Annotated in this window: 56 protein-coding genes and 2 tRNA genes (1 of these 58 cut by a window edge); 17 read left to right on the top strand and 41 right to left on the bottom strand. The window is 35.1% G+C overall.

All coding sequences use genetic code 11. From position 1 onward, the window contains the following. The first annotated feature begins 647 nt into the window (after positions 1-647). Entirely contained in the window at positions 648-1016 is a 369-nt protein-coding gene (locus AC07XU_RS06080; RefSeq protein ID WP_494942725.1) for a YccF domain-containing protein, read from the top strand. A 77-nt stretch (positions 1017-1093) separates the two neighbouring features. Here the strand turns inward: AC07XU_RS06080 and AC07XU_RS06075 are convergent, their stop codons facing one another. Then, on the bottom strand, positions 1094-1492 hold the full coding sequence (locus AC07XU_RS06075) for an META domain-containing protein (RefSeq protein ID WP_494942724.1): 399 nt from the start codon (positions 1490-1492) through the stop codon (positions 1094-1096). Between the two features lie 10 nt (positions 1493-1502). Next, positions 1503-2477: an App1 family protein phosphatidate phosphatase gene (locus tag AC07XU_RS06070; protein ID WP_494942723.1), complete on the bottom strand. Its 975-nt coding sequence runs from the start codon at positions 2475-2477 to the stop codon at positions 1503-1505. A gap of 58 nt (positions 2478-2535) precedes the next feature. Here AC07XU_RS06070 and AC07XU_RS06065 point away from each other — a divergent pair, with 58 nt between their 5' ends. Then, entirely contained in the window at positions 2536-3429 is an 894-nt protein-coding gene (locus AC07XU_RS06065; RefSeq protein ID WP_494942722.1) for a diacylglycerol/lipid kinase family protein, read from the top strand. On the opposite strand, the gene AC07XU_RS06060 is transcribed toward AC07XU_RS06065, so the two are convergent. From AC07XU_RS06060 to AC07XU_RS06015, 10 genes are all read right to left on the bottom strand, one after another. Next, positions 3389-3793, bottom strand: coding sequence for a hypothetical protein (locus AC07XU_RS06060; protein WP_494942721.1), 405 nt, complete (start codon positions 3791-3793; stop codon positions 3389-3391). The genes AC07XU_RS06065 and AC07XU_RS06060 overlap by 41 nt on opposite strands. Next, the gene (locus AC07XU_RS06055) at positions 3794-4447 is read right to left on the bottom strand and encodes an energy transducer TonB (RefSeq protein WP_494942720.1); all 654 of its coding nucleotides are present in this window, start codon (positions 4445-4447) and stop codon (positions 3794-3796) included. Positions 4448-4455: 8 nt separating this feature from the next. After that, positions 4456-5166, bottom strand: coding sequence for a peptidoglycan DD-metalloendopeptidase family protein (locus AC07XU_RS06050; protein WP_494942719.1), 711 nt, complete (start codon positions 5164-5166; stop codon positions 4456-4458). A gap of 90 nt (positions 5167-5256) precedes the next feature. Next, positions 5257-5895 carry a PAQR family membrane homeostasis protein TrhA gene (gene trhA, locus AC07XU_RS06045; protein ID WP_494942718.1) on the bottom strand — a complete coding sequence of 213 codons (639 nt, stop codon included), beginning with the start codon at positions 5893-5895 and terminating at the stop codon, positions 5257-5259. Next, positions 5885-6274 carry a 30S ribosome-binding factor RbfA gene (rbfA, locus tag AC07XU_RS06040; protein ID WP_494942717.1) on the bottom strand — a complete coding sequence of 130 codons (390 nt, stop codon included), beginning with the start codon at positions 6272-6274 and terminating at the stop codon, positions 5885-5887. The genes trhA and rbfA overlap by 11 nt, the downstream gene beginning before the upstream one ends. Positions 6275-6417: 143 nt before the next feature. Then, positions 6418-7617, bottom strand: coding sequence for a GTPase HflX (gene hflX / locus AC07XU_RS06035; RefSeq protein ID WP_494942716.1), 1200 nt, complete (start codon positions 7615-7617; stop codon positions 6418-6420). A gap of 434 nt (positions 7618-8051) precedes the next feature. Next, positions 8052-8834: an indole-3-glycerol phosphate synthase TrpC gene (trpC, locus tag AC07XU_RS06030; RefSeq protein ID WP_494942715.1), complete on the bottom strand. Its 783-nt coding sequence runs from the start codon at positions 8832-8834 to the stop codon at positions 8052-8054. A 77-nt stretch (positions 8835-8911) separates the two neighbouring features. After that, complete coding sequence (locus AC07XU_RS06025; RefSeq protein ID WP_494942714.1) at positions 8912-9514, bottom strand: anthranilate synthase component II; 603 nt, start codon at positions 9512-9514, stop codon at positions 8912-8914. Positions 9515-9570: 56 nt separating this feature from the next. After that, positions 9571-10974 carry an anthranilate synthase component I family protein gene (locus tag AC07XU_RS06020; protein ID WP_494942998.1) on the bottom strand — a complete coding sequence of 468 codons (1404 nt, stop codon included), beginning with the start codon at positions 10972-10974 and terminating at the stop codon, positions 9571-9573. Positions 10975-11642: 668 nt separating this feature from the next. Next, positions 11643-12086, bottom strand: a complete 444-nt coding sequence (locus tag AC07XU_RS06015; protein ID WP_494942713.1) for a cytochrome B — start codon at positions 12084-12086, stop codon at positions 11643-11645. 204 nt (positions 12087-12290) lie between these two features. On the opposite strand from AC07XU_RS06015, the gene AC07XU_RS06010 reads away from it, so the two are divergent. From AC07XU_RS06010 to AC07XU_RS06000, 3 genes are all read left to right on the top strand, one after another. Beyond that, on the top strand, positions 12291-15485 hold the full coding sequence (locus AC07XU_RS06010; RefSeq protein ID WP_494942712.1) for a TonB-dependent receptor: 3195 nt from the start codon (positions 12291-12293) through the stop codon (positions 15483-15485). A gap of 457 nt (positions 15486-15942) precedes the next feature. Further along, positions 15943-18981 (top strand): amidohydrolase family protein, encoded by a 3039-nt coding sequence (locus tag AC07XU_RS06005; RefSeq protein ID WP_494942711.1) that lies wholly within the window; start codon positions 15943-15945, stop codon positions 18979-18981. Further along, on the top strand, positions 18974-20284 hold the full coding sequence (locus AC07XU_RS06000) for an amidohydrolase family protein (RefSeq protein ID WP_494942710.1): 1311 nt from the start codon (positions 18974-18976) through the stop codon (positions 20282-20284). The genes AC07XU_RS06005 and AC07XU_RS06000 overlap by 8 nt, the downstream gene beginning before the upstream one ends. Positions 20285-20795: 511 nt before the next feature. On the opposite strand, the gene AC07XU_RS05995 is transcribed toward AC07XU_RS06000, so the two are convergent. Further along, positions 20796-20939, bottom strand: a tRNA-Asp gene (locus tag AC07XU_RS05995). 75 nt (positions 20940-21014) lie between these two features. Next, a tRNA-Asp gene (locus AC07XU_RS05990) sits at positions 21015-21124 on the bottom strand. A 188-nt stretch (positions 21125-21312) separates the two neighbouring features. Here AC07XU_RS05990 and AC07XU_RS05985 point away from each other — a divergent pair. Further along, positions 21313-21786: an Lrp/AsnC ligand binding domain-containing protein gene (locus tag AC07XU_RS05985; protein ID WP_494942709.1), complete on the top strand. Its 474-nt coding sequence runs from the start codon at positions 21313-21315 to the stop codon at positions 21784-21786. Here AC07XU_RS05985 and AC07XU_RS05980 read toward each other — a convergent pair whose 3' ends face one another. The 3 genes from AC07XU_RS05980 to AC07XU_RS05970 are packed head-to-tail and all read right to left on the bottom strand — an operon-like array spanning position 21787 to position 24904. Then, entirely contained in the window at positions 21787-22041 is a 255-nt protein-coding gene (locus AC07XU_RS05980; protein WP_494942708.1) for a hypothetical protein, read from the bottom strand. An 8-nt stretch (positions 22042-22049) separates the two neighbouring features. Next, entirely contained in the window at positions 22050-22607 is a 558-nt protein-coding gene (locus AC07XU_RS05975; RefSeq protein WP_494942707.1) for an SDR family NAD(P)-dependent oxidoreductase, read from the bottom strand. Between the two features lie 2 nt (positions 22608-22609). Beyond that, a complete protein-coding gene (locus AC07XU_RS05970; RefSeq protein ID WP_494942706.1) occupies positions 22610-24904 on the bottom strand; it encodes a Tex family protein in 2295 nt (764 codons plus the stop codon). A 514-nt stretch (positions 24905-25418) separates the two neighbouring features. On the opposite strand from AC07XU_RS05970, the gene AC07XU_RS05965 reads away from it, so the two are divergent. Continuing rightward, positions 25419-25724 carry a YbaB/EbfC family nucleoid-associated protein gene (locus tag AC07XU_RS05965; RefSeq protein ID WP_494942705.1) on the top strand — a complete coding sequence of 102 codons (306 nt, stop codon included), beginning with the start codon at positions 25419-25421 and terminating at the stop codon, positions 25722-25724. A gap of 90 nt (positions 25725-25814) precedes the next feature. After that, positions 25815-26492, top strand: coding sequence for a metal-dependent hydrolase (locus AC07XU_RS05960; protein WP_494942704.1), 678 nt, complete (start codon positions 25815-25817; stop codon positions 26490-26492). Between the two features lie 38 nt (positions 26493-26530). On the opposite strand, the gene AC07XU_RS05955 is transcribed toward AC07XU_RS05960, so the two are convergent. The 3 genes from AC07XU_RS05955 to polA form a co-directional block, all read right to left on the bottom strand. Then, a complete protein-coding gene (locus AC07XU_RS05955) occupies positions 26531-26914 on the bottom strand; it encodes a hypothetical protein (protein ID WP_494942703.1) in 384 nt (127 codons plus the stop codon). A 138-nt stretch (positions 26915-27052) separates the two neighbouring features. After that, entirely contained in the window at positions 27053-27649 is a 597-nt protein-coding gene (locus AC07XU_RS05950) for a toxin-antitoxin system YwqK family antitoxin (protein WP_494942702.1), read from the bottom strand. A gap of 3 nt (positions 27650-27652) precedes the next feature. Then, on the bottom strand, positions 27653-30460 hold the full coding sequence (gene polA, locus AC07XU_RS05945; RefSeq protein WP_494942701.1) for a DNA polymerase I: 2808 nt from the start codon (positions 30458-30460) through the stop codon (positions 27653-27655). Between the two features lie 164 nt (positions 30461-30624). On the opposite strand from polA, the gene AC07XU_RS05940 reads away from it, so the two are divergent. Both AC07XU_RS05940 and AC07XU_RS05935 read left to right on the top strand, forming a co-directional pair. Then, the gene (locus AC07XU_RS05940; protein ID WP_494942700.1) at positions 30625-31392 is read left to right on the top strand and encodes a hypothetical protein; all 768 of its coding nucleotides are present in this window, start codon (positions 30625-30627) and stop codon (positions 31390-31392) included. 37 nt (positions 31393-31429) lie between these two features. Further along, on the top strand, positions 31430-32101 hold the full coding sequence (locus AC07XU_RS05935) for a hypothetical protein (RefSeq protein ID WP_494942699.1): 672 nt from the start codon (positions 31430-31432) through the stop codon (positions 32099-32101). 57 nt (positions 32102-32158) lie between these two features. Here AC07XU_RS05935 and AC07XU_RS05930 read toward each other — a convergent pair whose 3' ends face one another. Then, a complete protein-coding gene (locus AC07XU_RS05930) occupies positions 32159-32518 on the bottom strand; it encodes a carboxymuconolactone decarboxylase family protein (protein WP_494942698.1) in 360 nt (119 codons plus the stop codon). Between the two features lie 57 nt (positions 32519-32575). Between AC07XU_RS05930 and AC07XU_RS05925 the strand changes: the two genes are divergently transcribed. Next, a complete protein-coding gene (locus AC07XU_RS05925) occupies positions 32576-32938 on the top strand; it encodes a hypothetical protein (RefSeq protein WP_494942697.1) in 363 nt (120 codons plus the stop codon). Here the strand turns inward: AC07XU_RS05925 and AC07XU_RS05920 are convergent. From AC07XU_RS05920 to AC07XU_RS05900, 5 genes are all read right to left on the bottom strand, one after another. Beyond that, the gene (locus AC07XU_RS05920) at positions 32921-33250 is read right to left on the bottom strand and encodes an MGMT family protein (protein WP_494942696.1); all 330 of its coding nucleotides are present in this window, start codon (positions 33248-33250) and stop codon (positions 32921-32923) included. The genes AC07XU_RS05925 and AC07XU_RS05920 overlap by 18 nt on opposite strands. Next, positions 33250-33900: a tRNA (guanosine(46)-N7)-methyltransferase TrmB gene (gene trmB / locus AC07XU_RS05915; RefSeq protein ID WP_494942695.1), complete on the bottom strand. Its 651-nt coding sequence runs from the start codon at positions 33898-33900 to the stop codon at positions 33250-33252. The genes AC07XU_RS05920 and trmB overlap by 1 nt, the downstream gene beginning before the upstream one ends. Positions 33901-34267: 367 nt before the next feature. Further along, entirely contained in the window at positions 34268-35110 is an 843-nt protein-coding gene (locus AC07XU_RS05910; RefSeq protein ID WP_494942694.1) for a hypothetical protein, read from the bottom strand. 10 nt (positions 35111-35120) lie between these two features. After that, positions 35121-35504: a hypothetical protein gene (locus AC07XU_RS05905; RefSeq protein ID WP_494942693.1), complete on the bottom strand. Its 384-nt coding sequence runs from the start codon at positions 35502-35504 to the stop codon at positions 35121-35123. A 10-nt stretch (positions 35505-35514) separates the two neighbouring features. Continuing rightward, positions 35515-36378, bottom strand: coding sequence for a hypothetical protein (locus tag AC07XU_RS05900; protein ID WP_494942692.1), 864 nt, complete (start codon positions 36376-36378; stop codon positions 35515-35517). 203 nt (positions 36379-36581) lie between these two features. On the opposite strand from AC07XU_RS05900, the gene AC07XU_RS05895 reads away from it, so the two are divergent. Next, positions 36582-37514 carry a hydrogen peroxide-inducible genes activator gene (locus AC07XU_RS05895; RefSeq protein ID WP_494942691.1) on the top strand — a complete coding sequence of 311 codons (933 nt, stop codon included), beginning with the start codon at positions 36582-36584 and terminating at the stop codon, positions 37512-37514. Here the strand turns inward: AC07XU_RS05895 and AC07XU_RS05890 are convergent. The 5 genes from AC07XU_RS05890 to AC07XU_RS05870 all read right to left on the bottom strand — a co-directional run bounded on the left by AC07XU_RS05890 (position 37501) and on the right by AC07XU_RS05870 (position 40023). Beyond that, positions 37501-37878 carry a DUF2784 domain-containing protein gene (locus tag AC07XU_RS05890; RefSeq protein WP_494942690.1) on the bottom strand — a complete coding sequence of 126 codons (378 nt, stop codon included), beginning with the start codon at positions 37876-37878 and terminating at the stop codon, positions 37501-37503. The two genes, AC07XU_RS05895 and AC07XU_RS05890, sit on opposite strands and share 14 nt — an antisense overlap. A 4-nt stretch (positions 37879-37882) precedes the next feature. Beyond that, a complete protein-coding gene (locus AC07XU_RS05885; RefSeq protein ID WP_494942689.1) occupies positions 37883-38323 on the bottom strand; it encodes a hypothetical protein in 441 nt (146 codons plus the stop codon). A gap of 138 nt (positions 38324-38461) precedes the next feature. Next, entirely contained in the window at positions 38462-39070 is a 609-nt protein-coding gene (locus tag AC07XU_RS05880) for a superoxide dismutase (RefSeq protein ID WP_494942688.1), read from the bottom strand. A gap of 83 nt (positions 39071-39153) precedes the next feature. Further along, the gene (locus AC07XU_RS05875; protein ID WP_494942687.1) at positions 39154-39627 is read right to left on the bottom strand and encodes a nucleoside deaminase; all 474 of its coding nucleotides are present in this window, start codon (positions 39625-39627) and stop codon (positions 39154-39156) included. 60 nt (positions 39628-39687) lie between these two features. Further along, a complete protein-coding gene (locus tag AC07XU_RS05870) occupies positions 39688-40023 on the bottom strand; it encodes a tRNA-binding protein (protein ID WP_494942686.1) in 336 nt (111 codons plus the stop codon). 182 nt (positions 40024-40205) lie between these two features. Between AC07XU_RS05870 and AC07XU_RS05865 the strand changes: the two genes are divergently transcribed. Both AC07XU_RS05865 and AC07XU_RS05860 read left to right on the top strand, forming a co-directional pair. Continuing rightward, positions 40206-41393, top strand: coding sequence for a class I SAM-dependent rRNA methyltransferase (locus AC07XU_RS05865; RefSeq protein ID WP_494942685.1), 1188 nt, complete (start codon positions 40206-40208; stop codon positions 41391-41393). 19 nt (positions 41394-41412) lie between these two features. Continuing rightward, a complete protein-coding gene (locus AC07XU_RS05860) occupies positions 41413-42300 on the top strand; it encodes a bestrophin family protein (protein WP_494942684.1) in 888 nt (295 codons plus the stop codon). Positions 42301-42700: 400 nt separating this feature from the next. Here AC07XU_RS05860 and AC07XU_RS05855 read toward each other — a convergent pair whose 3' ends face one another. The 9 genes from AC07XU_RS05855 to AC07XU_RS05815 all read right to left on the bottom strand — a co-directional run bounded on the left by AC07XU_RS05855 (position 42701) and on the right by AC07XU_RS05815 (position 51692). Beyond that, positions 42701-42952 (bottom strand): DUF6814 family protein, encoded by a 252-nt coding sequence (locus AC07XU_RS05855; protein WP_494942683.1) that lies wholly within the window; start codon positions 42950-42952, stop codon positions 42701-42703. Positions 42953-43017: 65 nt separating this feature from the next. Further along, positions 43018-44541, bottom strand: coding sequence for an MFS transporter (locus tag AC07XU_RS05850; RefSeq protein WP_494942682.1), 1524 nt, complete (start codon positions 44539-44541; stop codon positions 43018-43020). Between the two features lie 316 nt (positions 44542-44857). Beyond that, the gene (locus AC07XU_RS05845; protein ID WP_494942681.1) at positions 44858-45913 is read right to left on the bottom strand and encodes a nucleoid-associated protein; all 1056 of its coding nucleotides are present in this window, start codon (positions 45911-45913) and stop codon (positions 44858-44860) included. Positions 45914-45972: 59 nt separating this feature from the next. Further along, entirely contained in the window at positions 45973-46881 is a 909-nt protein-coding gene (locus tag AC07XU_RS05840) for an NAD(P)/FAD-dependent oxidoreductase (protein WP_494942680.1), read from the bottom strand. A gap of 200 nt (positions 46882-47081) precedes the next feature. Continuing rightward, positions 47082-47867 carry a TerC family protein gene (locus tag AC07XU_RS05835; protein ID WP_494942679.1) on the bottom strand — a complete coding sequence of 262 codons (786 nt, stop codon included), beginning with the start codon at positions 47865-47867 and terminating at the stop codon, positions 47082-47084. A 77-nt stretch (positions 47868-47944) separates the two neighbouring features. Further along, complete coding sequence (locus tag AC07XU_RS05830) at positions 47945-49312, bottom strand: S41 family peptidase (RefSeq protein WP_494942678.1); 1368 nt, start codon at positions 49310-49312, stop codon at positions 47945-47947. 69 nt (positions 49313-49381) lie between these two features. Continuing rightward, positions 49382-50617 (bottom strand): hypothetical protein, encoded by a 1236-nt coding sequence (locus tag AC07XU_RS05825; RefSeq protein ID WP_494942677.1) that lies wholly within the window; start codon positions 50615-50617, stop codon positions 49382-49384. Next, complete coding sequence (locus AC07XU_RS05820; RefSeq protein ID WP_494942676.1) at positions 50614-51144, bottom strand: hypothetical protein; 531 nt, start codon at positions 51142-51144, stop codon at positions 50614-50616. The genes AC07XU_RS05825 and AC07XU_RS05820 overlap by 4 nt, the downstream gene beginning before the upstream one ends. Then, entirely contained in the window at positions 51141-51692 is a 552-nt protein-coding gene (locus AC07XU_RS05815) for an RNA polymerase sigma factor (protein ID WP_494942675.1), read from the bottom strand. Before AC07XU_RS05815 ends, AC07XU_RS05820 begins: the two co-directional genes overlap by 4 nt. Positions 51693-52114: 422 nt before the next feature. Between AC07XU_RS05815 and aspS the strand changes: the two genes are divergently transcribed. The 3 genes from aspS to treF all read left to right on the top strand — a co-directional run bounded on the left by aspS (position 52115) and on the right by treF (position 57227). Next, the gene (aspS, locus tag AC07XU_RS05810) at positions 52115-53860 is read left to right on the top strand and encodes an aspartate--tRNA ligase (protein ID WP_494942674.1); all 1746 of its coding nucleotides are present in this window, start codon (positions 52115-52117) and stop codon (positions 53858-53860) included. Positions 53861-54498: 638 nt separating this feature from the next. After that, positions 54499-55737, top strand: a complete 1239-nt coding sequence (locus AC07XU_RS05805) for an MFS transporter (RefSeq protein ID WP_494942673.1) — start codon at positions 54499-54501, stop codon at positions 55735-55737. After that, complete coding sequence (treF, locus tag AC07XU_RS05800; RefSeq protein WP_494942672.1) at positions 55734-57227, top strand: alpha,alpha-trehalase TreF; 1494 nt, start codon at positions 55734-55736, stop codon at positions 57225-57227. The genes AC07XU_RS05805 and treF overlap by 4 nt, the downstream gene beginning before the upstream one ends. A 32-nt stretch (positions 57228-57259) precedes the next feature. Here treF and AC07XU_RS05795 read toward each other — a convergent pair whose 3' ends face one another. Continuing rightward, a protein-coding gene (locus AC07XU_RS05795) for a hypothetical protein (RefSeq protein WP_494942671.1) crosses the window boundary here: on the bottom strand, positions 57260-57671 show its 3' portion. It continues 29 nt past the right edge of the window; 412 of the gene's 441 nt are visible here — the last part of the coding sequence; its start codon lies off the right edge, out of view; its stop codon occupies positions 57260-57262.

Here is a 57671-nt window from a genome sequence, read left to right as displayed (position 1 = left end):
AAATTTAAAAAGAATTAAAATTGGCAGTTTCGTCATGCTCAGCTTGACTGGGCATCGTAATGCGTTTAATGGGAGATCTGAATTAACCTCTTATTGCATTACGATTCCCGTTTTCACGGGAATGACGACCGCAAAAAATATTATTCTGCCAAGCAATCTTTAAAATCAATTCTGATACAACCTCCTTGGTTTACTTCTTTTTTAAGATAAAATATTTTACTGGATTGCCTTCATCATACTTTAGGGTATAAGCTTCAAAAAGTTCGTAACCATAATTCCTAAGCTTGTTTACACAATCTATTAAAGAATTAAACTCTAAATCTTTTCCATCATCATCTTTAATTACTGCATCTGTTCTAGGAAATTCAACTTTTTGTCCATACTCTAAACTGATGAAAATTTTCTCCCCTAGGTAACGCCTAAATTCGGAAATTTCGATGTACTCAGCACGGATTTCACTTAATCTAACTCCATTTACAGTTTGAGCCTTAACTTCAGAAAAAGCAAGGCATGCGGCAATAGCCGAAAAAATAATTAATTTTTTTAGGTTTTTTGTGTGTATACCAAATTACACAAATACCTGTATGAACGAAGCCTTAAAATAAAATTTTTATGTAACAATTAAGTAATTAGCAACTCTTAAAAACATGAGTTTTTTAGGCAATATCATTTGGATCATTTTCGGCGGGATATTTATTTTCTTCCAGTATATTTTTGGCGGTTTGGTTTTGTGCTTAACCATTGTAGGTATTCCATTCGGCATACAATGCTTTAAATTTGCCATTGTTGGTTTGGCTCCATTTGGCGTTAAAATCACAGACACTTCATCAAATATTGGTTGCTTATCAACCATCATGAATATCATTTGGTTAATTTTCGGTGGGATTACCATTGTGTTAACTCACCTCCTATTTGGCTTGTTGTTTTGTATCACCATCGTGGGTATTCCTTTCGGTTTACAACATTTTAAATTGATGAACTTGGCTTTTTCTCCTTTTGGTAAGTCTATTAATTAGCAAATAATTACACAGAGATATTGTTAGCATTTTTCACTTAAAGATCCTTCGACTACGCTCAGGATGACACGAAGCTACTATCCTTTACTAAAAACCATTAATAGTTTTCCATCTTTTAATAGCTGAAGCTTGCCATCTACTATTTTAAATGAATTGGTGCTTCTCAAACCTTCTTTATACTTTCCTTCTGCTTGTCCAACATCTTCACAAAACATCATCGTGCCAATTAACTCGCTAAATTTTATAGTTTCTCCGGTTATAGCCACTATTCCTCCAAATCCATTACAAAAAGATTTGCCACTTACTTTATTATCGGCAGCAAAAACTAAAGTTGCTTTCTTCGTAGTATTGGGCATGGTTTCATTAGGCCATTCGGTTAAAACCCAACTTGTACCTTCAATATTGGTAATACCTGTTTTTACGGAACAAGCTTGCAAAACAATTGCGGTCATAAATAATAAAACTAATTTCTTCATGATGTTAAATTTAATCAATTAATCCGATTTTTTTGGAGTGTTCTATCGCACTCGTGCTATCTTTAAACAAACAAGTAGCAATTTGTTTTGCTTCTATTTTGGCTAGTAATGCATTTGTTTCTTCAACTTTAGATTTTCTAACGTTTCTGATATAAACTGCAATAATATTTTTGTGGTATTTTTCTGTAATCTTTTGGTAAATGGCAGGATCTTGCTGAGAGTTATCTCCAAAAAAAACAAACTTCTGATTTGGGAAGGCATCTAAAATTCTCAAAATCCTAATCAATTTCCCTTCATGCCCGGTTTTACCAGTTCTAAATAAGCTTTTCCATCTTTTTAATTGGTTCAATAAAAAAGTACCTTCTGGAAGTTCCTTATATCTAAAAGTTTCCACTAAATAATCGTACAAATTCCATTCGCTGCTAGATACATAAAAAAAAGGATTTGGCTGATCTGCTTGTGTATGTGCGTTTGCTAATGCTTGATAATGATTTTTTACTGCCGGAAAGGTTTTTCTGGTACGTGGATTCTTGATAAAAAGTTGACGCAATCTGCGGTATATTTTAGCCGAATGAGAAACCATTACCGTATCATCAATATCAGAAATAAAAGCATACTGCGTTTTGTGTGGTACGTAAATTTTACCTTCGCCAGCAACCACAACTTCATTGTTATCATTTAAAGCAGCTACTTTTACATCGTGCCAACCTGCAGCAATTTCTTTATCGGCCTTCCATTCGAATTTAAAAAAACCATCGTATTCTGTTTTTTGATAAATAACCTGATCATAAAACGATAACCTCACAGTGGTATTTGCTGCCGGCTTTACCACAAAAAGTTTAAACAAATGAACAATATTTACAAATAAATTTGTGCTAAAATTTTGCTTGGTTTTGGCCTTAAAACTAAACACATGCCCATAAACAACTAAGTTATGTGTATGTCCGTAGCCATGGTATACTTGTACTGAAGTCGGATTAATCATTATAATTAAAACAGACTTGAGCATCAGTTGTTTGTAAAGGGTTACAAATAAAACTAACGTGAAATCTAAAGCTCAAAAATTGCTCTTTATCGTCAATCCAAGTTCTGGTAAAGGGGAAATTAACTTTAAGCAAGAAATAGAAAAATTCTTTGCTCAAAAAGCCGAAACAGCAGAAATTTTTGAACTGCCCAAGAAATGTTCAATAGACAAAATAAAATCGACTATTGAAAAATCTAAAGCTAATCGAGTAATTGCCGTGGGCGGCGATGGAACATTAAAATTAGTTGCCGAATGTTTGTTAGGAACTGAAACACCTATAGGTATTATCCCGGCAGGATCTGCAAATGGCATGGCAAAAGAATTAGGCATCCCAGAAGATTTAGATGAAGCTCTGGAATTAACCATAGCTGGCAAGCCACAGCAAATTCACGCTGTTTCCATCAATAGTGAGCTGTGCATACACTTAGCGGATATTGGTTTTAACGCTTATATTGTTAAAAAATTTGATGAGCTACCTACTCGTGGAATGTGGACTTACGCTAAAGCTGCATGGCATGCATTCTGGTATCACCGCAAAATGGATGTTGAATTTACAATTGATGGCAAAACTGTAAAACAGAAAGCAGCGATGGTTGCCATTGCAAATGCAAGAGAATATGGAACAGGCTTTGTAATAAATCCTGACGGAAAGTTAGACGATGAACTTTTTGAAGTTATCATTGTAAAAGACTACGCCGTAATGGAAATTTTAAAAATTTGGGCTACTAAATTACCTTGGAATCCAGAAAAAATTGAAAGTTTTCAAACCTCAAAACTAAAAATTAATGCCAAACACAGGGTACATTTTCAGGTAGATGGAGAATACTATGGCAGGGTTAAAAGTATTGAAGCAAAAATTATCCCAAAGGCAATTAGTGTAATTGTTGGGCCCTCGTTTTTAGATGAGCTTTAACAGTTAAATAAAGCCTAATAAACTCACCAACCATGCACACTTTAAGTAAAATATTAAACCAATGATCTTCAAAATTCTCTAAAGCTTCCGGCAGTAAAGTGATAAATCCCAAAGTAAATATCCATAAGTACAGCCTAAAAGGAAATTGAATATAGTACAATATAAAACCGAATTTTTTAGCTAGCCATAAGCCTATCACACCAGCTAAAATCAATAAAAACATGGGGAACATTAATAAGGCAGACAATTTTTCTGATTGCTGAACAATTTCTTGGTAACGTTGTGTAATGTTCCACAACTGCATACCTAACAAAACCAAAGAAAGAACATCTAAAAGAGCGAAAGAACGTAATAGTAGGCGCATTTATTTACAGTATTTATCGAGCATGTCTTGAGCTTTATCAGAGCCCATGTATTTCACAAAGTTAAACTCTTCACAAGCTCCTTGTTTATCTCCTTGCTTAAGTTTTTTTAATCCGGCATTTACTCTTTCATCAAGATATTCATCATCTATTCCTAACTGATTTTTAATTTGTTTTACTTTAAATTCATCAGCAGGATTAAAAGTTCCTTTCTCTTTATTTTGATAAAAATTGGTAATTACGTTGGTGAGCTCTTCATCATCCTTATAAGCCTTAATGGCCAAAGCAATATCTGCTTTACTTTTCCTATCGCAATCGTAACCAGTTAAGGTAAAATTTACAGGCACAATTAACAGCGAAGCGGTATCATGCGTATCTGGAACAGACCATTGTCTACTGCTCATTCTAACTAATCTCAACGCTTCTTTATCTAAATCGGTACCAACGCCAGAGGTAACTGTAGAATAATAAACTTCGCCTTTGGCATTTAATTTAAAGCCAACATTAACTAGTCCTTGTATGCAATTATGCTTAGAGTAAGGCGGATAAATGATATTATTTTTAATAAAATTAGGCAATCCTTCCTTTATTTCTGGCTGTTGTGCAAAAGCCGAAATGCTGATAAAAGATAGAATTATTGCTGCTAATTTGTACATAACTAAATTTACGTATTTTTTGGCAAAGCCGATGTAAAAGTATGTTTTAAAATTAAAGCTGGATCTGCACAATTCTGCAGAAACACATCACGTTTAGAAAACTGACAAACACCGGGATAATCGCCTTTCATACCTTGCATATCAAACATCAATTGAAAATGCAAATGCGGTGGCCAATAACCATTTTCTTCTTTAACGCCAAAGGTGGCAAATTGTTTCCCCGCTGGGATAAATTGACCTTCGGCTAAGCCTGATAACGATGCTAAACTTAAATGCCCATATAAGGCGTAAAACTTCAAATCTTCAATTTCATATTTTAAAATTATCGTTGCTCCGTAATCACCATAGTTGTCGTTAAATTTAAAACTATGTACAGTAGCATCGTAAAAATTGTAGATGGGTGTTTCGGCTGGCCCCCAAATATCTGTACCCAAATGTAACCTGCGTGGCTCTTCTAACGTATCAAAATGTTCGCTTCTGCTATAAATGGTTCGGTGTTCGTTGTAACCGCCAATTCCGTACTTGGCATTTGCGTTTGCTAGTTTGTTACTTACCCAAAGGGAAAAAAGATCAGTATCTGCTAAAATTTCTGGAGTTAATTCTTTGTTGTTGGCTGTAAAATCTAAGGATAATAATTGATCTGTTGTTAGATTAAAATCAACAATTTTATGGATTATCTCGTTTGCCGCGAAATTTTGAAGTTTTTGTAAATTAAACATAGATTTTTTTATTCTATTTTTTTCCTGAAGTAGAAAGGATCTCTAAGGCAATTAATTTAGAGATTCCTCGCAAGCTCGGAATGACAAAACTTAAATATTAAATACGTAAACGTAATTGTAAATAAAATGTGCTAAAGCTCCAAAATTTACAAAAACATGCCACAGCTCATGACTGTGAAAAAACCTGTTCATTGGTTTATCTTTAGCATAATAATAGGTGCCACCAACGTAAAATATACCGCCTAGAATTAGCCAAACAATTGCGGCTATCGGCAAGGTTTGCAACATTTTTTGTAAAAACGGAATAACCAAACACCCCATTGCAATATACAAACCTGTAGAAATTGCCTGATTTTTTAAGCGGTTAAAAATTTTAAGCAAACAGCCAATTAAGGCGATAGACCAAACCAAGCCAAACAACAACCATCTTAGCCAACCATCAAAAATAAGAAGTGCTGTTGGTGTAAATGAACCTGCAATCATAAGGTAGATACAGCAGTGGTCAAACTTTTGCCAAAACCGAATGCCGTAATCTGTTTTAGGTACGCTATGGTAAACCGCACTTACCCCAAATAAAACAATGATACCTATTCCGTAAATATACGCGGCCATATATTCCAAATAGGTATTCGCTTTTTGCAGCAACAAAAACAAACCTGGTATTGCCAATAAAGCAGGTATTACATGCGTAATAAAGTTACCAGGTTCGCGAACGTATTTATTGTTCATTTGCTTCTTCGTCTCTTTGTTCTTGAGTACGTTCTTTTGCTATTTTTTCAAAAATTTTATCCATGTGCTCTACATATTCATTGGTATCATCAATAAAAAAAGTAAGCGTTGGTATAACCCTAGCTTGGTGACGAATGCGAGAACCTAACTTATATCTAATTTCGCTCGAGTGTGAGTTAACAGTAGCCAAAGACAAACTCGTATTATTGGTATTTAAAAAACTCAAATATACTTTTGCTACCGCCAAATCTGGCGAAACACGCACTTTTGTAATGGTAACTAGCGTATTTGGCAAATAAGCAGATCCTTCTCTCTGAAAAATAGCGGCAAGTTCTTCCTGTAATAATCCTGCAAACTTCTGTTGTCTTTTACTTTCCATAATTTTATCATTTGTCATCCTGAGCTTGTCGAAGGACAATTCAAAGGATTTATTTTATCAATATTACTAATCTGTGCTCAATTAAATAAATTAAGCTGTCGTTTCGACAAGCTCAACGTGACACGGCTTTAATTTATCTCAAGCTAATACAATAACTTGTCGTACGGAAAACGAGTTACGTGAATATCTTTAACTTTCTCGTACAACAATTCCTTAAACTCTTCTACATTCTCTTTTTTAGTGGCCGATATAAAAATTGCCGGAGCATTATTATGCGCCATCCAAGTCTTTTTAAAATCTGTCAAAGTTAATGGAGCAGGTTCTTCATCCTCCAAATTAAACTCATCACGTTCTGGAGTAACGTAAGCATCAATCTTATTAAAAATCATGATGGTATCTTTATCTCTCGCCCCTAAATCGTTCAAAGTTTCATTAACTGTATGTATCTGATCTTCAAAATTTGGATGGGAAACATCTACCACATGCACCAAAATATCTGCTTCCCTAACCTCATCTAAGGTAGATTTAAAACACTCTACCAAATGGTGAGGCAGTTTTCTAATAAACCCAACCGTATCCGATAGTAAAAAAGGCAAATTCTCAATTACTACTTTGCGCACCGTGGTATCTAAAGTTGCAAACAATTTATTCTCTGCAAAAACATCAGATTTGGCCAACATATTTAAAATAGTGGATTTACCAACGTTGGTATAGCCTACCAAAGCAACACGAATTAAAGCCCCTCTGTTTTTACGTTGCGTTTCGTTCTGCCTGTCAATTAATCTTAAACGTTCTTTAAGTAGCGAGATTTTGTCCAAAATTAAACGTCTATCCGTTTCGATTTGCGATTCACCCGGACCACGCATCCCGATACCCCCTTTTTGACGCTCCAAGTGGGTCCATAAACGTGTTAAACGAGGTAACAAATACTGCAATTGCGCCAGTTCTACTTGCGTTTTTGCCTGTGCGGTTTGCGCTCTTCCCGCAAAAATATCCAGAATTAAATTACTTCTATCTAAAATTTTAACTTGTAATTCTCGTTCGATATTACGCAGTTGTGATGGCGATAATTCATCATCAAAAACCACCATATCAATCTCTTCAGCTTTAACGTAAGCCTGTATTTCTTCCAATTTACCGGTACCCACAAATGTTGCCCTATCAGGTTTTAACATTTTTTGAGTAAAGTTTTTTTCTACTTTTCCGCCAGCTGTATCAACCAAAAAAGCCAATTCATCTAAATATTCTTTAGTCTGTTCTGGTTTTTCGCCAGGCGTAATTACCCCAACAAGCACAGCACGTTCTTGCTTCAGGGCAGTATCATAAGTTTTCTGTTTTCCCATGTGTTATTTACAAAGATACAAAAACTAAATTCGTTTAGCTTTTCACTTACAAAACCTTACGCTCAGATTAATGTTTGATTTTTTTAGAAAAGCAATTGAAGTGAGCTATCGGATTATTCAGTCCTGCACTTCATTACAAGTCCTCCCCGCCGCGGCGGATTGCGGGCTTTTCATTTCGTTCAGGTTTGTAGACATAAAGCTTTTGCAACTATGGATGGTTTGCTAAGTCTGTTAAAAATAACCACATAAAAACATAGGTTACGTAGGATTTTAGCTGTGCCTACTGTGCGCCTACCTGCCTGCTGGGCCTTGCTAGTGCGAGCTTGTAGCTCGTATAAAAAATTAACATCAAAGCCCGAGCTACAAGCTCGAACCAGCATCTTGCCTTATAGAATTTTACCTATGTAAACTATGTGCCTATGTGGTAAAAGTAGTTAAAGTTGTGCTACAAACTCTTCTATCGCCTTTCCTGGATCATCGGTTTTCATGAAATTTTCTCCAATTAAAAAACCTTTGTACCCTACCGCTTTTAGTTCTTTAATCACTTGCGGATTATCAATTGCACTTTCAGAAATTTTTAGAAACTCATCAGGTATTTTATTTACCAAATCGAATGAAGTTTGAATGTTCACCGTAAAATCCCCCAAGTTTCTGTTGTTTACGCCAATGGCATCTAAATTAGGGCAAATTGATCTTTCCAGCTCTGCTAAATCATGTACTTCTAATAAAACACTTAAACCTAAACTTTGCGCTAACTTGCCAAAATCATTAATTTGTTGTGGCGTTAAAATAGAAGCAATTAATAAAATAATATCTGCACCCCAAGCTTTGGCTTCCAAAATCTGATATTCATCAATCATAAAATCCTTCCTTAAAATAGGGATTTCATTTACTGCTCGTGCTTTTAATAAATCATCGGCTTTGCCACCAAAAAAATCTGTGTCTGTTAAAACAGAAAGTGCCGATGCACCAGCAAAATTGTATGCATGTGTTACTTGCGCAACATCGGCTGTGCCATTAATTAGCCCCTTAGAAGGTGAGCGTCTTTTGAACTCCGAAATAATTCCATTCCTGTTTTCATCCAACAAAAAATCTTTGAAAACTAATGGCTGGCGACTAAAACTTGGGTAAGCTTCTAACTCAGCAACTGAAACTTTTTGTTTAGCTAAAGCAACTTCTTCTAACTTACGAACAACGATTTTATCGAGTATATTCATTTTTTATATGTTATTGTCATTCCGAGGAACGAGGAATCTCTATAAAAAGATTCTTCGCTACGCTCTGAATGACAAATCTAGTTTTCTAACCAATTTTTCATCATCTGTTTTCCATCTGGCGTAAGTACACTTTCTGGGTGAAATTGTACACCACAAACATCAAACTCTTTATGCCTAAGTGCCATAATTTGTCCATCACCATCAATTGCAGTTACGGTTAGGCTATCTGGCAAATCTGCTGGATTAACCACCCAAGAGTGATAACGGCCTACTGCTATTGGCGCAGTGCATCCTTTAAAAGCGGCATCATTTTCATCTAATACCGTAATTGGTGTCGCAATACCATGCATTGGTCGGCCAAGGTTAAGTAAACTGCCACCAAAAGCTTCGGCTATTGCCTGCTGACCTAAACACACACCCATGATACTTTTAGTTGGCGCATAGGTTTTAATAACCTCTAACAATAAGCCCGCTTCTTCTGGTATACCCGGCCCTGGAGAAAGCAAAACTTTATCATAGTCAGCAACATCCTCTATAGCGAATTTATCATTTCTCCATACTACAGCTTCAAAACCCAACTCGTTAATTAAATGCACTAAATTATAGGTAAAGCTATCGTAGTTATCTATTACTAAAATCATCCCTTTGCCCCCTGAAGGGGGAATATTTTTATTATTCATTTTATTTAAGTCAATATCTTATTTATTTCCCCTAACTCCCCTTTAGGGGTTGGGGGTTAAATTTCTTCTGCCATTGCAATTGCCTTACGCAAAGCGGCTATTTTGTTATTTACTTCATTTAATTCATTCTCGGCTATAGAATCTGCTACAATACCGGCTCCTGCCCTATAATGTAAATGATTGTTTTTGCTCATAAAAGTTCTAATCATAATCGCATGATTAAAATCTTCGTTAAAGCCCATGTAACCTATCGCTCCTGCGTAAAAATTACGGCCTAATTTTTCGTACTGATCAATCAACTGCATGGCTTTATATTTTGGCGCACCGCTCAAAGTGCCGGCAGGATAAGTATCTGCAACCACCTTAAAAGCACTTACATTTTCTTGTAAGTTTCCACTTACTTTACTAACCAAATGGATTAAATGCGAATAATATTGCACTTCTTTAAAAGATTTCACTTCAACACCGTTACAATGTCTGCTTAAATCGTTTCGAGCCAAATCTACCAACATTACATGCTCAGCACTTTCTTTAGGGTCTTCTTCAAGCTTTTTTGCCAAGGCAACATCTTCTTCGTCATTACCAGTGCGTTTAAAAGTACCAGCTATCGGAAAAATATTTGCTACATTATTGTTAATGGTAATTTGTGCTTCGGGCGATGAACCGAATAATTTGAAGCTACCGTAATCAAAATAGAATAAATATGGTGATGGATTGATAGAGCGTAAACAACGATACACATTAAATTCATCCCCTAAAAAAGCTTGGTTAAATGCTCTTGATGGTACAATCTGAAAAACATCGCCTCGGTAAATGTGCTTTTTCATTTGCTCTACCATATCCATAAAACCCTGGTCGGTTAAATTAGACTGCTCATCGCCATTGGTTTTAAAGCTATATTCTGGAAAGTTTTTATTTTGGATGATGTATTCAATTTTCGAAAGATCTTCGTTCTCATCCTCATTAAACACATTTTTTACCAAAGTAATTTCATTCTTAAAATGATCTATCGCAATGATGTATCTGTACACATGATATTGCATCATCGGAATTTGCTCATCATCTGGCGTAGCCGAAATAAATTTAATATCCTCAAAGTGTTGTACGGCATTCCAACTGAAGTAACCAAACAAGCCCGTTGAGATGTGTTTTTCTTTGGTTTGTTTTAGTGGATTAAATTTCGATTTAAACGCAGCAATTTCTTCAGTTAACACAAAATCAGTTTTGCTTTCTTTTGTACCATCAGGATAGTAAGTCTGCAATAATCCATCTTGCAAAATAATACCTGCTACTGGCTCAGCACACACGTAACTCGTTGCATTTTCGCGACTGTGGTAATCAGAACTTTCAAGCAAAATGGTGTTCGGAAAAACATCACGCAAGCGCAAATAAATGCTAACTGGTGTTGTGGTGTCTGCTAATCGCTTTTTGGTGTGTGATTGTATGTTGTACAGCCCCACCCCAACCCTCCCCAGAAGGGAGGGAGTATCTAAATTAGATTTAATATCTTCTTTCATTTATTTACGTTTTGTCATCCTGAGCGTAGTCGAAGGATCTTATATTAAGATTGCCTGCCTTCGGTAGGCAGGCTTCGCTTTGCCCAATTGATTAATTTATCTTTAATTCAATTTATCATTTCCGATGACTTTAGTCGACGGAGTTAAAAACAAAAAACCCGGCGTGTGGCTACGTCGGGTTTTTAAATGTGGTTTAAGTTTAGGTTGATAAACTATAATGTGCACAAAGCTACGACGAAACTCTTTTTAGAATTACCACGCCATTGCCATGTATGTATGTTATTGTTAATCATTGTGTCGCAAAAATATACAAAAAGTTAAATAATCAAAATATTTTAAGTTTTTTATTAGCTCTTAGATTTTTAAAGCTAAAATAATTTGGCCATCATGATAGAATGTACTTGCTAGCTCTAATTATCTTTTTTGCTAAATATATAAATGCAAACAACCACAATAAAACTAAGCTCACTGTTGCAACTATAAAATATGGAGGATAAACTACTGTATGCCAACCAGCACTAACTAAGTTATCACCATTGAAATATAGAAAAGTTAAATAACTAAGTATAAAAAATACAACAATAGCAATGGCCAGTTTCATTCATCAACTATTATGACATTCCAAAAAACGAAGCAATTTGCCCAGTTTTAACAATCATAAATATTCCAACTATTAAAAGAACCAAGGCAATACCAAAAAACACCGCAATGTTTTTATGTTTTGCTACAGAATCAGTTACTTTTTTAGATTTTGCATTACCAATAGTAATTAAAACTATGGCAATGATCATGATACTAATGTGCTCAACTTTCCAGTGGCGAAAAATTGGATCACTCATTGGCCCTTTGGTAAGCGGACTTAAAAAGTATAATATTGCACCAAACACCAATTGAATGTGGGCACTTATTAAAGTAAATACATTTAATTTTCTATTCCCTTCGGTGTAAGTTTTTTTACCAAGCCAGCCCGATAACGCCTGTACAACGGCAAAAACTAATAATGCTAAAACTACATATCTCCAGCCAGAGTGGGCACTTTTCAAAATTTCGTACATATTCTTTATAATTTTATTTCAAAAATAGCAAATAATTAGATTTAAAGCACAGCTAAAAAATCCTTAACATAATTTATATCCTTTCTTAACATCAGCATAAATTTACATACTTAAATAACGTTTTGCTTTACAATTTGATAACTAAAAAATATAATCAACTTCATTTTTAGAAAGGACTTTTGCGACAAACAAAATATCCTTATCATGATTAAACGATTACTCTTTTTTTCTTTTGTAATGTTGTTGTTTGTAGGCAATACTAATCTATTTGCACAAACTACACAAGCATCAATTTCGGGTGTAGTAACAGATGAGCAAAACAAACCTATTCCGGGAGTTGCCATTTCTGTTAGAAATGAATCTACAGGTTTTACCACTAAAACCGGAACTAACACACAAGGCGCTTACACTTTTAAGGAACTTCCCTTAGGTGGGCCTTATACCGTAAAGGCAACTTTTATTGGCTTTGGTGAGCAAACACGTTCTGGTTATAATTTAAACTTAGGAGATTTGGTAAAAGTAAATATCAAAATGACTGAAAATTCTCAAACCTTGTTAGCTGTTGAAATTAATGGCAATGGATTGAAGAACAAATCTCAGCAGTTTGGTGCTTCTACAGAAGTTTCATCTAAAACGATGAACCAATTGCCAATTAATGGTCGTAACTTTTCTAGTTTAACAGATTTATCACCATTAAGCAACGGCGGAGGAATTTCTGGTCAATTAGGCTCATCAACCAACTTTACTATTGATGGGATGACTGCTAAAAACCCAACATCTGCTGGCTCTACCACAAGCAGAAGTGGTGCGCCATATTCAATTTCTATCGAAACCGTTCGTGAGTTTAAAGTGGTTACCAACCAATATGATGTAACATTAGGGCGTGCTGGCGGCGGTACAATTAGTGCGGTAACTAAAGCGGGTACCAACCTAATTACAGGTAGCGCTTTTGGTTATACACGGGCCGATTGGTTATCTAGTCCGAACGACATTAGAGGCAACAAACGCCAAAACGATTTTTCTACAAGCCAATATGGTTTTACTTTAGGTGGCCCAATTATTAAAGATAAATTACACTATTTTGTAGGTTGGGATCACCAGAGAGATGCTCGTCCTTTGATTATTGCAGACATCAATTCAGAAACTGATGAGGCAAGATTTAACATTACTAATGCTACATTAAGTCAGTTTTTGGATATTGCACGCCAAAAATACGGAGTTGCAAATACTCCTCAATATGGATCGTTTAATAAAAAACGTGGTTCTGATGCAGCTTTTGCTCGTTTAGATTATCAAATTAACGATAGAAATTTATTAACTATTCGTGATAACTACACCAACGATAGAAACCCACTAGGTTTAGCAGACAACACTGCAATTAACTTTTTGGAAAGTTATGGTAACGACAAAAATGTTGACAATAGTTTATTAGCAACTTTACGTACTACTGTAAACAGCAAAATTACCAACGAATTAAAAGTACAACACTTATACACTTACCAAGCAAGTACACAAGGTGATCAATTAAATTTTGACATTCCAAGGGCAGTAGTTGGAAATATTCCTTCTACAATTGCTGGCGCAAACAGAACTACTGCTATACAAATTGGTGGTCATCGCTTTGCGCAAGAAGGCTTTACTAATAATGTTTTTCAATTGGTAGATAATTTTTACTACAATACAGATAAAGCAAAATATACTTTTGGTGCTGATGTAATGTATACCGATGCAAAATCATTATACGGAAGTGAAGTAAATGGTCGTTTTGAGTTTACAAATAGTGGATCTGGCGCTACTGCTCAAACATCGTTGCAAAACTTTAATAATTTAATTCCTAACCGTTTTTACCGTGAAGTACCGCTAATGGCAGACCCAACAGTTACTGCTGGTATTTGGAATGCAGCTGTTTACGGTCAAATGCAAACCAAATTAGCAGTTGGCTTAGATTTTACTGGAGGCTTAAGATTAGATTACAGCAGTTATCCTAAATCTCCATTAAACCAAGAGTTGTTTAACGCAATTGGTGTAAGAACAGATAATGAATTAAAGCAACTATTATTGCAACCTCGTATTCAATTCGATTGGAATATTAATGAAAAGAATACTGATTATTTACGTTTTGGCGCTGGTATTTTTGGTTCTGATGTAAATAACTATGTTACTATAAACAACTTAAGCTTTGATGGTAAACATTTTGGCACAGTAGATGTTTTTGGTGCAGACGTACCTACGCCAAACTTTGCTGGCTACAGAGATGGAACTGTAAATTCGCCAACATTGGCTGCTTTTCAAGTACCAACAATTAACACCTATGCAGAAGATGCTAAAATTCCAGTAGTTTATAAAGCCAATTTATCTTATAGTAAATTGATCAACCAAAAACTGCGTGTTGGTATTACTGGTTATGCAACTTTAGCTCGCAATAATTACATGTATGTAGATAGAAACATGGTTGCTAATCCGCTGTTTACTTTAGCAAACGAAGGAAATAGAGGTGTATTTGTACCTTCAATTCCATCAAATGGTGTAGCCGATTGGAAAACTGGTCGTTTAACAAATGCTTTTGGCCGTGTTTTAGAATTAAATAGTAAAGGTAAAGTAAACCAGTTTGCAGTGGTGGTTGATGGAACTTGGCAATATTTTAAAGATGGTGAAATTTCTGCAAGTTACACTTGGAATGATTCGAAAGATAATACTTCATTTAACGGTAACGTGGCCAACTCTGCTACACTTTCTTTACCAGTAGTAAGTGATCCGAGAGACTTAAGCAATATCACTTATTCAAATGGTCAATTCCGTCATAAAGTAGTTATTTATGGAACTTTACCAACGTTTTATGGCGTAAAAATTGGCTTTAAATATTCGGGCATTGGTGGTACTCGATATAGTTTATTATCTGGTGCCAACAACAATGGAGATTTTGTAACTACCAACGATTTGGCTTACATTTTTGATAGAAATAATGCTAATGTTCCAGACAGAGTTCGTAATGGGTTACAAGCCTTATTGGATAATCCTTTAGCGAGCCAAAGCATTAAAGATTACATTTTAAAATATGAAGGAACTTTTGCAGAGCGTAACGGCGGTATTAATAATTTCTTTGGTCAGGTTGATTTGAGAGTAAGCAAAAAAGTTAACATCACTAAAAGACAAAACATAGAGGTTTCTGCAGATTTCTTCAACTTTGCGAATTTGTTAAGCAAAAAATGGGGTGTAACCGAAACTTTAGGCACACAAGCACTTTATGGTTTGGGCGTTCCTAATGCTAATCCGGCTTTGGCAATACCTAACTATGATACAACTAACAGACAGTTCAATTATCGTATCAACAATACAGGTGTTGTAAATCCATCTGGTAATCCTTGGCAAATACAACTTGGTTTACGTTACGGATTTTAACAAAATCTAAAACTTACAAAAAGGCTATTCATTTAAAATGGATAGCCTTTTTTGTACCAATTATTAATTTGAAGCGCAAATTCAGTGGTGCTTGGCAAGTACAGTCCCGCTAATGCTCCAATTCCCGATAAAACCTGTGTAAAAACCAAGCATCCATGTTCAATTACAAACCTCTGCTTAAATCGGGAAATTTCCGCGTATATCGGGGCTATCTCACTTCTTTTTGTGCGTCTGGGTGTTGTAGCGCCCAACCATTATTCATAAACCCGATTGCGCCAAATAGCCCGCATCCGCCTCGGCGGTAAGGCTATAGGCAAAAGCGGGTGTGAAGAAGCTATGAAATACTGACTGTTAATTTGCTAATAATTTTTTAAACTAGCAATGTAATATCTAAGATATAATTTATTTAAATCTGTATTTATCAATAGCTTTAAACCTTAAAATAACCCTAAACATTATGAAGAAAATTTTACTAGCGTTAACGTTGGTGTTTTCTACTACATTTTTGTTGGCACAGCAGACCTATCCGGTTAATGGCTCTTATGATATTAGACCAGGATTGTACGCTTTTACCAATGCAAACATTGTAGTTAACGCCAACCAAACGATTAGCAACGGCGTATTGCTAATCAAAGACAAAATAATTCAATCTGTAGGCACCGGCACTTCAATTCCAAAAGGTTATGTGGTAATTGATTTAAAAGGAAAATACATTTATCCTTCTTTAATTGATGCATTTACCTCATACGGAATTCCTGAAGCAGCAAGAGCTGCAGGTGGTGGTTTTGGTGGCGGCGGTAGACAGTCTATTTTTACTTCTACTAAAAAAGGCGCTTACAATTGGAATGAAGCCATTAGACCAGAAACCGAGGTAAGAACAATTTTCGCAATTGATGCCAAAAAAGCAGACGATATGCGTAAAGCAGGTTTCGGAAGTGTAAATGTGATCAATCGTGATGGTATTGCCCGTGGTACATCTGCTGCTGTAACTTTAAATGATGCAAGCGAAAACTTGATTTTGCTTAAAGACCAAACCGCAGCAAATTATTCGTTTAGCAAAGGAACTTCTTCAAATGATTATCCAACCTCTTTAATGGGTTCTATCGCGTTATTGCGCCAAACTTATTTAGATGCTAACTGGTACAAAAATCAAAAAGAAGAATACAACATCTCGTTAGAAGAGTTTAACAAGCAACAAAATTTGCCTCAACTTTTTGAAGCAGATGGATGGCAAAACGTATTACGTGCTGTTAAAATTGCAAAAGAATTTGGTAAAGAATATATTGTTAAATCTAATGGCGATGAATACCAACGTATTGATGCCGTAAAAGCTACTGGTGCAAGTTTAATCATCCCTATTAATTTCCCTAAAGCATTTGATGTTGAAGACCCTGCTGAAGCGAGAAGCGTGAGTTTAGGACAAATGAAAGCTTGGGAATTGGCGCCAACAAATCCATCAGTTTTAGAAAAAGCTGGTGTTAATTTTGCGTTAACAACTTTTAGTTTAGATAACCCAAGAGAATTTTGGACAAACATCCGCACTGCAATAGATAACGGCTTAACCGAAAAACAAGCTTTGCTTTCTGTTACCGATGTACCTGCAAAAATGTTGGGCATTAGCGATAAAGTTGGCTCGTTAGAAAAAGGAAAACTCGCTAACTTCTTAATTACATCAGATAATTTATTTAAACCCGGAAACATTATTTACGAAAACTGGGTACAAGGCAAACGTTTTGTAGTAAGCAAAATGGATGTAACTGATTTACGTGGTGTTTACAATTTAAATGTTGATGGAATTGGTGCATTAACTTTAAAAATTACGGGCACAGGTGCTGGCACCGCAGCTGCAATTGAAAGAACTGGTGTTGATAGTGTTAAAACTACGGCAACATTGGTACGCAATGGCGATTGGGTAAGCATTAACTTTAACTTAAAGAAAAACCCGAAAGGCGATGTTCGCTTAAGCGGCTACTTAACTTCAGCAAATCCGATTGCTTTTAAAGGCGAATTTGCCTTAACTGAAGGTACAACAGGCAAATGGACAGCAACTTATAAAGAAGCTAACAAAGAAACACCAAAACGTGAAGAGCCAAAACCAGCAATTGCTGCAAACGGGCCGTTAATTTATCCGATGGTTGCTTTTGGCAATACCGTTTTACCAAGCGCAGAAACTGTGCTGTTAAAAAATGCAACAGTTTGGACTAATGAAAAAGAGGGTATTCTTAAAAATGCAGATGTACTTTTAGAAGGCGGAAAAATTAAAGCTGTAGGTACTAATTTAGCTGCTGGCTCGGCAAAAGTAATTGATGCAACTGGCAAACACATTACAGCGGGTTTAATTGATGAGCATTCGCACATTGCCGGATCAGGCGGGATCAATGAAGGTGCTCAATCTTCATCTGCAGAAGTTCGCATTGCGGATATTATTAACTCTGAAGATGTAAATATTTATCGCCAGTTGGCTGGAGGAGTAACTACTTCTCATATTTTACACGGTTCGGCAAATCCAATTGGTGGCCAATCGCAATTGATTAAATTACGTTGGGGTAAATTACCAGAAGAATTGAAATTTGCTGGCGCAGATGGTTTTATCAAATTCGCTCTTGGCGAAAATGTTAAACAAAGTAATTTTGGATCTGGCGCTCGTTTCCCAGTAACGCGTATGGGTGTTGAGCAAAGCTTTGTTGATGGATTTACACGTGCAAAAGAATACCAAAAAGCATTATCAGTAAAAGGTAACAATGTTCGTCGCGATTTAGAGTTAGATGCTTTAGTTGAGATTTTAAACAACAAACGTTTCATTACTTGTCACTCTTACGTACAAAGTGAAATTAACATGTTAATTCATGTAGCCGATAGTTTAGGTTTTAAAATTAACACCTTCACCCACATTTTAGAAGGTTATAAAGTGGCCGATAAAATGAAAGCACATGGTATTGCTGCATCAACCTTTTCTGATTGGTGGGCATACAAAATGGAAGTTCAAGAAGCCATCCCATATAACGGTAAAATTATGCACAACGTAGGTATTACTACAGCTTTTAACTCTGATGATGCTGAAATGGCTCGTCGTTTAAATCAAGAGGCGGGTAAGTCTGTGTTGTATGGTGGTGTTTCTGAAGAAGATGCCTTGAAGTTTGTAACCTTAAATCCTGCAAAAATGCTTCATATCGATAATAAAGTTGGTAGCATTAAAGCTGGTAAAGATGCAGATGTTGTAGTTTGGTCAGAAAATCCATTATCTATTTATGCAAAAGCAGAAAAAACTTTTGTAGATGGTATTGCTTATTGGGATTTAGAAAAAGATGCTCAGGTGCAAAAAACGCAGCAAACTGAAAAAGCCAGATTAATCCAAAAAATGCTTGATAGTAAAAACAAAGGTGGCAGAACACAACGCCCTGTGGGTGTTGCGCCAGCGCTTTACAATTGCGAAACTTTAAGCGAATATACAAACGGTGCTTACGAAGCTGTACAAGGAGGACATTCTCATGAATAAATATATTTTAACCTTATTTTTTGCTGCAGCAGCAACAGTTTCTTCTTTTGCTCAAGCAAATATTTCTCCGGCAAAAGCCCAAACAAAAAAAATAGTAATTATGGGTGCTACCGTTCACGTTGGCAACGGGCAAGTAATTGAAAACGGTTACGTGATGTTTGATAAAGGCAAAATTATTGGCGTTGGAGATGCAACAGTAGTTAAATTAGCTCTTACTGATGCTGATGTAATTACTGCCAATGGCAAACACATTTACCCAGGTTTTATTGCGCCTATAAACAACTTAGGCTTAGCCGAATTCGAATCTGTTAAAGCTACTTTAGATTATTCGGAGATTGGCAATATGAACCCACACATCCGTTCTATTGTTGCCTACAATACAGATTCTAAAGTACCTGCTACCTTACGCAGTAATGGCGTTTTAATGGCGCAAATTACGCCGCAAGGTGGTACTATTTCTGGCAGCTCTTCTGTAGTGCAATTAGATGCTTGGAACTGGGAAGATGCAGCGCTAAAAATTGACGATGCGCAGCACATGAGCTGGCCAACTACGCCTCGGTTTAGAGGTGGCTTTGGCGGTGGCCGACCAGGTTTTTCTGCTGATGCTTTAGCAGAAAGAACCCAAAAAGCAATTGCAGATTTAGATGAAATTTTTTCGCAAGCCAAAGCCTATGCCGAAGGAGAAAAACCTGCTACAAGCAATGCTCGTTTAGCAGCAATGGAAAATTTGTTTAATGGTAAGCAAAAATTGTTTATTACTGCAAACAGCCAAAAAGACATCGTTGCAGCTATTAATTTTGCAAAAAAATATAACATTACACCAGTAATTGTTGGTGGTGATGAAGCTTATTTAATTGCAGACTTTTTACGTGATAACAATATCTCGGTAATTGTAAAACAACCACATGCATTACCAAATAATGTAGATGATGATGTAAATATGCCTTACAAAAACGCATCAATTTTAGCCAATGCTGGTGTTAACGTTGTGGTAAGTATAGATGGCTATTGGCAACAAAGAAACTTGCCGTTTATGGCGGGTACTGTTGCAGCTTGGGGTTTAGGTAAAGAAAAAGCTTTACAAACCATTACCTTAAACACAGCTAAAGTTTTAGGTGTAGACAAAACTACCGGAAGTATTGAAATGGGTAAGGATGCCACATTATTTATTTCTGCTGGCGATGCACTTGATATGAAAACCAACAAAGTTGAACAAGCTTTTATACAAGGCAGATCGGTTAGTTTAGATAACCTACACAAACAATTAGATAAAAAGTTTAGCGACAAATACGGCATTAAATAGCCAATAATTTAGCAAAACTAACCCGCTGATTTGCAGATTTATAGCTGTTGATCAGCGGGTTTTTTAATGATTTAAAATTTTAAAGTACTTTAAAATTAGAAGCGCAATTACAGAGCAGTTATTAAAGTTAGTCCCGTTTTACGCTATATCTTTTTTTGATGTCCTTCGACAAGCTCAGGATGACATCCAAAAAAAGTATACCACTCCAACCGGGGCTAGATAACAAAGGGCGGTGCAAATTAAACCCCTCATAGCTGTAAAAGCCAAAGTATTATAAACCCGGTTGAGCGGATTAGCCCACAGCGAAGTGTAGCGTAGCGAGGACTAATAGCGAAAACGGGACTGAACTTCCCAATGGAATACTTCAATTGCTTTTCAAATATTAAAAGCAAGCTTTCTATTGTGATAATCAATAAATCAGTATAATCCATTTAATCGTGAAAAAATATCACAAAAAAAAGAGTAACCCTATCCAAGGTCACTCCCTTAACTAACTTATTATTTATAAAACTGGCTGTTGGGGAAGGAGTCGAACCTTCAAGGGGTAGTTAGCTGCAATTCAAAATTAATTTGTGGTCAACCCATAAATTGCGTTTGTCCCATGATCCCCACCACCGAGACAAGGAGGTGTGTCTGCCAATTTCACCACCCAACATTGTTTAATTTTCAGTTGGCAGTTTTCGGTTTTCAGTTGGGTAACTGCTAACTTTAAACTGTTAACTGCAAATTGCTGTAGGGGAAGGAGTCGAACCTTCATAGAGTGGTTGTACCGTTGCCGGATTTCCCATATTCTCTACCACCGAGACAAGGAGGTGTGTCTGCCAATTTCACCACCCTACATTTTTTAGTTTCCGTTTGTCAGTTTTAAGTTTTCAGTTGTTGTAAACTGTAAACCGGCAACTGCTAACCGAATTGCTTGATACAAACATAAGACAAATATCAAATATGTTGCAAATTTTTTAATCATTTTATTTTATTTTTATGAAAATTGTAATTAAATTTGATAATCATTGATAATTTGAAAATATATGCTAAAAAAAGAAACACAAAATTTAGAAATTGACAACCTCGATATTCAAATTTTAACACAGTTGATGCAAGATGCTACAAAACCATACACAGAAATTGCTAAAGAACTGATAATTTCTGGCGGTACGGTACATGTGAGAATGAAAAAATTGGCAGATATGGGAATTATTAGGGGTTCGCATTTGATCATCGATCCAAAAAAAGCAGGTTTTGATATTACTGCATTTTTAGGAATTTACTTAGAAAAAGGCTCACAATATAAAGATGCAGTTGATCAGTTAAGTAAAATAAAAGAAGTGGTTGAGTTACATTACACCACAGGTTCTTACAGTATGTTCGCCAAAATTACCTGCAGAGACACCAATCATTTACGCCACGTTTTAAATGAAGAAATACAAGCTGTTAAAGGTATACAACGTACAGAAACGTTGATTTCTTTAGAAGAAAGTATAAAAAGACAGATAGAATTATAGTTATTTAGCTCGGCCTTTAAAATCTTGCATAGATTTATAAACGCCAAAAATATGTCCCATTACCCAATCGAATGCTGGTATGGGCAGTAAGCCTTGCGATAAGCGTACAAACCAATATGGAAGCGGCATTGCTAATACAGATTTTCGTTTTTCTATACTAGCTATAATTCTAGTTGTAGCCTTTTCTGGTTCAAGAATTGGAATGAGACTAGATTTAACACCATCAAACATACCTGTGTTGATATAATAAGGCATAATTGTGGTTACAGATATTTTTGCTTACCTAATTGTTTTAACTCTAGTCGTAAACTTTCTGACCAGCCAATTACTGCCCACTTACTTGCACAATAAACAGACATTTTTGGATTAGCAATTAAACCAGCCTGAGATGCAATATTACAAATGGCACCATGATTATTTGCCATCATACTTGGTAAAAACACATTTGTAACATGCATTAAAGCCATCGTATTAATTTGCATACTTTTATTAATATCTGTACTGCTGTGCTCATAAAAGTATTTGCCAACAACAATACCAGTATTATTAATTAAAATATCAATACCGCTTAATTCTGCATTTGTTTGCGCACCTACATTCTGGATATCTTCTACATTACATAAGTCTATTTGATAACAATGTATTTCGCCAGCAAAATGTGAGAATTCATTTTTTACAGCTTGCATTCCTGCTTCATTCACATCCCATATCACAACGGCTTTAGCACCTTTTTCTAGCGCTTTACGAACCATTATTTTACCGATGCCCGAAGCACCACCAGTTACTAAAACTCTTTGCTGTGCAAAATTGATCTTCTCCACTATTAATTTTTAAATAAGCCTTTCAATTTAGCTAATTTCTCTTGCAAATCACCATCAACTTCATGTTTTGGTTGCGGTTTTGCAGCATAATTATTTGCTCCAGTATTTTTTAGCTGGCTGGGTTTTGCTTCTTCAGCTTTCGGTTTTTCGGCCTTCCTGTCTTTCGGTCTTTCTTCAGTCTTCATAGATAAGGAAATTCTTTTTCTAGCCACATCTACATCAACAACTGTTACTTCTACAACTTGACTTACCTTAACAACATCATTTGGATTAGCCACAAAACGATTAGCTAATTGACTGGTATGCACCAATCCATCTTGATGAACTCCAATATCTACAAAAGCACCAAAGTTGGTAATGTTGGTTACTATGCCGGATAATTTCATGCCTTTTCGTAAATCTTCCATTGAGTTTACGCCATCTGCAAAACTGAAAGCTTCAAACTGTTCACGTGGATCGCGTCCTGGCTTTGCTAACTCTTTTACAATATCTGTTAAAGTTGGCAAACCTACTTCGGCACTTACATAGCGCTGTAAATTAATTTGCTTTTGTAGGTTTACATCTTTCATTAAATCATCTACAGTACAAGCTAAATCTTTCGCCATTTGATTTACTAATGCATAGCGCTCTGGGTGTACGCCACTCCTATCTAACACCTGTTTCGCATCTCGGATACGTAAAAAACCAGCAGCCTGTTCATACGCTTTGTCGCCTAAACGTGGTACTTTTTTTAAGCTTTCTCTATTTTTAAATGCACCATTTGCATTGCGATAATTGACAATATTTTGTGCTAAAGTATCTCCCAAGCCAGAAACATAGGCTAAAACTTGCTTAGATGCTGTATTAAGTTCTACACCTACCGCATTTACGCAACTCATTACCGTATCATCTAAACTTTGCTGCAATTTATTTTGATCTACATCATGCTGATATTGACCAACACCAATAGATTTTGGATCTATTTTTACCAATTCTGCCAAAGGATCCATCAATCTGCGACCAATAGAAACTGCTCCACGAACGGTAATATCTTGTGTAGGGAATTCTTCTCTAGCCAAAGGCGAAGCCGAATAAATAGATGCGCCACTTTCATTTACCATTACCACCAAAACATTTGGCAATTTTAATCCACGAACAAAAGTTTCGGTTTCTCTACCTGCCGTTCCGTTGCCAATAGCAATGGCTTCGATACCATGCTTTTCGCAAAGCTGAGTTAGTTGCCAAGCTGCGTCTTTTAAATTCCCTTGTCCGGTATGTGGGTAAATGGTAGTGTTTACCAATAATTGCCCTTGTTGATCAAGACATACAACTTTACAGCCCGTTCTAAAACCTGGATCTATAGCTAAAACATTTTTTTGCCCTAATGGTGCTGCTAATAATAGCTGGCGAGCATTTGCAGCAAAAACTTTAATAGCTTCTTCGTCTGCCTTTTGTTTAATGGTGGCTCGTAATTCTGTTTCCATCGCAGGGCGAAGTAATCTTTTGTAACCATCGGCTATAGCCAATTGTACTTGATCTGCAGCTGCATTTCTTGCTGTAATAAATTGGTTTTCTAATAACTCTACAGCTGGTTCATCTGGAGGGAATACATTTAATTTTAAAAAGCCTTCTTGCTCGCCACGCAACATGGCCAAAACCCTGTGCGATGGTGCCGATTTTGCACTTTCTTCCCATTCAAAATAATCTTTGTACTTAATGCCTGCCTCTTCTTTACCTTTAACCAAAACTGTTTTGTAAGTTGCCTTTTGCATAAAATGATGGCGCATTTTAGTTCTGGCTTCTGTATTTTCGCTTACCATTTCGGCAATAATATCTCTTGCACCAGCCAAAGCTTCTTGTTGGTTGGCAACTCCTTTTTTATCGTTAATGTAATCCGCAGCTTCTTGCTCTGGATCTATTTTACTTTGTGCAAAAATACGCAATGCCAAAGGCTCTAAGCCTTTTTCTTTAGCTACCGATGCACGGGTTTTACGTTTTGGCTTGTAGGGCAAATAAAGATCTTCTAAAGCAGTTAGGGTTTTAGCTTCATTAATTTGCTTTTCTAATGCTGGTGTTAATTTCTCAAGCTCAGTTAATGATTTCAAGATGGCTTCGCGGCGTTTATCTAAATCTCGAAGTTGTTGTGCTAAATCTCTTATGGCAGCAACTTGTACTTCATCTAAACTGCCCGTTGCTTCTTTACGGTAACGAGAAATAAAGGGCACTGTTGCACCCTCATCTAATAAGGCTAATGTTGCACTAACTTGTTTAATGGAGATATTTAACTCGCTTGCTATAGTTTGGAAATGTGTATTCATAGTTGGTTCTAGAGGGGACTAATTTAAGAAGATGATTGCAGAGATTACACAGATTTATTGAGTAATATGAATTGAGCGATAGAATCGCTTATTCAGCTCATCCTCCTTATAAACGAGGAAGATTTGGATAGCTTAAATTGCCTCATGGAAGCAAAGCAGAAATAATTTTACCACTTGAAATGCAATGGTAGATAATTGTAGCATCTTTTGTTAGCTAAACCCGATTGTACGAAAATACTTTTTTGTTTGGCCCAATATAGTCATCCGATGAATACTAGCAAATTAGATTACATTCATCGGATGACTAACCAATAGCTTACAAAAAAGATTGGAGTAAAAGCGGGACTTTCCTAGCCTATAAAATGCAAGCTTTGATTTTCTAATCAAATTATAACATGAAAAAGTCTTCGACTACGCTCAAACTGACAAGAATTTTCAGCATTACTTTATCTTATAATTATCCTTTTTAAAACATTTTCTATTAATTTCGACTTATTATAAAAAACTAAAAATCATGTTCGATAAATTAATGGCTGCCCAAAAACAGGCAGAAGAAATTAAAAAACGTTTAGATACTGTTTCTGTATTTGGTGAGGTTGAAGGTGGCGCAATTAAGGTTACCGCAACTGCCAATAAAGCGATTACAGCTATAGAAATTAAGGAAGATTTTTTTGCTGGCGCTGATAAAGAAGAATTAGAAGAACTTTTATTAACGGCAGTTAATAAAGCCTTAGCGCAAGCAGACCAAGTTAGTGCAACAGAAATGCAGGCGGCAACACAAAGTATGCTTGGTGGTTTAGGAGGTATGTTTGGTCAATAAAAGCTTGGAAGGCGAAAGGTTTGCATATTTCTTAAACAGATAGCTTACATCTCCTTTTCCCTTGTCTCAATATTCAAATCTCATAAAAAAATGAAATATACTTATTACGGTCAGTCTAGTTTCTTGTTAGAAACGGAGGACAAAAAATTTTTATTCGACCCATTTATATCGCAAAATCCTTTAGCAAAGGATATTGATATTACTAAAATTGAAGCAGATTATATTTTTGTTAGTCATGGACATGCAGACCACATTGGCGATTTAGTTACTTTAGCAAAGCAAACTGGCGCTACTGTTATTGCTATGCCAGAGGTTTGTGGTTGGCTTTCGAAACAAGGTCTTGAAAAGTTTCATGAAATGAACTACGGAAAATACACTTTCGATTTTGGGGTGGTTCGTATGGTGTGGGCAACTCACTCTGCAAGTTTACCTGATGGCAGTTATGGTGGCAACCCCGCTGGTTTTGTGATAGAAACAGGCGGCAAGCAAATTTACTTTGCGGGTGATACTGGCTTAACCATTGAAATGAAATTGTTAGCAGAGCTTTACAAATTAGATTATGCTATTTTACCAATTGGCGGAAACTACACAATGGATGTGGACGATGCAATTATAGCTACTAACTATTTCAACTGCGACAAAGTGATTGGCGTACATTACAATACTTTTCCGGTAATTGCGATTGAAAGCGAAGACGCTTTTGGCAAGTTTAAAGCTGCAAATAAAGAGTTATTACTGCCGGCAATTGGCGAAACGATTACTTTGTAAACAAAAAACCTCGTGAATTAATCACGAGGTTTTTTAATTTAGTGTTTTTTGGTTGCGGCTTTATTCGCTTTGTATCTCATATCAGCTGTACCATCTTTTTTCTTCGGACCAGCAACAACTACCGTTTTATTTGCTTTGTTTTCTGCATAGCGCATGTCTGGAGTACCATCGGCTTTTAATTTTGTAGCTTTTGATGCAGTTGTTTTAGTTACTGTTTTAGCAGTACTTGTTGCAGCGTTTTTAACGGCAACTGTTTTAGTTTCTACCTTTTTAACTTCCTTTTTTGCAGCAGGAACAACAGCTTTAGCAGCATTTACATTTTTTGCTGTTTGTTTTGAAATTGGTACAGTTACGGTTGCCTGAGCGTATGATGCACTTATACCAAATAGTGCAATTGCAATTAAACTTAATAATTTTTTCATTTTTTTTGCTTTAAAATTTATTGTTGAAATTGAAGTTAACTAAACTTATATCAACTCTAAAATTTATTTAAAAAGTTAAACTTAAAAGAAAAATGAATAACTATTGATTAGTTAAATTGCTCAATAAGAAATTATTAGCTAATCAATTATTGGAATATTGGCACTGTCTTTAATTTCACTTCCACTTCTATCAAAGTAAATGCGTTTGATAAATTTACCATCATCACCATATTCTTCTCTCATTGCCAATTTCGCATCGCTGTAATATTGTTCCCAAAGACCAACTTTTTTTTCGATGCTATATTTACCTGCTAATTTTAAATTTCCATTTGGCCAAAATGCCTGGTAATCGCCCATCAGCTTACCATAGTAATAGCTTAGTTTCTCACTTAGTTTACCTTTATCATCATATTTTTTCCAAACTCCATTTTTATGACCTTTGTCATAATCACCTTCTTCTTTAACAAAGCCATTTTCATAAAATGCATAGGCGCCTTTCCTAACCTCTAATTTTTTATCTTCAAAAGTTATCTTCTCTCTCAAAATTCCCTTTTTGTCTGAAAGTTGTAATTGCCAACTTGTACCATTTCTCACGTATTTTGTGCTCCAATTAGAGCGTAACGGATCTTTTAAAAAAGCTGGTGTGGCATATACCAAAGTTGTATCTTGCACAAACTGAGCTTTTGCAAAAGGCGAAATAAGTAGTATAAATACAGTGATAAATAAGCTTTTCATAAATTAATGTGCCGCTAACCAATTTACGCCTTCGCCAATTTCAATCTCTATGGGCACCTCGGTTTTAATTGCAGTTTTCATTCTATGGCTTATAATCGCTTTCATCTGCTCAACTTCTGTTTTAAGCACATCAAAAACCAACTCATCATGCACTTGCATGGTCATTTTTGAGCCTAAATTTTGCTCTTTGATGTCCTTATGAATGTTGATCATCGCTATTTTAATTAAATCTGCCGCAGAACCTTGTATAGGTGCGTTAATCGCATTACGTTCTGCATAACCTCTAACCGTCATATTTGCCGAGTTGATATCTCTCAAATACCTTCTTCTACCCATTATCGTTTCAACAAATCCATTTTCTCGGGCAAAATTCATGGTATCGCTCATGTATCTTTTAATCCCCGGATATTGCGTAAAGTATTGCTCTATAATTTCTGCAGCTTCTTTACGTGGGATATTTAAGTTTTGAGATAAACCAAAAGCCGATTGACCGTAAATAATACCAAAATTTACTGCCTTTGCATTTCTACGCTGAGTAGAATCTACCTCTTCAATTCCAATTCCGTAAACTTTGGCCGCTGTGGCTGTATGAATGTCTATACCTTTGTTAAAAGCATCTAACATATTTTCTTCTTTGCTGATTTCTGCGATAATGCGCAATTCTATTTGCGAATAATCCGCAGAAAGTAACACATGATCTTCATCCCTAGCGATAAAAGCTTTTCTTACCTCTCTGCCTCTTTCGGTTCTGATTGGGATATTTTGCAAATTAGGGTTGTTAGAGCTTAATCTGCCGGTTGCGGCAACTGCCTGATTATAACTGGTATGAACTCTGCCCGTTTTGGGATTAACCAACAATGGCAAGGCATCAACATAAGTTGACTTTAGCTTTTGCAGCTGGCGGAAATCTAAAATATCTTTAACAATATCGCTTTTTGATGCCAATAATGTCAATACATCTTCTCCAGTTTGGTATTGACCAGTTTTTGTTTTTTTAGCCTTCGGATCTAATTTTAAATGGTCAAATAAAACCTCACCCAATTGTTTCGGCGATGCTAAGTTAAATTTCAACCCAGCCTTTTCATAAACACTTTGCTCTGCTTTAGTAATTTCAGTTTGCAGCTCTAAAGAATAAGCATTTAAAGTATCGATATCTATTTTTACACCCTCTTTTTCAATGTCTGCCAAAACATAAATTAGTGGGTTTTCTACCTCCTCAGCTAATTTAATAGCATTTTTTTCGTTCAATAATGGTTCAAAAATATTGGCCAATTGTAGTGTTACATCTGCATCTTCTGCTGCATAATCTACCACATTTTCTACTGGCACATCTCGCATATTGCCTTGGCTTTTGCCTTTTGCCCCAATTAAAGTGGTTATAGAAATTGGTGTGTAGCCCAAATAATTTTCCGACAGCACATCCATGTTGTGCCTTGTATCTGGATCGATTAAATAATGTGCCAACATGGTATCAAAAAGTTTGCCTTTAACCTGTACATCATACCATTTAAGCACCAACATATCATATTTAATGTTTTGTCCGATCTTAACAATATTTTCATTTTCTAGCACAACCCTAAACTCATCCAAGATGCTTTGCGCAACTGCTCTTTCTTCGGGTAACGGAATGTAATATCCTTCACCAGGTTTTATAGCAAAAGATAAACCTACTAAATCAGCCAAATTCGCATCCGTACCTGTGGTTTCAGTATCAAAAGAGATGCTCGGTTGCGCTAGCAATACATCAATTAATTCTTTGCGTTTTTCTGGCGTATCAATTAAAAAATACTCATGAGGCGTATTGCCGATGTTTTTTGCATCAATTGGTGTATCAAATAAAGATGGCTGATCTGAAAAATCTTTTCTTTCCACATCAACACTGTTGCCAAATAAATCTTGCTGATTGTTGCCGCTGTTTGCATCGTTTACGCTAAAGCTATCACCGAAAACTCGCTTCCCGATGGTACGGAATTCCAATTCGGCAAATAATGGCTCTAATAATTCTCTGCTAGGTTCTTCTAAAACAAGTTTAGTTTCATCAAACTCAACTGGGACGTTTAAAATGATAGTAGCCAATTTTTTAGAAACCAAACCTTGCTGCGCAAAATTTTCAACGTTTTCTTTCTGTTTTCCTTTTAATTCGTGGCTATTGGCAATGATATTTTCCATACTACCATATTGCTTAATTAAAGCTTTGGCAGTTTTTTCGCCAATGCCCGGTATACCAGGAATATTATCTACCGCATCTCCCCACAAGCCTAAAATATCGATCACTTGTAATGGATTTTCTATTTCCCATTTTGCCAATACTTCAGGCACACCTAAGATTTCCATGTCATTGCCCATACGTGCAGGCTTGTAAATGAAAATATTTTCTGAAACCAATTGGGCAAAATCTTTATCTGGTGTCATGCAAAAAACGGTGAAACCTTGTCGCTCACCTTCTTTGGCTAAAGTTCCAATAATATCATCTGCCTCAAAGCCATCTTTAGTAATTACAGGAATATTAAACCCTTCAATCAGTTTAAAAATATAAGGCAATGCTTTAGATAAATCTTCGGGCATTGCTTCTCTGTGTGCTTTGTAAGCCTCAAAATCTGTATGTCTTTCGGTTGGCGCATCAGTATCAAAAACTACTGCAATATGGCTAGGTTTTTCCTTTTTTAACACCTCTAACAACGTATTAGCAAAGCCCATAACTGCAGATGTATTTACACCAGTGGAGGTAAAACGAGGATTTTTACTTAATGCAAAGTGCGCTCTGTAAATAAGCGCCATACCATCTAAAAGGAAAAGTTTTTTGTTACTCATGTGATTACACTGATTTTAATGATTACACAGAATAAAGCCATGTAATAGTGTGAATGGTAAAGTTATTATTTATTTTTAATTACTATTGCTGGATAATTTATCTAATTCTTGTTTTAGCTATGGAAAAAGTTTGTCTTCAGCATCTAAATAAAAACTAAAAACATATGAAATATACGTTAACGCTTCTTGCCCTTCTATTGTTCTTAAATTCGAGTGCTCAACTTCCTTCAGATGAACTCATTGCTCACATGACTTTTGATAATTTAAAATCAGAGCAAAAGGCTGAATATGGTTCCCGAAATAATCCAATCCAATCTGGTGCATTTAAATATATCTCAGACAGAAATAAAATGATGTTAAAGTCAATAAAGTTTAAAAATAGCTACAGATGGCCAAATGGCGAACAAATAGATTTTACCAATAGGAGAAGTATAAATAACGGTATTAAAATTGTAGACTGTTATTCCATAGTTAGAAAAGGAACAACAGATACTTTAAAAATATTTGTTGATCCCTATCAAGAGTCTACTGAATACTTTGTACCGAAAGGGCTAACTAAACTTACAAAAGAGTTGCTTGCTACCGAAATTGCTCCTTATTTACAATTAATTGAAGAGTTAGAGCAATCTAAAGACCCATATGCTGATAAGGAAAAAGCAGGTAAAATTTTGCAATATATTTCTCAGAACATAGGTATTGGATTATTTAATGATGCAGATATGCTTGCCAAACCAATGACAGACGAAACTGCAGATAAAGACGTAAAAGGATTTTTAATGCGTGCTTACATCTTCAATAAATTTTATGCTTTAGGCCATTCTAAGGATAATCCGAAGGAATACGCGTTTAACAGAGTAAAATCAAATTTCAAGAAATTGAAAGCTGAAAATCCTAGCCTAAATATTGGAAACCTCGATGAGATTTTGAAATAAATTTGCAAGATAATCATCCGTTTAACGTTATTTGAAAATGAAGTATTTCTGTACATTGCTTTTAAGCATATTTTTTAGCGCTAATCTTGCTGCCCAAGATGCCATTTTAATTAGCGAAGGCAACTTTGTTCGCGGGGTAATCAAAGGAACTAATTTCGTTTCTGTAGCTATTACCGAAGATGATATCAACATTAAAGAATACCAAGCTAAAGACATTCATTCATTTGTTTGGAACGGAGAAACTTATGCAAGTAAGCCAATATTAGTGAAGAAAAAAATGGAATTCAGATTTTTTAAAGTGTTAGAAACTGGGACCGTAAATTTATATACTTATGGCGATAAGGGATTGACTGAGGAAGCACCACAACCTCGTCCAAAAATAAGACCAACATTTGGCGTAGGTATGGGAACGGGTGGATTTGGTAGTGGCTTGGGTGGCGGTATTTCTATTGGAGGTGGTGGCGCAAGGAGAAATGATCAGCCTTTAACTAATGGCCCAAAACAAAAAGTAACTTATTTTATTGAAAAACCTGGCACCGGACCAATGCAAGAAGTTAATTTAGATAATACCAATGCTGTTAAGGCCATCTTATTACAAAAGTTAATTAATGACGAGGATTTAACAAAAAGCATTAAATCAACAGCTGCATTTGACCCTAAAAATTTAGCGGCTTATGTTAAAGCTTATAATGCGTCGGGAAAAAAGTAACCTCACCCCAACCCTCTCCTTAAGGAAAGGGAGTAAAAAGTTTATCTTCTAGGCTAATTACTTTCCGTCTTCCTTGTCTAAAGACAGTTCATCCCAAAACTCAACTGCTCTGCGGTAATGTGGTATAACAATAGAGCCACCAACCAAATTTGCTATCATAAAAACCTCGTTAATTTCTGCATTATTTACACCTTCGTTGTAGCACTTTTCTAAGTGATACTTTATGCAATCATCACAGCGTAAAACCATAGATGCCACCAATCCTAACATCTCTTTAGTTTTTACATTTAAAGCACCATCTGCATAAGTAGTTGTATCTAAAGCAAAAAATCTTTTAATATTAGTGTTTGATGTTTCCATAATTCTATCGTTCATTTTTGTACGATAGCTGTTAAATTCTTCTACTAATTTTCCCATTTATTTTAAAATTAAATCTTTTTGTATGATTTGTTGTTGTATCTAAAAGACAAATTTATGAAAGTCATCTCTCCAAAAGTACATGCCATTTTAGATTATTTAACCGTTATATTTTTAATTGCATCACCAAGCCTTTTCTTATTGTCTGATGTTGCTTCAAAACTTGTTTATTTATTAGCAGTTATACACTTACTACTAACCATTTGTACAAATTTTAAGTTTGGTTTATTTAAAGTTATACCATTTCGTATACACGGATTAATTGAATTTTTTGTCGCCTTTGGCTTAGTTACCGCTGCATTTACTTATTTTAAGCATACAAAAGTAGATCAAACCTTTTTAACAATCCTAGGGATAATCATTTTAGTTGTATTTATACTTACCGATTTTAAACAGAAAAATTTAGATAAGTTCAACTAAAGGATCCCAAAATATTTCTGTAAAGTTTTTTACTTTATCATTTATTACCGTAACGCCTTCTTTTTCCAATAACTCTTGCATTAGTTCTGGTGGCGAAAAATGAAATTTACCTGTTAACAATCCAATACTATTTATCACCCTATGCGCCGGCACTTGCGGATAAGCCAAACCTGCGGTACTCATAGCGTAACCAACCATACGAGCAGAGCCTTTGGCACCCAATGCTTTTGCAATAGCGCCATAAGATGTAACTCTGCCTTCCGGAATTAATCTTGCCACCTCAAAAACCTGCTCGTAAAATGATTGCTTCATCAGCTAAAAGAAAACTGTATGTAATTGATGTTCTTATCCGTTTTCAAATAAATTCTTTCGTAATGGGTTTTTATAGATAAAACTTCATCCACAACATCAGAGTGATATAGGTTATCCGTGTTTTTATGTGTAATTAGATTTAACTCCGCAACCTTTTCAACTGTATAATTATACAAACCATCATTATCGGTTTTTAAATTAACTTTACCACCAGGTTTTAATAAAATACGGTATTTCTCTAAAAATGCTGGGTAGGTTAGGCGTTTCTTTTCTCTACTTTCTTGCGGCTGTGGATCAGCAAAAGTTATCCAAATTTCATCAATTTCTCCTGGAGCAAAAAATTCCAAAATATCTTCAATTTGGATCCTTAAAAAGGCCAAGTTATGGATGCCTTCATCAACTCCTGTTCTTGCCCCACGCCAAATTCTATTGCCCTTTAAATCTACCCCAATAAAATTTTTTCCTGGAAATAATTTAGCCAAATTAACTGCGTATTCGCCTTTTCCACATGCTAATTCTAATACAATTGGTTGTTCGTTTTTGAAATGTTCTTTTGCCCATTTGCCTTTCATTACCTTGCCTAAATGCAGTTGGTATACGTTTGGAAAGGTATCTATCTCAGCAAACTTTCTTAATTTATCTTTACCCACTATTTAATTTTTAATGCACAAAAGTAAGGTTTTTAATGATTAGAAAAGCTTTGTACTGCAAATAGGAAAATGCGGCCCCGCTATTCGTTTTATTTCAGCGCAACCGCAAGGGTTACCCTTACATGTTCACTTCTATCGGGTTTATAACGCAAGGTTTTTGCTACTATGAGGGGTTTTTACTTGCACCGCCTTAGGTTAATAGCCACCGACAGTAGCGTAAATACTTTTTTTGTTACCAATTTGAACAGCAAATGAATAATTGATGGTTTTTGTTTTTTGCACCAATTCGAAATCACCGGAAAAAAAGATTGAAGCAAATGGCGGGACTACCGCTTTGAAAAACACTATTGTTGCGCTTCTAATAAATTTAGGGGAGCTTTTTTGTTTTTTCTACAATACTTGTTGTACGAGAAACGGCATACATCGTTCTGCCTGCCGAAACTTGAAAACCAACTGAAATGACATAGATGTATTTTTCGACAATAATGCCTGTTTTATTATCAATTACGTATTTTCCGTTAGAATTTGTATTGAGCATTGTCGTATTTGCCGTTTTAAAAAAATTTAAAACAGTCACTTTTTCATCTACATAATCTACTAAAAATCTGGTTTTGGTTTTTTCATCACCAACGGCAGTACTATCAGACCAAGTGTAACCTTTACGTAGATTTTTATTATAGGTAAAGTCTGCAAAAAAATTTATTAAAGCTGATTTTTTGAAAATTTCTGGTTGCACACCTGCAAATGATATTAAGGTATCACTCGCCATTTCTAACTTATATTCTTCGAAATTTTGAATAGCGCCATTCTTATTAATATCCACCTCAATTGGTTTATTAACCACAAAAAATAAACCTTTTAGAATAGTAGATGAAGTGTCAGTAATTTTTTCTGAATTAAATGTAGTTCTTACTTTGTTGGCATCAATTGCAGCATTCATCTTATCTATTTTTACGGCTAATTTGTAGCCCTGATTATCTGCATTGGTAATGGTATGACTTTTTGTTAAACTATTTGTAGAGCTTACATTTAGTACTTCTTTACCACGTTTTATCATAGAATTTGATGTGGTAATTGTTTCGGAAACAAAAACATCTCCCTTTTTATACTCAAAAACTCTGTTATAAGACTGTGCTATGCATGTTGATTTTACGGCAAAAGCTTGGATACCAACAATTGTTACTACAGCAATAATGTATTTATGTAACATGGTGATAATATTAGTTTGCTGGCAATTTTACCGTTGGTGATGATGGGATTGGAGGCAAAGGAGGAAGAAGTTTTTGCTCTGGAAATTTTGTTTTAAGCTCGCCAGCAGAAGCCCCCGGAACCGGAATTTTTGGCACTGCAGGCACAAGTGGAGTATTTGGAACCGGTGGAACCAAATTTAATGGTGATACTGCTGGCCCAAGCGAATAGTTTACCGATGGTATAGCGGGTATGTTAGGTACCGCAATTTGATTAATGCTTAAACTTGGGCTCATTTGTGGGCTTATTACCGGTACTGGCACCTTCCAATCTGAATTACCATTTAAGCCTCTTTGAGCGAATGCAAATTGTGCAATACACAATTGTACAAAAACTACAAATAATATTTTTTTCATGTTTTATTGATTAAAAACTTGCTTGTTTTTTTAAAAATACGGGAATACCTACTAATGCCAAAAATGTAACTCTATCACCAGAAAAACGTGTAAGGTTATGTACGCCAAAACCCATAGTAACCGCCGATTGTTTTACTGGACGAACACCCATTGAAAAACCTAAATTTAACCCTGACCATTCTGCGTTTAAATTTAAGCGACTAATCACTTCGTATGATACGCTTGCAAAAACACCTGTTCCGAATCTGCCTTTGCCTGTTCTTACATCATCGGGGCTTTTATGCAAAAATCTGCCTGTACCAAATCCTATGGTATAACCCAAAGCAGAAAAACCATCAACTTCCGATTTAACTGATTGTACAGCATGGCTATAAGCGATATAGAAAGTTGGATCTGGTGCATCTGAAATGGATTTACTCGCAAATAATTGCAAGCCACCTACAGAAATACTACTGCCATTGCGTAACTGCCTACTTAATAGTAAATTGGCAGAAAAATCCTTCAACTCGCTTACTCTAGTGATATTTACACTAGCAGAAAGATTAACAAATTTTACCGGATTACCCACACTAACACCTGCAGTGCTAATTAAATCAGCTTTTTCTGGATTAGCATAAAGCGCTGGAAAAATACCACCAACCACTAAAAATAAGTATGCATTATTGCCACCTCCCCAACCAGACGGCGTTGATACGCTTTGAAGGTTGTTACTCGGTAAAATGATATTAAAGTATTGAGGAAATAATAGTTTTTCACTTACGAAGGCACTCATTTTTTGATCAATAGTTTCATCGAAATCAGTTTGAGCTCGGGTAACATTGCTACTAACCAATAAAACTATAAATACTCGTAAAAAAAGTCTAGTCGTTTTCATCATGTAACTTTAACATAAGTTAACTATTTTTTAAAGTTAAACATTTTTTTTACGCAAAAGTCAAGAAAATTTGAATTAAAATATTAAGAAAAACAAGTTTAAACATATATATTGCCATTTTTAAAGGATTTTTATCTATAGATTATGCGCCATTTCTATCGTTAAAATCGATAACTTTAGCAATCATTATCAACTTAACCTATATGACATTAGTTCAACTAGAATACATTGTTGCTGTAGATACTTACCGAAGTTTTGTAAGCGCAGCAGAAAAGTGTTTTGTAACTCAACCAACACTAAGTATGCAGGTGCAAAAATTAGAGGAGTTTTTAAATGTTAAAATTTTCGACAGAAGTAAACAACCTATCATACCTACAGAAATTGGAATGCAAATTATTGCCCAAGCAAGGGTTGTTTTACAAGAAAACAAAAAGATAAAAGAAATTATTAGCAGTCAACAGCAAGATGTTATTGGCGAACTGCGCATTGGAATTATACCCACAATTGCTCCTTATTTATTGCCTAAAGTAATTGCTGCAATGTTAGAGAAATACCCTGAACTTAAACTGCTAATTTGGGAATATACTACAGAAGATATCATTCATCATTTAAAAACTGGAGTTATTGATTGTGGTATATTAGCGACTCCACTAGTTGACCAAAACATTAGCGAAACACCTGTTTATTACGAAAACTTTGTAAGTTACATTAGTAAAAACAGCAAGCTGTATAAGAAAAAGACGATTGACGCTGATGATTTAGAGGATGAAAACATTTGGCTGTTAAATGAAGGGCATTGCATGAGAACACAAGTACTAAACATTTGTAGATCAACAAAAAACAATCGCTTACAATCATTAACCTATAATACTGGTAGCGTAGAAACTCTAATACGAATGGTTGATGTAAACGATGGAGCAACTCTATTGCCCGAACTGGCTTTAACAGATTTATCAGCCAAACAACTAAATAAGGTTCGTTACTTTAAATCGCCAGAACCAGTAAGAGAAATAAGCTTGGTAACACATAAAAACTTCATTAAAAAAAGAATGCTAAATGCATTAAAGGAAGAAATATTAGCTATTATTCCGAAAAATATGAAGCAGCGTAAAAAGAAAGATGTTATTGGTGTTTAAATTTCTTATTAAAGAAGTTTACTTTAACTGAAGCGATAATGGCTAGCAAAAAGAAGAGCACTGTGCAAACATCTATTAAATTTGAATTTACATCTAAACCAGTTAGCTGATCTACAAAATACTTTATGAAAGATGCTGGTAAATTTTGTTCGCCCAATTGCGCTTTAATATTCCATTGCCAATCTGTTATTGGGCAGTACCCTAAACCATACCAAATACCTAATATTAGCCAACAAAAAAGCGTAAGCATTGCGAAGTATAGATGTAACTTCTTAGTTGGTTTCCAAATCCAACCTAAAAGATTAAAGCCGATAATGAATAGGTGAAAAATGGTGAACAGAACATCTAAAATCACCAATTTCATACCACTAGTTGTTTGAAGATCCTTTTAAACCTTCAATGCCAACTATTTTTTCTTCTTCTTCTCCCTTTTTCTTCCTCTTCTTTTTCTTTTCAGGATCTATACCACTCAAACGCTCTTCTGTCAATTTATTAAATTCATCTATTTGATCGGGCTTAAGTACATTTTTGATGTTTTTATTCATCTCATTCATCAACCTAAAAATCCTTGTTTCATCTTCATTTACAAACGTTCCGGCCTGTTGTTTTTTGTATAATGCAAGCTGTTCTTTAGCCATATTGAAAGCATAGTTATAGATTACACTCTTTTGAGTAGGCGTAAGTTTTAACCGCTTATCCATTTCATCAACATTTTTCTTAGCAATCTCTTCTGATGTTGGAATTTTTTGAGCGTTACTCACAAATCCTAAACCCATCACCAATACCATCATTAAAATCAATCTCTTCATTTTATCTCTTTTTAAAAGTAACAAACCTCACAAACCAATTTCTGCGAGCAAACATTTCAAATTTATAAAATATATCACAAAAAAATAAGGCTTATAGATAAATACCTATAAGCCCTAATATGATTCAATGAAATAAAACTACAATGCTTTTTTGTAACGTTCTGCTACCGCATCCCAGTTTACTACATTCCAAATTGCCGCTAAATAATCAGGGCGTTTGTTTTGGTATTTCAAATAGTAAGCATGTTCCCAAACATCAATTCCGAAAATTGGTGTACCTTTTACTTCAGCAACATCCATCAATGGGTTATCTTGATTAGGAGTAGATGAAACAATTAATTTTTTATCTTCACCAACAGAAAGCCAAGCCCAACCAGAACCAAAACGAGTTGCACCTGCATCTTGTAATTTAGTTTTTAACTCTGCAAATGAACCAAAAGTTTCGTTAATAGCTTTAGCTAAATCGCCAGTTGGCTCGCCACCTTTGTTTGGCCCTAAAACCGTCCAAAAAAGCGAGTGATTGTAGTGACCACCACCATTATTACGAACAGCAGGTGGATATTTTGAAATGTTTTTTACGATATCTTCAATGCTAGAATTCGCCTCTGGTTTGCCTTCTAAAGCTTTGTTTAAATTAGTAACATAAGCTTGGTGGTGTTTACCATGGTGAATTTCCATAGTAGTTTTATCAATATGTGGTTCTAAAGCATCAGTTGCGTATGCTAACGCGGGTAATTCAAAAGCCATAATTATATATTTAAGTTTTTATAAAATGTTAATGTACAAATATAATAGAGAAAGATTAAGTTTTGTTCAATTCTTTGTCAACTTTATTTGCGCTTATTTAGAAAAAAAGAGGTCATTAAGGCGCCACATTCGCCGCTTAAAACACCTCCCATTAATAACGTTTTAGGGTGCAAAAGGTTTTGATTAATCCTTGTGAAACCCCTTTTTTCTTCCTTTGCTCCGTATACAATTCTGCTAATTTGTGTCCAATAACTTGCTCCTGCACACATTACACAAGGCTCTACAGTTACATAAAGCGTACAATCTTTCAAATACTTACCACCGATGGTTTGTGCAGCTGCTGTAAATGCTTGCATTTCGGCGTGAGCAGTAACATCATTTAACTGCTCGGTTAAATTATGTCCTCTCCCAATAATTTTACCTTGGCAAACCACAATAGCTCCTATCGGGATTTCTTGCGCATCGTATGCTTTTTTAGCTTCGTTTAAAGCCAAGCGCATATAATGCTCATCTTCTTGTGTAGTATTGTTTTTTTCTTCGAAGTTATAAAAGGACATTTGATTTACGAGTTAAGATTTACGAGTTACGATTACTGGATGCTGAAAATTGAAAACTGTTTAAATGAGCTTACTTCCATTCGGCACTTTTTTATCAATCGATGTGAGTACAATATCACCATTTTCATCGGCAAAACCTGTAACCAAAAACTCGCTCATAAATTTACCAATTTGTTTTTTAGGGAAGTTAATTACACCAGCAATTTGCTTACCCATCAATTCCTCTTTTGTATAATTTTTGGTGATTTGAGCGCTGCTCATTTTAATTCCGAATTCGCCAAAATCTACTTTAACTTTAAAAGCTGGTTTTTTGGCCTCCGGAAAATCAAAAACTTCTAGTATTGTTCCGGCTCTTAATTCTACTTTTTCGAAATCGTGCCATGTAATTTCTTCCATTTTGTAAAAATAGGATTTAACCGCAAAGACAAGAAGAACACAAAGGATTATTATACTCTTTGATGTTAATTTTATTGATTTAATAACTTGATTGGCCAAAGTTCATCCAATCTTCCAATCTTCCAACCTTCAACCTTCCAACCTTCCAACCTTCCAACCTCAATTTTTATTACCTTTGCAACATGGTTGAAATCAAGTTAAAAAAAGGGAAGGAAAAAGCAGTTTTGCAACGCCATCCTTGGGTGTTTTCTGGTGCATTAGAAAAAATTAAAGGATCGCCAGAAAATGGTGATGTTGTTAAAGTTTACAGCGCTAATAATGATTTTTTAGCTTATGGTTATTATAACGACCAATCTCGTGTTGCAGTGCGTTTATTGAGCTGGGATGAAAACCAAATGATCAATGATGCTTGGTACGAAGAAAGAATTACTCAAGCCATTAGCTCCAGAGCTCATTTGGCTAAAAGTACAGACACAAATACCTATAGATTAATTTTTAGCGAGGCTGATTTTTTACCTGGCCTAATTGTAGATAAATACGACGACTTTTTATCGTTACAAATTTTAAGTAGCGGAATAGAAAAAGCGAAAGAAATCATCATTAATATGTTGGTAAAAGCTTTAAATCCAAAGGGAATTTTCGACCGCAGCGACGCAACCGCACGTACACATGAGGGAATTACCGCAGAAAACGGATTACTTTGGGGCGAAAACCCGCCAGCATTTATTGCAGTTAAAGAAAACGGAATTACCTACAACATTAATATTGCCGAAGGTCAAAAATCTGGTTTTTACTGCGACCAGCGTGACAACCGTAAATTTTTAGCCGAATATACCGAGGGAAAAAATGTATTAGATTGTTTTAGTTACAGTGGTGGATTTAGCTTAAATGCATTTAAAAATGGTGCATCATCTGTTACTAGCGTAGATAGTTCTGCATTGGCTATAGAAACTTTGAAACAAAACATCAACCTTAATCATTTTGATGAAAATAAACACATCGCTATACAAAGTGATGTAAATAAACAGCTTCGCCAGTTTAGCGAAGAAGACAAAAAATTTGATGTAATTGTGCTCGACCCGCCGAAATACGCACCTTCGCGTTCGGCTTTAGACAGGGCTGCCCGTGCCTACAAAGATTTAAATCGCCGTGGTTTAATGCTGCTAGAAAAGGGTGGTTTGTTGGCAACTTTTTCTTGTTCTGGAGCGGTAGACATCGAAACTTTTAAACAAATTATTGCTTGGGCAGCTTTAGATGCAGGTAAAGAAGTTCAAATAATCAAACAATTTTCACAACCAGAAGACCATCCTGTTCGTATATCATTTCCCGAAGGAGAATATTTAAAAGGTTTATTAGTTAGAGTTATATAATTAGATCAAAAAATCATCCATGTTAATTGTTCAAAATATTAGATTAAGTAGAGTTTTATTAGATACCTGGAAAGTAGATGTAATCATGATTATTTCATGTACAGTCGCCTACTTTATCAGAGAATATTTAATTGCTTACCATTTCGAAATCTCGGCCATAATTCCAACTGTTTTGGGTACAGCAATTGCGTTTTTCATTGGTTTTAATAACAACCAAGCTTATGATAGATGGTGGGAAGCTCGAAAAATTTGGGGAGCAATTGTAAACGACTCAAGAAGCTTAGCTAGAAATTTAATCAACTATGTTGATGATGAAGAAGCAGCCAAACGTATGGTTGCTAGACATATCTCTTTTGTTTATGCGCTAAAAGCAGCCCTAAGAGATACGGTTGATGAAATTTATACCAAATATTTAACCGAGCACGATAAGAACGAAGTTCAAAATCACAACAATGTACACAACGCTATCTTAAATATACAGGCAATGGAACTGCAAAAACTGTATAAAGAAAATAAAATCGATGGCTTTAAGTTTATGGAAATTAATGAAATGTTGGTTAAACTAACCGACAGCATGGGTGCTTGTGAAAGAATTAAAAACACCATTTTCCCTACTACTTACAGCTATTTAACCAAAGTTTTTATTTGGCTCTTTGTAGTAACTTTTACTTTAGTAATTAGTCAAGACATGGGTGCTGCCAGCATTTTTATGGGCTGGTTAATTGGTTTTGTTTTTGTATCTACCCAAATTAATGGCATGCGTTTGGTTAATCCATTTTACATTAACGCAAGTGGCTTACCGTTAAACAGCATTTCTAGAACCATCGAAATTAATTTATTACAGATGATGAATGAAACTGATATTCCTGAGCCTGTAAAACCAATTAACGACGAATATATTTTGTAATTAGGCAACCTTGTTAAAAACAGTTTTGTAAATTATAGCATTAGTTTTTAAGGAATAGAAAAACAATGTTACAGTTCATCGGCAATTGAAGCCCCGCTTTTGTTTCAAGCTTGTTGGTCTTCACTTCGTTTGCCCATTAACAAGCTTTTCACGGCAATCGGGTTTAAATAACAACGCATGTAGTTCTTTTTACAGTTTTGCCCAGCACAGTTTTAAGTTTTTTAGCCCCGATTGTAGCGTAAATACTTTTACCAAATCCCCATTAGGGGTTTAAGGTAAAAGATTGAAGCGAAAGCGGGACTGACGCTAAATAGCTGAACCAATTTTGCGCTTCTAAAATATTAAATATCACGACATCATAACTTGCCTTATACACAATAGGGCAGCTAAATTTCTATAATCATATCTCTTCAGAGCTTGCGGGTAGTTTATCATACTCACCAGCCAAAGCATATTTTCCAAAAATTACCAAGCCAATTGCAATAGGGATAAAAATCAATAAGATAATGCCCCACTGTAAAGCCGTATTTGTAGTATCTATGCCTGGTTTAGCAATGCTAATTTTATCCCATGCTTGCCAAGCCATAAAAACCATGGCCAACGGACCTAAAGCGATCCAAACTATTCCTAAATATTTTTTTAATGCGTTCATATCTCTTTAATTGGGGTTAAACTTTGTTAACTTTCTTTTTGTACTTATTAAAGCTGACAATTGATTTAATCGTTAACATTTTCATCAGCCTTGTTTGATAAGTAAACAGCGCCAATAATAAAACTCAAAGCCGCTATTCCGATAGGATACCACAAACCAGAAAGTGGCGTAGAACCTGCAAAACTTGCAATAAGCGTAGCAACAAACGGCACTAGACCGCCAAATACACCATTACCAACGTGGTATGGTAATGACATTGAAGTGTATCTAATCTTAGTTGGAAACAGCTCTACCAAAAATGCAGCAATTGGTCCGTAAACCATTGTTACCAACAAAATTTGAAAGAAAACTAAACCTACATATACCCAAAAAGTAGAAGTTGGTAACACCTTGTCTTTAATAACTTGTGCATGACCAATCATTTTTGTAGGGTTAGCATAAACGGTATCAATATCAACTTTGTTGTAAGAAGATCCGTTCGCAAAACTTACTTTAACGCTTGATGAAACTATGCTATCAAGATCGTTAATTGGCACACGACTTACAACTGGCGCTGCTTCTTTTACAACTTGCGTATCTGTCCAAGTGGTAACATCACTTTTATCTAAAAAGGTTTGATAGATTGGTCTGTAAAAAATAATACCCAGCAACATTCCTGTTAGCATGATCCATTTTCTGCCAACTTTATCACTCCAAGCACCAAATATTACAAAAAATGGTGTGGCAAAAGCAATGCCCCAAAGCAGAATATATCTCGAATCGTTAAAATCTATTTTACATGTATTTTCTATAAACGATTGGGCATAAAACTGACCAGTATACCAAATTACACCTTGCCCCATTGTTGCACCAAACAAAGCAATTAACACCATTTTAAAGTTTCCCTTTTTGTTAAAACTTTCTTTTAATGGGTTTTTTGAAATGTTTCCTTCTGTTTTAAGCTTGGTAAACATTGGCGATTCATGCATCTTTAAACGGATATAAACAGACACGCCAACCAATAAAATAGAAAGTAAAAATGGTATTCTCCAACCCCAATCTGCAAATGCTTCAGCACCAATTATATTTTTAGCTAAAACAATAATACCTAATGAAAGAAATAACCCTAAAGTTGCTGTGGTTTGTATCCAGCTGGTAAAAAAGCCTCTTTTACCCTTTGGCGCATGTTCTGCTACGTAAGTTGCGGCGCCACCATATTCGCCGCCCAACGCCAAACCTTGCACCAAACGCAATATTAAAACCAAGATTGGGGCAGCATAGCCAATGGTTTCATAAGATGGAATTAAGCCTATTAAAAAGGTAGAGCCACCCATTAAAACCAACGTTAATAAAAACGTATACTTTCTGCCAATTAAATCACCTAACCTGCCAAAAACCAATGCACCAAACGGACGAACAATGAAACCAGCTGCAAAAATGGCCAAAGTATTAATCAAAGCCGAGGCTCCTGCATCAGCTGGAAAAAGTTGAGAACCAATAATAGTAGCTAAACTGCCGAAAATGTAAAAATCATACCATTCGATGAGGGTTCCTAAAGAAGATGCTCCGATAACTTTAAAGATGCTGTTTTGTTGGTTTGGTTGGTTCATAATCCTTAAAACTAATGGTTTAAAAATTAAATTGCAAGTTAAACCAATTATTAAAAATTTTCCATTTTATAAACCTCCTCGACACGTGAAATTGATTTTTAAAAGTTTAATTACGATTAACTTTGACAAATTACAGGCGGCAATATTAGAAATTTGTCAAAGTAACTAAAGACTACCGCTACTTTGACAAACCTTCTCGACACATGAAATTGGTTTATCAAAGTTTAACGATGATTAACTTTGACAAATTAAAGGCAATTTGTATAAAATCAAAATGTATTACAATTCCCGTATTCACGGAAAAGCCGAAGCTTTATTACTGCTCGTCTCTAAAGTAGACTTTGTAAAAGTTCATTGATCTATCATCATCAAAACCCTTCTCAATTAAATCTTTATTGCCGTGGATATAAATATGAAAGTTCTTATCTAATTTTAAGATGTTTTTGTATGCCTTTGCCTGCTTTTTAACCGCAGCATCAGAAATATCAAAGTTATCAGCAATCGGACTATCGAACTCTTCTTCGTAGTTTTTCTTATAGCTTTTAAATGATTCAATTCCTTCTTTATTGGCAATTACCTCATTGGCAAATTCATCCATATCAAAGGTTTCTTTTTCTTTAAAATACTTCATCGATTTATTAAGTAAATCGATTTTATCTGTTCTAGAGATTTCGAAATCTTCATCTAGCTTCTCAGTAACAAAAGCTTTGTAAACGCCTAAAACATTTTGTGTCTGACTGAAATTATCGTTTCTTACTTTAAGTTTTAAAAACTCATCTTTCCAATAAACAGCTTCTGCACTGCGATTGGTTTGATCTATTACAGCAACTTTATATCCTTCGGCTGCATCGGTATTAAAAATTAAACAACCTTTGTCTAGTTTATTGATATTGATGGCTTCTTGCTCATATTTTAACCCAAAGCCACCTTGCTCTGGATAAACTGTTAAGTAACTTTCTTTAGTTTCAGATTTAAAAATACCAATGGCATCATGCAAATCGCCTTCAATTTGAACATTCTCAAAATAGGCTACATATAATTCTCCAGATTTAATTTTCGGGTGATTAGAAATTTCGAACAAATAAGTTGCTAATTTTTTCGTGTTATCATGAAAAACACCTCCATCTGCAAAAATCTCTGCAGCAAAAAAGTAAACCTCATTTAAGTTTAAATCATTATTTGGATGCATGAAACGATAAATTTCATTTACTTTTTCGTAGGGCGATAAAAAATATTGCAGCAACAATTGTTTTAACATTTCATCTTCCAAATGCATAGATTGATCTGAAAGCACATAAAATTCATCTTGTAATTTATTGCCAATTCTATGTATAGAAAGTTCTGAAAGTGTAGCTTGAGAAAAAGTAATCATATTTTAAAAATCTGACCGCAAAGAAACGAAGATTTTATGGAACAGTTTAAAAGAAAAGATTAAAACTCTTCAGCAACTAGTTCTTTGTTTACAATTGCTCCGGCTATATTTCCAGAAGTAACAGCTTCAGCAACGGCCCTAAACATAGTTGTACAATCGCCAGCAGCAAAAACACCTGCTACATTGGTTTTTTTCATAAAATCTACTTCAACATAACCCAAATCGGTTAGCTTTATACCCAAATCTGTAATTATTGCTGTGTTTTGCTCCATCCCTACTCTAGCAAAAATTGCATCTATTGGTTGCATGCTTCCATCTTTAAATTTTATGGTTTTTACTAGGCCATTTTCATGAACCAATTCATCAATTTCTTTATCAACAATGTTGATGTTTTTTGAAGCTAACTTTTGCTGACCTGCTTTATCAATTTCAATTGGGCCATTGGTAAAAATGGTTAAATCCTTACTCAGGTTGTAAATAAGCTTGCTAAATTCAAAACCGATTTCGCCATTGGCAATTACACCCAGTTTTTTACCTTTTACCTCGTAACCATGGCAATAAGGGCAATGCAAAACAGAAATACCCCAACATTGGGCAAAACCGTTAATGTTTGGAAAAACATCTTTAACTCCTGTAGCCAGTAAAACTTTTTTAGTTTTAAATTTTTGATGATCTGCTGTTGTAAGCTCAAATCCGAAATTGGTTTTAACTGCACTTTGTGCTAAAGCATTTATTATTTTAACTGTTGGATAAGCTAAAACCTGAGCTTTTGCAATTGATGCCAATTCTGCTGGTGTTTCGCCATCTCTGGTTAAAAAATTATGCGAATGTGGTGTTTGTTGATTGCAAGGTTTGCCGTAATCGATAACCAATACTTTTCTTAACGAGCGCCCTAATGACATTGCCGCAGACAAACCTGCATAACTGCCGCCAACTATAATTACATCAAATATATCTTCTTTTTGCATACGCTTAACTTTTTGTAAAAGTACACATTAAGTTTTAAATGCAATATTGTTGCAATTGATTTTCTGTCAAAAGAACATCATCATTTGGTTTAATAAACCTTTTTGAAGCGATATCCTTTTACATGCGAAGCAGGAAAAGATTAAGCAAAAAAAAGGGCTATCGTTACCGACGCGCTTCTGACAATGTTTTTCAAATACTTTTATTTTTCAATCTCATCATGAGGTGTATTTCTCAACACAACAGGTTTCGAATTTTTCTTCATTTTTAAGTTCAGCATTTCTACCAATACTGAGAATGCCATAGCGAAATAAATATATCCTTTTGGTATATGTTGGTCGAAACCTTCGGCCAATAATGAAACTCCAATTAACAACAAGAAAGACAAGGCCAGCATTTTTACCGTTGGATGTTTGTTAACGAAATTACTGATTGCACCTGCAGAAAACATCATTACAATTACGGCAATAACAACGGCCGCAATCATAATTTCGATATGATCTGCCATACCAACGGCGGTAATTACCGAATCCAAAGAAAATACCACATCTAATATTAAAATCTGCACTATGGTACCAGCAAAAGAATGAACTTTAACATTGGCTCCGTCTTCTTCTTCACCTTCTAATTTGTTATGAATTTCATGCGTACTTTTGTAAATTAAAAATAAGCCTCCGATTAGTAGAATTAAATCTCTACCAGAAATACCTAATTTCTCTAACCACTCTTGGTTTGTTACCCCAATCCAATCGCCTATATTAAAAATATTTGCGGTTAAACTCATTACCCAACTTAATGATAACAACAACAAAACTCTGGTGAACATGGCTAAAGCCAAGCCTAACTGACGTGCCTTTTTCTGCTGATTTTCAGGTAATTTACCTGCCAAAATAGAGATAAAAACAATGTTATCTATCCCCAAAACAATTTCTAAAACGGTTAGGGTTAAAAGAGAGATCCAGGCTTCTGGAGTGGCTAAAAATTCCATAGTTAAATTATATGAGGCGAATATAAAAAAAGCCTGTCGATTTACATCAACAGGCTAAGCTATAATTTGTTTGGGCTTTATTTATTATCTTTTAGATAACTTAATGCTTTTAGTAAAACTGCATCTTTATTTTTCAAATAATCATTTAATGTTGGTATAACTTCGATATCAGGCTTAATGCCATAACCAACAAATTCCCTCCCATCAGGATAGGTGTCTTTTTTAGTACAAATTCTTGCAGAAGCACCACCTGGCATATCGAAACTTAAGGGTTGTCCGGTACTGCCAAAAGTAGGTTGACCAATCTTTTTCATGTGCTTCTGATTATCGGCATAAATTAGAAAATCTTCTGCAGCAGATGCTGTATTATTACCAATTAGGATTGCAGTTGGCACAACAATTCGGCTTCCCTCGGTTTTAATTTTAGTGCCAGCGTAATCAAATTCGTACATGAATTTATCTTGATAAGTTAACAAAGACTTTTTACTCCAATTATTACTAACTGTATCTTCGGGCTTGGTATAATAACCCCAAGCTTTAAATGCAGAAGTATTTAAACGAGTAGTAGATTTTGAACCATAAAGAACAGAATCTGCTGTAAAATATTTTAAAATATCTCTACCGATGTTCGTACTGCCGCCACCATTGTTACGCAAGTCTATAATTACAGATTTTGCCTTATAAAGATCAGGCAATTTTTTTAGAAACAGCTCATTAATTTTTTCATCTCCGAAAGAGTTTAAAGCAATATAGGCCACATCATTAGGATACCATTTTAATTCTAGCAAGTTTTGTTCTGCTTCAAATGCCGGAAACACTTCCTTTTCTGCTGTTGTTTTATGGGTTAGGTTTAGCAATACAATCTTACCACTTGGCTTTTTTATTTTTACCAAATATCTATCTCCATCACGACCTTTCAACATTCTATTTATACCCCAATTTTTTAGCACATGATTGGTTGATGAAGCAATATATGGTTCAACCTCATCTGCAATATATTTTTCGGTTAGTTTTCCATTAACTTCAATTATCTCGCTACCCAAAGGGATTTCATCTTTCTTACTTAAATTTACTCTAACGATTACGGCCTTACCTTCAATATTTTCAATAAAAAACCTGTAATCACCAAACATTGTATTCATTAACTCGAAATCTTTTGTTGCAGGCATATAAACATTTGTATGCCCATCTTTTAATAGCGCACAAAACTTTTGTAGCTCTTTATAATATTCAAAATCGCTTTTGGTTTCTGTTATAGTTGTTAGCAAGGCCTTATAAGTACTGTCCCATTTGGGTTTATCAACTTTGTTAAAATAAACGAAATTGTAATTAACCTCTTGCCAAAATTTAGATAGTCCGTAAAGCTTATCGCCCTTACTTAAATTATTTGTTTGGGCGAATAAATACAATGGAAATGATATTAGGAGTAACAGAAATTTTTTCATTTTATTTTAATTAAAAAAAAGCCCATCAATTTGCATCAATGGGCTAGAAATTTATTTGTTTGGGTTTTACTATTTAAATGTTACTGAATTGTATTGGGTTTTAACAATAACCTTTGCGCCACCACCTTTACCAATCTGTCCGCTGTAATTTTTATTAGAGTTATAAGATTTATCTTCTCCTTCTTTTCTGGCGGTTACATTGTTGCCGTAACTAAAACCACCATATTGAGTTTTCACTTCAAAATCAGCAGTGTAATTTGTAGCAAAGCTTAAACTTACTGGCGTATATTGCGCATCAACATCAACATCTTTACCTGTCTCAATATCATCAATTATTACTCTCCCATATTGAGCTCTGCTTACAAGATTTGATTTTAGACTAGCAATTTTAATTGGCGCATATTGTGTATTTACATTTATAGAACCGCCACTAACACTGCCAATTGTTGTACCACCTCCATATTGATGTTTAATTGTTGCATTTCCTTTTACACTTCCAATTTTAACCGAAGTATATTGTGCGTTTACATCAACATTGCCTACATTTTCTATGTTAATGCCGCTACCATATTGGTGTTTAATGGTTGCTCCACCCAAATCTTTAACAGTACCTTTACCGTATTGTATAGAAATGTAATTGTTGGTATTTGTTAAGTTACCGGCAACTAAATCTCCATATTGTAATTTTAAAGATGTTGGCCCAGCAAAATCATCTAAAATAATATTACCATATTGCTGCGAGGCTGTAAGAGAGTTTGAAGATGGCATATAAACCACATAATGAACTTTAATCTCTCTGCGCCAAATGGTTTTACCATTTTTAACGCTGCTACCCCAATTTCCATTTCTATCTCCTCTTTCTGTTTTAAAAGTTACTAAATCTCCGGTTTTAGTTGCTTCTATAGAAAGATCATCAATTAATTTTTGGGCTTCATCTGCTGTTTTAGCAAAGGCTTTCATGTCTACATCAACCTTAATCTCATTTTTGCTCCAAGTTTTTATAGTTATAGATCCGTATTGGTTAGACAGATTAACTTTATCACTTCTATCTATGGCAAAAGATTTAGAGAAGGTTTTTGCCTTCATCGGTGTATCATCTTGCTCGTCATTTAAATTCGTAATATTCGAGCCATAAACTACTGTGGTGCTTTTACCATTTTTGGTTGTAGCAAGCTGCACATTTTGAGTAACATTAACAGAAGTTGAATTGCTCATGTTCACATTTACACTTGGTAGCTCTTGTGCATTTACTTGTGCAGCAAGCATGAACGTACCCGACAGCACTAAAATTAAATTTGTTTTCATATTGAACTTTCCTCCTTTTTATATTGATTGACTTGGTTTATAATCATTAATTGCTGTTTTAAAACTTGCAATTGCATTTCGCGATTTTTTACCATCGCTTTTACGGTAAATAACTGGTTTGGGCTTTGCGGCAACTGTGCTTTTAAACGCTCATATTCTGCATCTAAATTTTTTAAATCTTCAGTAAAGCGTTTATGCAAATCCGGATTGGCAGCCGCATAAAAATCCAAGCTATCTCTTTTTTCCTCAATTTGGCTGGTAAATCTAACTTCTTGCTGACCAATTTCTGGGTTAATATCTGCTACATCTATGTTATTTGCTTGTTTGTAATTGTAGGTAAAATAAACCCCTAAACTAATTACCAACATAGCCGCAATACTCATCCATTGATATAGCTTAATCGACTTTTTTGGCTTTTCTTGCTTATCAAGTTCAGCCTCTATTTTTGCCCATAATTTATCCGACGGACCTTTAACCTCAAACTGTTTTTTGTTGTCTTTTACAAACCCCTCTAATTTATTTTTCATCTTGCTACTCCTTTCATTTCTAATAAATTGTTCAACTTTCTTTTTGCTCTTGAATATTGCGAGCGTGATGTATTTTCTGTAATTTTTAAAATATGCGCAATCTCTTCATGGTCATAACCTTCAAACAAATAAAGCGTTAAAACAACTCTGTAACCATCAGGCAATTCATTCATTGCTGCTTTAATAGCTTCAACTTTTAACGTAGTTTCTGCAAAATCAGTTTCAATTTCATCAGCCACTTCTACTTCATCTAAGCTTACCAAATCAAGCTTTCTTTTCCTCAAATAATTAATACTTCTATTAATTACAATTTGCTTAAGCCAAAGTCCGAAAGTAGTTTCTTGTCTAAAATCCTTAATTCGGCTAAACGCATCCAAAAAAGCTTCTTGTAAAACATCTTCAGCTTCGGCATCATCATTCACAATTCTAAGTGCAACATTATACATGGCGTTAGCATACAATTTGTACAAATCAAATTGTGCTTTCCGATTACCGTTTCGGCATTCGTCAACTAAGTCTGCGTGCTTATCTATGTATACAGTTTCCAAATTCTTAAGCGTTCTAATCAAAAGACAGTGTAATTTTTAAAACGTTGCATCAAGGTAAAAAAAAAGTTTAAAACCCCTAAATCCCCTAAAGGGGACTTCTTAGCAAATCGGAAAATCTAATCGTCAAATCCAAGTCCCCTTTAGGGGATATAGGGGTCAGAAAAGCAACTACAGAAGCATTTGTTAATGTTAGTCCCGCTATTCATTACAAGCCAAATTCGTTCCTCATTTGGGCTTTTCATTACTATCGGGTTTATTTAACTAAAGCTTGTGCAAAAACATGCAAAGCGCATAAAACCTACAAGGTTTAAAATGGCAAAGCCCTTAATGAGACAAATTAAAAAAAAACGTAAACCTCTAATTAAACCTTATAGGATTAAAAACAAAATCGGTATTTTTGCGGCTCAAAATTTAATTTAAAGATGTTAAGAACAACAACTTGCGGTGCTTTAACACTGCAAAATTTAGGCGAAAATGTAACACTCTGCGGTTGGATGCAGAATTCTAGAGATTTAGGCGGGATGACTTTTATAGACATTCGCGATCGTTACGGCATCACTCAGTTAGTTTTTAATATGAACGATAATGCAGATTTATGCGCAGGCGCTCGTAGCCTTGGTCGTGAGTTTGTAATTAAAGTAAGCGGAAACGTTGTAGAACGTTCTAATAAAAATTTAGAAATCCCGACAGGAGAAGTTGAAATTAAAGTTACAGCATTAGAAATTTTAAATGCAGCAAAATTGCCTCCATTTTTAATTGAAGATAAAACCGACGGTGGTGATGATTTACGTATGAAATATCGTTACCTAGATTTACGCCGTAATCCAATCAGAAATAATATGATCATGCGTCATAGAATGGCTCAATCTGTTCGTCGTTATTTAGATGCTTTAGATTTTATCGAAGTAGAAACACCTGTTCTAATTAAATCTACACCAGAAGGTGCAAGAGATTTTGTAGTGCCTAGTCGTATGAATGGTGGCGAATTTTATGCTTTACCACAATCGCCACAAACATTTAAACAATTGTTAATGGTTTCAGGTTTCGACCGTTATTTTCAGATTGTAAAATGTTTTAGAGATGAAGATTTACGTGCAGATAGACAACCAGAATTTACACAGATTGACTGTGAAATGTCTTTCATCGAACAAGAAGATATTTTAAACACTTTCGAAGGCTTAATTCGTACCTTATTTAAAGAAGTACGCAATTACGACTTACCAGAAGTGCCTCGTATGCAATATGCAGATGCGATGCGTTTTTATGGTTCTGATAAACCAGATACTCGTTTTGATATGAAATTTATCGAAATGAATGAGATTGTTAAAGGCAAAGACTTCCCAGTTTTTGACAATGCAGAATCGGTAATTGCCATTAATGCTAAAGGTTGTGCACATTACACACGTAAACAATTAGATGAATTAACCGATTTTATAAAACGCCCACAAATTGGCGCTACTGGTTTAATTTATTTACGCCATAACGAAGATGGTTCTTTAAAATCATCGGTTGATAAATTCTATAACGAAGAAGAATTAGCAAAATGGTCGGCTGCTTGCCAAACTGAGCCAGGCGATTTAGTTTTGGTAATGGCTGGTGGAACAGATAAAGTTCGCAAGCAATTGAGCGAACTTCGTTTAGAAATGGGAACGCGTTTAGGGTTACGTGACAAAGATAAATTTGCTGCACTTTGGGTTTTAGATTTTCCATTGTTAGAGTGGGATGAAGAAACGGAACGTTATCATGCTATGCATCATCCATTTACTTCTCCAAAACCAGAAGATATTGCTTTGTTAGATACAGATCCTAAAAATGTTCGTGCAAACGCTTATGACATGGTAGTAAACGGAACTGAAATTGGCGGTGGTTCTATTCGTATTCACGATAGAACATTACAATCATTAATGTTTAAGCACTTAGGTTTTAGCCCCGAAGAAGCTCAAAAACAGTTTGGTTTCTTATTAGATGCTTTTGAATTTGGCGCTCCTCCACATGGTGGTATTGCTTTCGGATTTGATAGATTGTGTTCAATTTTTGCCGGCTTAGATTCGATTAGAGATGTAATCGCATTCCCTAAAAATAACTCAGGTAGAGATGTAATGATTGATAGCCCAAGCACAATTGACGAAAAACAATTAAAAGAATTAAAAATAAAAACGGATTTATAATATCCTTTTGGCTTATCTATTACTGTAAATCTGATTAGATAAAACCGCCAAAAGCCTGTTTATATATTGTGGACAACGTAGAAAAGAATTCGCATTTATCCACGTTCAATTTTTCTACTAACACTATCTAATAAGAAGATTTTGGCTCAATAAATTAAATTTGGGAAATACACTTGTTGTATTTCCCAATATTATATGAGTGTGATTTTTAGCAGCTTATGGAGTTGCTAAGAATTTCCTACAAACAAGTTCATTTCAAAAAATATCTTTTTTAGCTAATTTGCAGGTTTATTTCCCAAAATAAACTTAGCCTTTCGGCTTGCCCTAAATTACAATTTACAGGCTTAGCGAGCTAGCTAAAGCACAAAATTAGGCCTTTCTCCTTATCACAATATGGTTAATACTTCATTATCATTGCCTTGACTCTGTTTCAATAATTTTTCTTGCTCCAATACACTGTTCATTATTTACAGAATGGATTATCAATCTGTAATTCAATTCATCAATTAGAATATGTAATAAGTCTTACAGATACTTGATAACTGCCTATTAATGATAGCACCAAAATTGTAATACGCCTATTTAATGTCGGCTTAAATACCCATTAATATTAAGGCTATTTAAATGAAGTGCACTCAATGGAATTATTAAAAATTAAGGTCTCAGTATTTATCAATTACTTTTTGTTTGGTATTCTGCTAAACAGTGTTGGTACGGTTATATTACAAGTACAACGTTATTACAATGTAACAGAATCACAGGCTTCTATACTAGAGGCTTGCAAAGATTTATCTATAGCGCTAGTTTCTTTCTTGGTAGCTTCATTTATAACTCGTATAGGCTATAAAAAATCTATGCAAATTGGATTGGCAATAGTTGCGCTTGCATGTTTTATTGTGCCATCAGTTAATACATTTATGGCTATAAAAATTTTGTTTGCCATAACGGGAGCTAGTTTTGCGCTTATCAAAATATCTGTTTTTGGCACAATTGGTTTGATCACCAAAAACGAAAAAGCACACCTCAGCCTAATGAGCTTTTTAGAAAGCATTTTCATGGTGGGCATTTTAATGGGTTATTTTGTATTCAGCTATTTTATAGACGATGCCAACCCAAATTCCGATAGGTGGTTTAAAGTTTACTATTTAATTGGCATTCTTTACCTTTTGGCACTTGCACTCCTTAGCAGCTCAAAACTAAACGAAGCTGATGCTAAACCTGTAAAACAAGATTCTGAAAAATCATTTGATCAAATGTTTAAATTGATGCTGCTGCCTATGGTGATTTCTTTTATCATCTGTGCATTTTTGTACGTTTTGGTAGAGCAAAGCATTATGAGTTGGTTGCCAACTTTTAACAATAAGGTGTTACACATACCATCGTCTTTTAGCATTTTAATAGCGGGCATTTTAGCTGCATCAACGGCCTTAGGTAGATTTTTGGCTGGTATAGTTTTAAAAAGAATTCCATGGCCTCTATTTTTATTTTGTTGCATCGTCATCTCTGCAAGTTTGGTGCTTTTAGCAATTCCATTGGCATCAGCAAGTACAGCAAGCGATATTAAAACTTGGAGCGACATACCTCTAGCTACTTACGTTTTTCCGTTAATAGGTTTCTTTTTAGCACCTATATATCCCGTTATCAATTCGGTAATACTTGCTGCACTACCAAAAAACAAGCATGCCACCATGACGGGTTTAATCGTAGTTTTTTCGGCGCTTGGAGGCACATTTGGATCGTTTATAACTGGTTCTATTTTTCAGCATTATGGCGGTGAAAAAGCATTCTATTTTTCTCTATTGCCCCTCACATTATTAGCTATTGCACTCACAGTTTTTAACAGAAACAAGTTAAACTTTACAAGTAAAGAGAAATGATCCGAGAATTATTTTTTATAACCGATTTGCATGAATTGTTTCATGATGTGCAAACAAGTGAAATTTTTAGCGACCAAAAGGCTTTTACAGACTCTGTGCCCAAGTTAAAGGCAAATGAAATTGCTGCTGCTTATCAACAGCGCAAAAAGCAACCAAATTTTAATCTTTTGGCTTTTGTACAGGCTCATTTTGAACTTCCGAAAGAAGAGAAAGTTAGTAACCTTGCACCAACAGAAGAAGCAGAAAATTATGTTAACCGCTTATGGAATACGCTTACTAAAACCACTGAAAAACAATATAGCACATTAATTCATTTACCGCAGCCATTTGTTGTGCCAGGAGGCCGGTTTAGAGAGTTTTTTTATTGGGATAGTTATTTTACCATGTTGGGATTACAGGTTTCGGGGAGGGTTGATTTAATTGAAAACATGGTTGATAATTTTGCTTATTTAATTGATAATTTCGGTTTTATACCCAACGGAAACAGAACTTATTTTTTAAGTCGCTCGCAGCCTCCATTTTTTGCATTAATGGTGGCATTGTTGGCCGAAGAGAATGGAGGAAGCTCTTTGCCAAAATATTTGCCCCAACTTTTAAAAGAGCATGCTTTTTGGATGAATGGCCACGAGAATTTAACAAATAGCAACAACCAAAACAAACGTGTAGTGAAGATGCCAAACGGAGAAGTTTTAAACCGCTATTGGGATGAAGAAAATACACCTCGCCCAGAAGGTTATATTCAAGACTTAGAAATTTTTCACAATGCAAAAGGCAATACGGATCAATTATATAGAAATATAAGGGCGGCCTGCGAATCGGGATGGGATTTTAGCAGTCGCTGGTTTGCAGAGCCTAATGACGTAACAACCATTAAAACAATAGATTTAATACCTGTTGATTTAAATTGCCTGCTATATAATTTAGAAAATACAATTGCACAAGCCTATAAAGTTGAAGGTAAGGGAAACGAATATGAGTACTTTATTCAATTAGCTAATAATAGAGCAAAAGCTATTGATCATTATTTATGGAATGAAGAAGAATGTTGTTTTTATGATTTTGATTTCATGCAGAATACCCCAAGCACAGTTTTAAGCATGGCTACAGCATTTCCTTTGTTTTTTAACATTTGTAATGCAGAAAAAGCAGAGTTGGTACTCGAAAGAATTGAAAAGGATCTTTTAAATGTTGGAGGATTATCAACTACCATAAATACAACGAGCCAACAATGGGACTCTCCGAATGGATGGGCACCCTTACAATGGATTGGATATAAAGCTGCACAAAACTATGGAGCAGAAGATTTAGCATTTACTATTGGCACTAATTGGACCAAAAATGTAGAGCGGGTGTTTAATACTACTGGTAAAATGATGGAAAAATACAATGTAATAGATATCACATTAGCTGCTGGTGGTGGCGAATATCCAAATCAAGATGGATTTGGCTGGACCAACGGTTGTTATTTGAAACTCAAAAAATTAATTTAAACATACTAAAAAAGGAGCCTAAGGCTCCTTTTTTAGTATGTTTCGCTATCAGGTGGTATTCCATAATCAACAAAACCAACTTCTTTCTTTTTGCCTTTTTTACCAAAAAGTGATTTTACCATATTAAAAGCACCAGTTAAGCTTTCTGCATCTAAAGATTTTCCAACTTTACCAGAAATTAATGCCCCTAGTGCTTTAGTAATTACTCCAGAACCTCTAAACACCGTACTGTTTAACAACATAGGTAATGCAATAGACATTATCTTACTTGTAATATGAGTATTTTCATCAAGCTTTAATAAGCCATTTGGTGTTGCATATTTCTTAAAAAGATTACTAATCGAAAACCTTTTTATGTACTTTTTCGAGTCTTCTTTAATCATTACTCCCTGCAACTTGTATTGAACTCTTAGTTTCAATACTTCGCTATGCAAGTCTTCTAAT

It is taken from the genome of Pedobacter sp. GW456-11-11-14-TSB4, from assembly GCF_059424425.1.
This window is presented reverse-complemented; position numbering and strand designations above follow the sequence as displayed.

Bases quoted from the DNA above. Each gene is read 5' to 3' on its own strand.
- AC07XU_RS05870 (WP_494942686.1), bottom strand. From the start codon at position 40,023: ATGGAAGAAATTACATGGCACGATTTCGAAAAAGTAGAATTAAGAGCC.
- trpC (WP_494942715.1), bottom strand. From the start codon at position 8,834: ATGAATATACTCGATAAAATCGTTGTTCGTAAGTTAGAAGAAGTTGCT.
- AC07XU_RS05840 (WP_494942680.1), bottom strand. From the start codon at position 46,881: ATGCAAAAAGAAGATATATTTGATGTAATTATAGTTGGCGGCAGTTAT.
- AC07XU_RS06010 (WP_494942712.1), top strand. From the start codon at position 12,291: ATGATTAAACGATTACTCTTTTTTTCTTTTGTAATGTTGTTGTTTGTA.
- AC07XU_RS05855 (WP_494942683.1), bottom strand. From the start codon at position 42,952: ATGAACGCATTAAAAAAATATTTAGGAATAGTTTGGATCGCTTTAGGT.
- AC07XU_RS05845 (WP_494942681.1), bottom strand. From the start codon at position 45,913: ATGATTACTTTTTCTCAAGCTACACTTTCAGAACTTTCTATACATAGA.
- AC07XU_RS05900 (WP_494942692.1), bottom strand. From the start codon at position 36,378: ATGAAAACGACTAGACTTTTTTTACGAGTATTTATAGTTTTATTGGTT.
- aspS (WP_494942674.1), top strand. From the start codon at position 52,115: ATGTTAAGAACAACAACTTGCGGTGCTTTAACACTGCAAAATTTAGGC.
- AC07XU_RS05890 (WP_494942690.1), bottom strand. From the start codon at position 37,878: ATGAAATTGGTGATTTTAGATGTTCTGTTCACCATTTTTCACCTATTC.
- trhA (WP_494942718.1), bottom strand. From the start codon at position 5,895: ATGAACAATAAATACGTTCGCGAACCTGGTAACTTTATTACGCATGTA.
- AC07XU_RS06075 (WP_494942724.1), bottom strand. From the start codon at position 1,492: ATGAAGAAATTAGTTTTATTATTTATGACCGCAATTGTTTTGCAAGCT.
- AC07XU_RS05880 (WP_494942688.1), bottom strand. From the start codon at position 39,070: ATGGCTTTTGAATTACCCGCGTTAGCATACGCAACTGATGCTTTAGAA.
- AC07XU_RS05955 (WP_494942703.1), bottom strand. From the start codon at position 26,914: ATGAAAAAATTATTAAGTTTAATTGCAATTGCACTATTTGGTATAAGT.
- AC07XU_RS06060 (WP_494942721.1), bottom strand. From the start codon at position 3,793: ATGCGCCTACTATTACGTTCTTTCGCTCTTTTAGATGTTCTTTCTTTG.
- AC07XU_RS05985 (WP_494942709.1), top strand. From the start codon at position 21,313: ATGCTAAAAAAAGAAACACAAAATTTAGAAATTGACAACCTCGATATT.
- rbfA (WP_494942717.1), bottom strand. From the start codon at position 6,274: ATGGAAAGTAAAAGACAACAGAAGTTTGCAGGATTATTACAGGAAGAA.
- AC07XU_RS05950 (WP_494942702.1), bottom strand. From the start codon at position 27,649: ATGAAAAGCTTATTTATCACTGTATTTATACTACTTATTTCGCCTTTT.
- polA (WP_494942701.1), bottom strand. From the start codon at position 30,460: ATGAGTAACAAAAAACTTTTCCTTTTAGATGGTATGGCGCTTATTTAC.
- AC07XU_RS05935 (WP_494942699.1), top strand. From the start codon at position 31,430: ATGAAGTATTTCTGTACATTGCTTTTAAGCATATTTTTTAGCGCTAAT.
- AC07XU_RS06005 (WP_494942711.1), top strand. From the start codon at position 15,943: ATGAAGAAAATTTTACTAGCGTTAACGTTGGTGTTTTCTACTACATTT.
- AC07XU_RS06050 (WP_494942719.1), bottom strand. From the start codon at position 5,166: ATGTTTAATTTACAAAAACTTCAAAATTTCGCGGCAAACGAGATAATC.
- AC07XU_RS05820 (WP_494942676.1), bottom strand. From the start codon at position 51,144: ATGAAAAATAAATTAGAGGGGTTTGTAAAAGACAACAAAAAACAGTTT.
- AC07XU_RS05835 (WP_494942679.1), bottom strand. From the start codon at position 47,867: ATGGAATTTTTAGCCACTCCAGAAGCCTGGATCTCTCTTTTAACCCTA.
- AC07XU_RS05885 (WP_494942689.1), bottom strand. From the start codon at position 38,323: ATGAAGAGATTGATTTTAATGATGGTATTGGTGATGGGTTTAGGATTT.
- AC07XU_RS05895 (WP_494942691.1), top strand. From the start codon at position 36,582: ATGACATTAGTTCAACTAGAATACATTGTTGCTGTAGATACTTACCGA.
- AC07XU_RS05960 (WP_494942704.1), top strand. From the start codon at position 25,815: ATGAAATATACTTATTACGGTCAGTCTAGTTTCTTGTTAGAAACGGAG.
- AC07XU_RS05980 (WP_494942708.1), bottom strand. From the start codon at position 22,041: ATGCCTTATTATATCAACACAGGTATGTTTGATGGTGTTAAATCTAGT.
- AC07XU_RS06000 (WP_494942710.1), top strand. From the start codon at position 18,974: ATGAATAAATATATTTTAACCTTATTTTTTGCTGCAGCAGCAACAGTT.
- AC07XU_RS05965 (WP_494942705.1), top strand. From the start codon at position 25,419: ATGTTCGATAAATTAATGGCTGCCCAAAAACAGGCAGAAGAAATTAAA.
- AC07XU_RS05805 (WP_494942673.1), top strand. From the start codon at position 54,499: ATGGAATTATTAAAAATTAAGGTCTCAGTATTTATCAATTACTTTTTG.
- AC07XU_RS06070 (WP_494942723.1), bottom strand. From the start codon at position 2,477: ATGATTAATCCGACTTCAGTACAAGTATACCATGGCTACGGACATACA.
- AC07XU_RS05920 (WP_494942696.1), bottom strand. From the start codon at position 33,250: ATGAAGCAATCATTTTACGAGCAGGTTTTTGAGGTGGCAAGATTAATT.
- AC07XU_RS06055 (WP_494942720.1), bottom strand. From the start codon at position 4,447: ATGTACAAATTAGCAGCAATAATTCTATCTTTTATCAGCATTTCGGCT.
- AC07XU_RS05905 (WP_494942693.1), bottom strand. From the start codon at position 35,504: ATGAAAAAAATATTATTTGTAGTTTTTGTACAATTGTGTATTGCACAA.
- AC07XU_RS06015 (WP_494942713.1), bottom strand. From the start codon at position 12,086: ATGTACGAAATTTTGAAAAGTGCCCACTCTGGCTGGAGATATGTAGTT.
- AC07XU_RS06025 (WP_494942714.1), bottom strand. From the start codon at position 9,514: ATGAATAATAAAAATATTCCCCCTTCAGGGGGCAAAGGGATGATTTTA.
- AC07XU_RS06080 (WP_494942725.1), top strand. From the start codon at position 648: ATGAGTTTTTTAGGCAATATCATTTGGATCATTTTCGGCGGGATATTT.
- AC07XU_RS05825 (WP_494942677.1), bottom strand. From the start codon at position 50,617: ATGAAAACAAATTTAATTTTAGTGCTGTCGGGTACGTTCATGCTTGCT.
- AC07XU_RS05850 (WP_494942682.1), bottom strand. From the start codon at position 44,541: ATGAACCAACCAAACCAACAAAACAGCATCTTTAAAGTTATCGGAGCA.
- AC07XU_RS05940 (WP_494942700.1), top strand. From the start codon at position 30,625: ATGAAATATACGTTAACGCTTCTTGCCCTTCTATTGTTCTTAAATTCG.
- hflX (WP_494942716.1), bottom strand. From the start codon at position 7,617: ATGGGAAAACAGAAAACTTATGATACTGCCCTGAAGCAAGAACGTGCT.
- AC07XU_RS05970 (WP_494942706.1), bottom strand. From the start codon at position 24,904: ATGAATACACATTTCCAAACTATAGCAAGCGAGTTAAATATCTCCATT.
- AC07XU_RS05875 (WP_494942687.1), bottom strand. From the start codon at position 39,627: ATGTCCTTTTATAACTTCGAAGAAAAAAACAATACTACACAAGAAGAT.
- AC07XU_RS05925 (WP_494942697.1), top strand. From the start codon at position 32,576: ATGAAAGTCATCTCTCCAAAAGTACATGCCATTTTAGATTATTTAACC.
- AC07XU_RS05865 (WP_494942685.1), top strand. From the start codon at position 40,206: ATGGTTGAAATCAAGTTAAAAAAAGGGAAGGAAAAAGCAGTTTTGCAA.
- AC07XU_RS05860 (WP_494942684.1), top strand. From the start codon at position 41,413: ATGTTAATTGTTCAAAATATTAGATTAAGTAGAGTTTTATTAGATACC.
- treF (WP_494942672.1), top strand. From the start codon at position 55,734: ATGATCCGAGAATTATTTTTTATAACCGATTTGCATGAATTGTTTCAT.
- AC07XU_RS05930 (WP_494942698.1), bottom strand. From the start codon at position 32,518: ATGGGAAAATTAGTAGAAGAATTTAACAGCTATCGTACAAAAATGAAC.
- AC07XU_RS05830 (WP_494942678.1), bottom strand. From the start codon at position 49,312: ATGAAAAAATTTCTGTTACTCCTAATATCATTTCCATTGTATTTATTC.
- AC07XU_RS05910 (WP_494942694.1), bottom strand. From the start codon at position 35,110: ATGTTACATAAATACATTATTGCTGTAGTAACAATTGTTGGTATCCAA.